Source organism: Massilia sp. Soil_C_3 (assembly GCF_057657035.1).
In genome coordinates, this window is record NZ_JBDGJG010000009.1 from 282,869 (window position 1) to 340,266 (window position 57,398).

A 57,398-nucleotide genomic window follows, 5' to 3' on the forward strand; every position below is an offset into this window, starting at 1 on the left:
TGAGCATCCGAATCAAGGTTCTTGAATCCATCAGGATTCTCCTTGCCCTCGTCTTGGTGTGTGTAATTTTACACACAAACTAAACGCCATGTGTAGTTGTGTGTAAAAAAAGCGGACACCGAAGTGTCCGCAAGGAGAAATACTTGATCAAGCTGGCGCGGCTCAGTCGTCCTCGTCCGCCACCAGCCTGGCCTTCCTGAGCGCCTGCTTGGCTTCATGCCGCTCGCTCGACAGCGGCTTGGCATGCGGCCCGGCCGACCGCGCCTTGGCATGCGGCCCGGCCGACCGCGCCTTGGCATGCGGCCCGGCCGACCGCGCCTTGGCCAGCGCCGCGATCGGATTACGCGGCTTGCCGAACTGCTGCGAGGGCAGGGCGCGCAGCCGCATCTTCTGCCGTGTCGCCAATGCCTTATTCGCCATGCGGGCCTCCGCCAGGATAGTTACAACACGTAGCGCGACAGGTCTTCGTTGACCGCCAGCGCATCGAGCCGCTCATTGACATAGGCCGCGTCGATCCGCACCACCTGGTCCTTCTCGGCCCCGGCGCTGAACGAGATCTCTTCGAGCAGCTTTTCCATCACCGTGTACAGGCGGCGTGCGCCGATGTTCTCGGTGCGTTCGTTGACCGAGAACGCAATCTCGGCCAGGCGATGGATGCCTTCGTCCACGAACTCGATCCTGACGCCCTCGGTCGCCAGCAGCGCCTCGTATTGCTTGGTCAGGCTGGCGTGGGTCGAGGTCAGGATGCTCTTGAAGTCGTCGATCGACAGCGATTCGAGTTCGACGCGGATCGGGAAGCGGCCCTGCAGTTCCGGGATCAGGTCCGACGGCTTGGCCAGGTGGAAGGCCCCCGACGCGATGAACAGGATGTGGTCGGTCTTGATCATGCCGTACTTGGTGTTCACCGTCGTGCCCTCGACCAGCGGCAGCAGGTCGCGCTGCACGCCGGCGCGCGAGACGTCGGCGCCGCCGTTCTCGGAGCGGGTCGCGATCTTGTCGATCTCGTCCAGGAACACGATGCCGTTCTGCTCGACGTTGGCGATCGCCTTCTGCTTCAGTTCGTCCTCATTGAGCAGCTTGCCGGCTTCTTCGTCGACCAGGAATTTCATCGCATCCTTGATCTTGAGCTTGCGCGGCTTCTTGCGCGCATTGCCCACGCCGGCGAACATCGACTTGATCTGCTCGGTCATTTCTTCCATGCCCGGCGGCGCCATGATTTCCATCTGCGGCGCGGCGTCGGCCACTTCGATCTCGATTTCGCGGTCGTCGAGCGCCCCTTCGCGCAGGCGCTTGCGGAAGGTCTGGCGTGTGGCTTCGCCTTCCTTCGAATCGGCCGCGCCGTTGCTGGTGTTAAAGCCAAAGTCGCGTGCCGGCGGCACCAGGATGTCGATGATGCGGTCTTCGGCGGCGTCCTCGGCGCGCTGGCGCACCTTCTTGGCTTCACTGGCGCGGGTCTGCTTGACGCCGATGTCGATCAGGTCGCGGATGATGGTGTCGACGTCGCGGCCGACATAGCCCACCTCGGTGAACTTGGTCGCCTCGATCTTGATGAAGGGTGCGTCGGCCAGCTTGGCCAGGCGGCGCGCGATCTCGGTCTTGCCGACGCCGGTCGGGCCGATCATGAGGATGTTCTTGGGCGTGATTTCATAACGCAGGCTCTCGTCGACCTGCTGGCGCCGCCAGCGGTTGCGCAGGGCGATGGCGACCGCCTTCTTGGCCTTGCCCTGGCCGACCACGTGCTTGTCGAGTTCGGAGACGATTTCCGGTGGGGTCATGTTCATGATGCTGCTCATATCAGTCCAGGGTCTCGATGATGTGGGACATATTCGTGTAGATGCACAGTTCACCGGCGATGGTCAGCGCCTTCTTGACGACTTCGGCTGGCGGCATGTCGGTGTTCTCGTACAGCGCCTTGGCGGCGGACTGGGCGTAGACGCCGCCCGAACCGATGGCGCCGATGCCGTCTTCCGGCTCCAGCACGTCGCCGTTGCCGGTGATGATCAGGGTCGACTCGCGGTCGGCCACCAGCAGCATCGCTTCCAGGCGGCGCAGCACGCGGTCGGTGCGCCAGTCCTTGGCCAGCTCGACCGAGGCGCGCAGCAGGTTGCCCTGGTGCTTTTCCAGCTTGCCTTCGAAGCGGTCCAGCAGGGTGAACGCGTCGGCCGTGCCGCCCGCAAAGCCGCACAGGACCTTGCCCTGATACAGCTTGCGCACCTTGCGCGCCGAGCCCTTCATGACGACATTGCCCAGCGTGACCTGGCCATCGCCACCCAGCGCGACCTGGTTGCCGCGGCGCACACTGACGATGGTTGTACCGTGAAATTGTTCCATTTTGACCTCGTGATGTTCTAGCCAACAGCAGGTGGGGATCGTGCGTGGGATTGCAAGATTAGCTCAGCCTTAAATGCTCAGCGCCAAGTGTGCGCCTGACGTAAGTAGCGGGCTGTACGCTGTTCCTACGCCGATGAATGGAGCAGCAAACAATGTTCTTATTTTTCTCCAACAAGCTTGGTTGCCTTGGCTCGATCCTCGTGTCGCTGGTCGTGACCTTGCTGTTGTTGCTGGCCTTTGGCTGGCTCTGAGCGCCTAGGAAAAGTCAGTAGCGGTGCGGATACAGCCGTACCCCATCACCCGCGCCGAGCAGGCGCAGCAGGGTGGCGACGAGATGGTTCAGTTCGCGCAGCTCGACCGTGCGGCCGGCGGCGCCGTGCGCATCCAGCCGCGCCAGCAGGCTGCCGGCGCCGGCATAGTCGATGCGCGCCAGCCGCGAGCAATCCAGCACCAAGGTCTCGCGCTCCTGGGCATAGGCATCGATGGCCTCCAGCAGGGCGCCGTCCGGACCGCTTACGACAGCCGGCAACATGAAGCGGTCGCCATGGCCGGGCGCCGGCGCGGCGGTGGACACGCGCAGCGGCGCCTCGAACGAGGGCGGCGACACCTCGTAGGTGACGCAGTAATCCATCGCCGCCTCCTCGAATTGTTTTTCGCGGTGGGTCAATAGCAGCAGCTCGAGCAGCAGCAGCCAGGGCGCCGGGCTGGTCGCGCGTTGGCCGATGACCAGCAGCGGACGCAAGGTGTCGAGCAAGGTATCGGCGCCGGCCAGCACCAGCTCGCGGCCGGCGCCGCGTAATCTTTGCAACGCCGCCAGCAGGCAGGCCGCGCCGTCGGCATCGATCGCCGTCACCCCGCCGAAGTCCAGGCGCACGACCGGCGCCGTCGCATCCAGCACGCGGGTCAAGCGCGCCGCGACGCTGGCGTCGACCATGGGGCCGAAGGACTCGACCGCAGCCAGGCCAGGACCGGGACGGGCCGCGTCAAGCGCCGCCGGCAGCGGTTTCCAGGCCGGCGGCGAGGTTTCGAAATGGCTGGCGTAGTCGATGGCGATGCTTTCGAAGGCGTCTTCGCGGCCATCCGCCTGGTACAGGTCGAACAGCATCCACCACGGCAGGCGCTCGGCGTGGCCCAGGGTCGGCAGACAGGCGCGCAGCAACTGTTCTGCAGCGTCCGGCTGGCCGTTGGCGTACAGGATGGCGCTTTCGTCGATGGCCGGCGCACTGGCGGGCGCCGCGATCTGGGACGGAATATCTTGTTCCGAATGCGCGCCGCCAGCGGCCGGGCGCCGCACGCCGCTGCCCCAGGCCGGCTCGTCGTCGAACATATCGGAAGCGAAAGCGAGCTCGATCTCGTCGATCTTGGCGGCGGTGGCGCGCGCGATCTCGCGCTGGCGTTCGCGCTCGGCCTCGGTGTCCAGGCGCGACGGCTCGCCGCGCAGGCGCGACTCGGGCGGCGGCCAATCGCGCACCCCTGCATCGTCGTTCTTTCTCTTCAGGAAGGAGAAAAGCCCCATGCTCACCGTTGTCTTTAGGCCAGACGTGCTGACCATAGCACGAACCCCCGGCATGCGTGCTGTGCGCACGATGCCGGCGCCTAGTGTATCCGAACGGAAACGAAAAACACCTCTTGCCCGCTCAAGCGTGCACCGGCGTGGCAAAAATGGCGGCCCAAACAAAAAAAGCATGCGACGGGTCGCATGCTTTTCTGGTGGCCACGGCGATAAATCAGTCGCCGTAAAGCTTTTGCTTGAGCTCACGACGCTGCTGGGCTTCCAGCGACAGCGTGGCGGTCGGGCGGGCGATCAGGCGCGGGATGCCGATTGGCTCGCCGGTTTCTTCGCACCAGCCGTATTCGCCGCCGTCGATCGACTGGATCGACTGCTGCACCTTCTTGAGCAGCTTGCGTTCGCGATCGCGGGTGCGCAGTTCCAGTGCGTGTTCTTCTTCGATCGTCGCACGGTCGGCCGGATCGGGAACCAGCACGGTCTCGCGCAGGTGTTCCGTGGTTTCGCCGGCGTTTTTCAGCAGTTCTTTCTCGAGTTCCTGCAGGCGGTTCTTGAAGAACGCGAGCTGAGCCGGATTCATGTAGTCGTCATCGCTCATCGCCCGGATCTCTTCTTCCGTCAGGAGGCGATCTTCAGGCTGGGCGGTAGTGGATTTCGTTGTTTTAGTCATGATGCCTTCGATACGACAGAGGTTTTCATTTTATCAGCTTGCCAACAATTGCACCTAGGAAATGTGTGCATGAGGCAAGCTGCCTTGATGGCGACCTGGCGCCATCCCTTCTCTGGCCGCGCCGCATATGCAGCAAGGACAGTTCGCTACAGCAGGCTGGCGGCTAGTATATAGCGCACCGGTCAGTCCGGCGAGTCGGTCGCGACAAACTGTCGCAACGGGTCGTCATGCAACCTGAAACAGGCCGGTCAAACCGATACAGTTTATACCAAACATTGTTCAAGTCCGCGGACAAATACGTCTTTTGGTAAATTTTTACCAATAAAGACCATCTTGGTGGCGGGCGTCTCGTTCTCGCCCCATTTCGGTCCCACATCGCTGCCCATGATCTGGTGCACGCCCTGGAATACCACCTTGCGGTCGACGCCCTCCATCCGCAACACGCCTTTATAGCGCAGCATTTGCGGACCGAATACCTGCACCAGGCTGCCCAGGAATTGTTCCAGGCGTTCCGGGTCAAAGGCGCGCTCGCTCTTGAACACGAAGGCGGCGATGTCGTCGCTGTGGTGGCCGTGGTGATGATCGTGGTTGCAGGCTTCGCCATGTGCATGGTCGTGGCCGCAATGGGCGTGATCGTGGTCGTGATCGTGCTCATGGTCGTGGTCGTGGCCTTCCTCGACTTGCAGGAAGTCCGGATCCAGTTCCAGCTTGTCGTTCAGGTTGAAGCCGCGCAGGTCGAGAACGTCCGAGATTGGCGCCCGGCCGAAGTCGCTGGTCGCGATCGGTGCACGCGGATTGATGCGGTGCAGGCGCGCCTTCAGAGCCTCGACGGCGGCGGCATCGACCAGGTCGGTCTTGGACAGCAGGATCTTGTCGGCGAAACCGACCTGGCGCTGGGCTTCTTCGTGCTGGGTTAATTGTTCTTTCGCATGGCGGGCGTCGACCACGGTCACCACGGCGTCGAGCAGGTAGTTGGCGCCTACTTCTTCGTCGACGAAGAAGGTCTGGGCCACCGGGCCGGGGTTGGCCAGGCCGGTGGTTTCGATCACCACCCGATCAAAACTGATCTCGCCGGCGGCGCGTTTCTGCGCCAGGCTGTTCAAGGCCACGATCAGGTCGCCGCGCACGGTGCAGCAGATGCAGCCGTTGTTCATTTCGACGATCTGCTCGCTCGAATCCTGCACCAGGATTTCGTTGTCAATATTTTCTTGACCGAATTCGTTTTCGATGACGGCGATGCGCATGCCGTGATCTTCCTGCAGGATGCGGTTGAGCAGGGTCGTCTTGCCCGCGCCGAGGAAGCCGGTCAGGATGGTGCTGGGAATCAGGTCCATTGGTACGCTACTCGTGTTGGGGGTTGGACAAAAGAACCGGGGGATTATGCCGCAATTCTTGCAAGCTCACCATCAAGCGTGTTTAGTGTTGATCGAGTTCAAACCAACCGCCGGACAATGTGGCCGGAATGGCGCGCCTACGCCGGCCGTGCGATCACTTGGCCTTGGCGCGCGGATGGGCCGCGTCATACACCTTCGACAGGTGCTGGAAATCGAGCGCCGTATAGATCTGGGTCGAGGTGATGCTGGCGTGGCCGAGCAATTCCTGCACCGCGCGCAGGTCGCCCGAGGATTGCAGCAGGTGCGAGGCGAACGAGTGGCGCAGCACGTGCGGGTGCACATGCACCGGGGTGCCGGCGCGCAGCGCATGCTGCTTGAGCCGGTTCTGCACCACGCGCGGCGAGATGCGGGTGTCGCGTGCCGACAGGAACAGGGCGGCGCCGCCGTCGCGCGCGGCGGGACGCACTGCCAGCCAGGCCGCCAGCGCCTCGCGCGCCGGGCCGCCGACCGGCACCCGGCGCATCTTGTTGCCCTTGCCGGTGACCACCACTTCGCCGGCCTGCAGGTCGAGCCAGCCGAGCGAGGCCGGCTGGCCGGCGCGCGCATCCTGCCACGCGACGTCGAGGCCGGCCAGTTCCGACACCCGCAAGCCGCTCGAATACAGCAGCTCGAACATGGCGCGATTGCACAGCTCGAAGGGTTCGGCGTGGCCGCGCGTATTTGCATCCATTAAATGCACGGCATCGTCGACGGCCAGCGCCTTGGGCAGGCTCCTGGGGCGTTTCGGGGCGTGCACCCCGTCGACCGGATTGGCGGCCAGCGGGGTCTGATTCGACAGCCAGGCATAGAAGCCGCGCCAGCCGGACAGCTTGCGCGCGATCGTGCGCGCCGACTGGCCGCCGGCATGCAGCCTGGCGGCGTAGCGGCGGATGTCGACATGGGTCAGCCGCGGCCAGTCGGCGTGGCCGGCCAGTGCGGCCAGTTCGGCCAGGTCGCGGCGGTAGGCGTCGACCGTGTGCGGCGACAACTGGCGCCCGGTAGCCAGTTCGCCCAGGTAGCGCGCGACCCAGTCCATGGCGGCTGGCTCAGGCGCGCAGCGGCGCCAGCGCGGTGGTCGAGGTGGCGGCGATGTGGACCAGGAAATCGGTCGACATCGCGGTCGTGAAGCGCGCCGGGTCGGGCGAGCCCAGCACCAGCAGGCCGAAGCTCTGGCCCGGCTGGCCCAGCGGCAGCATCACGGTCGAGCGGATCGATTCCGCATCGTCCAGCCAGCGCACCGCTTCGAAATCGTTGTTGGGGCCGCAATACGGCGCGCGCAGGCTGTTGGCGAAGATGCGCGCGTCGTCCGACACGCCCTGGGCGAACCACTCGCCGGCATGTTCCGGCGCCACATTCCACAGGCGCAGGGTCACTTGCGGCACGATGAAATGGGTGCGCAGGCCGTCGGCCAGGTCGCGCGCCATGGCGGCGCCACCCTTTGACACCAGCAGGGCCTGGGTCCAGGCGTGGAAGCGGTTGGCGATGCCGGCGTTTTCTTCGGCGCGGCGCGACAGGTCGGACAGGCGCAGTTCGAGCGCGCGGAATTTATCGCGCATCACTTCCATCTGACGCTCCTGCAGCGACACGGCGCGACCGGTCAGGGGGCTCGACAGTTTTACTTCGCCCAGCAGGCCGGCATGCTCCTGGAAGAATTGCGGGTGATCGATCAGGTATTGCGCGACGGCGCTGGCGTCCAGTGGTGCGGTGCTCATGGGGAATTGGGTATTGGAATGAATCGGACCATTTTACCCGACGCGGGCAGGGCGCCGAAGTTTTAACGGAGGACAAAAAAAGACGCCCGCAGGCGTCTTTCCGGGGAGCGGCAAACGGTCAGAAGCGGTGGCGGACACCCAGCTGCAAGGCGCGGCCGTCGGCGCCCGGCGCTTCGGTGAAGCCGCCCGGATTGCCCGAGGTGCCCGGCGAATACTGCGCTTCGTTGTCGTTCTTGATGAAGGCGAGCGCGGTGTACAGGTCGGTGCGCTTGGACAGGAAGTAGTTGTAGCCCACCGCATACAGGTTGGCGTCGCTGTTGGATGCCGTGCGGTCGTTCTGGTGCGCGTACGAGGCCACGATGCGGCCGTTGCCGACACGATAGTGGGCGCCGACCTGGTAGCTGTTCGCGTCCTGCTGGGTGTTGGCCTTGATATTGGTCTGGAAAATGCCGAGCAGGGCATTCCGGGTGCCCTCGGGCACGCCTTGCGCGATCAGCGCCGGCAGCACGGCCTGGTTCCAGCCGCCCAGGTAATCGGGCAGCAGCGCCGAGTTCTGGTTGCGCTGGCTGTGGAAGCCGGCGAAGAATTTCCAGCTCTCGCCCAGGGTGTAGGAACCGCCGACCGTCAGGGTGCGCAGGCTAGGACGGTTCTCCATGTCGTAGCCGTGGTTGTAGCCCACGCCGACGTCGAAGCCATTGGCTTTATAGGTGATGGCGCCGGCGCGGAATTTCTTGTAGCGGCCCAGGTAGCCGGAATTGCGCGCGCCATACATGACCGAGCCGCCCAGGCCGTTCGGCAGGGCGATGCGGTACTGGATCGCTTCCTGGGAGCGGATGTCGGCGCCCAGCGCGGTGAAGCCGGCGGTGCCGCCGGTGATGTGGCCCCAGGTGCCGGCGGTGCCCGATTCGAAGGCGTCGGCCATATTGAACACCTCGTAGCCCGGGGTGTACATGCGGCCCAGCATCACGGCGCCGATCGGGGTGATCAGGCCGACCATCGACGTGCGGTCGAACAGGGCTTTTTCCTGGTTGACGGCTGGCGCGCCCGGCGGCTGGATGGCCGCCTGCAGGCGGTCGCGGATGGCTTGCGGAATCTGGTTCATGCCGCGCAGCAGGTAGACGCCCGGATTGTCGTTCATCAGGGCCGGCTGCTGCGAACCGTTATCGAGTTCGACACGGGCTTCGACATTGAAGATGGCCTTGTAGCCATTGCCCAAGTCTTCGCTACCCCGGATGCCGAGGCGCGAGCCGTCGGCGCCGCCACTATAGACCTTGGTCGGTCCCCCTTTTTGCCACATCACGCCGGCATCGGCGATGCCGTAGATCTGGACGCTGGTCTGGGCCAGGGCGGAGCATGCAAACGTAGCGCCGAGCAGGGCGGCGATCAGGCTTTTCTTCATCGTGTCTCCATATTATTTTCTTGTCGCGATGCTTGAGCTCGCTCTACCAATATGCCATTGCCCTGGCGCACTGTACAGAACGCTCGTTCGCGGATGCACCGGGGAGGATCAGGCGTTGTGAAAACACTACATGGAGCGCGATGGTGAGGCACGGCTCCCGCTTGCGCGGGACCTAGAACGAGTGGTTGATGCCGATGTCATACTGGTTGACGGTGCCTGGGCTGGTCAGCAGACCCTTCTTGCGCGAGGCGTCGATGTAAAGATAGGTACGCTTCGACAGGCTGTATTCATAGCCCAGCGACAGCTGCCTGACCTTCTCCAGGCCGTCGGTGTCTTTCTGGCCATAGCCGGCCAAGAACTTACCAGGCCCAAGTGCATAGTTGGCGCCCAGCACCCACGACGAGGTATCGTTGTTGAAGATGCGGGTATGGTCTTCGTCCAGCCTGGTGAAGGTGCCCATGAACTTGAGTTCCGGGGTCGCCTGGACCGCGGCGCCGACCGACCAGACCTTCGATTCGATCGCATTGCGCTCGTAGGCCGCCATCAGGGCGGCGGGGCCGTTGTTGTAGGTGGCCGAGACCGAGAACGGATTGGCCGAGGCCTCGGCGCCGGCCGGATACTGCGGCGCACCGGCGCTGCCGCGGCCGATCACGGCGACGCCGCCATTGTTTTCCTTCGTCGCGATCGCGGTGTTGAGCTGGAAGCCATTGACGGTCGGCGAGTTGTACCAGATGGCGTTCGACCAGCGGTTGCCCGAGGAGCCGACCGGGTCGAGCGGCTGCGAGCTGTAGCCGGCAACGCTCAGGTCGGTATAGAAGCCGCCTGCGGTCGGGATTGCATGGAAGGGTTCGAAGTTGCCGATGGTTTCATGGAACGGGGTCAGGCCGCGGCCGATGCGCAGCATGCCGAAGCCGCCCTGCAGGCCGACCCGGCTCTGGCCCTGGAACAGCTGGCGCTGATTGCCGCCGGGACCGATCTCGCTGCTGCCGGTATCCGGCTCGTAACGCATTTCAAGGTGGAACAGGGCTTTGAAACCATTGCCCAGGTCTTCGGTGCCGCGGATGCCGAGCGTGTTGGCGGCGCGCTTGCCGATGCTGACGTTTTCGTCGCTGCGCTTGACGATGCCGGCATCGACGTTGCCATAGAGTTGCACCGACGTCTGCGCATGGGCCGCGCCGGCGCAAGCGCCAAGCAGTGCGACGGCCAGGAGAGATTTCTTCATTGTCGGTGTGTTCCCAGGATCGAGGTGAGCGCATGCAGAACGTCGAGGCCACTCGGGTCACCTTGATTGTTTCAAACTTCAGGGTGGCTATTTGGTCAATTATCAGTGGCGCGCTTGGTAGATCGCTAATAAATCCAATCGTGCTGTTGTATTTTTGAAACGTATGCCATATGCATGACACAAAGCCCTCGGTTTTGCATCCGAGAAATGGACAGCGGCGTTCTTTCATGAAGCGACCGCGAGCATGCTTCGATGTCGTGCGGCCACGTTGGCCGGTTTCATCCGCTTGAACCAGCTTTGCGACCCGTCAACTCACCCCGGAATCGAATCGAATCGCCGGCGACAGCGGCTTAGACTTTGGCCAAATGTGCATGAGCGGCGACAGGCCCTGTCAATACCTTGTATATTGGCAAGCTCGCCAGGCTGGCTTGCGCCATGGGCCGGGCGGTCGTGATGCCGTCGCCGCTGCGTGTTGCCGACTCACTCTTTTACGTATTCCAACGATGGCTAACCGCGAAGAATTGGCGATCATTCGCAACGCCCGCGCCGGGCAGGTGGCGGCCCAGCTCGAATTGGGCAAGCTGTATTTGTTCGGCAGCGCCGGACTCCCGCAGAGCCTGCCGACGGCGCTGCACTGGCTCGAGCGTGCGGCTCGACAAGACTGTCCACCTGCGTGGCAGTTGATCGGTAACCATATTCCTCTTGAGCTTGCCCAGCATAACGCCACCGCCGTCGCCCAGTGGTACGAGCGCGCCTATGACGATGGCAGCCTGCATGCCGGCCTGGTGTTTGCCCAGCTGGTGCTCGATCCGGCAGCGCCATCCCAGCAGCATCCGAAGGCCGTGCAGGCGCTCGAGGACGCGGCGCGCGCCGGCTTTCCGCACGCGCAATGGTTGCTGTCGCAGCGCCAGGGCAGGCCGCCTGCGGCCCAGCCCGGTACGCGGGCGGCGCCGTCGAGCGGCGCGGCGCAGCTGGCGCCCGCGTCCAGGGCCGCCGAGCGCCCGCAGGCCGGCCAGTCGGGCCAGGAACGGGCGCGGCGTCCGCAAGGCGCCGGCGCGGCGCAGTATGCCGCGCTCGACGAGGCATGGACGGCGCGCCGCCGGGACGACTACCTCGCGCGCGCATTGCCGCAGGCACGCGCGCTGATCGGCGAGCGTGGCGAGCAGGGGGAAATGCGTCGTTTCGCCCCCGACGAGATCACCCTGCTGTCGCGCTGCGCGCGCCTGCTCGACCCGGCGCTCGATGGCGTCAGCGGTCTGCAGGCCCTGGATGCCGGCGCGGCGGCGGCGCGCTGCCAACCGGGCGAACCCGCCGTGTTCTGGGAGCTTGCCGCGGCCGAACATGACCCCCACGCACAGCTGGCGCTGGGTCTGCGCTGCGCGCGCATGCGGGTCGATGGCCGGCGTTGCAGCAATGGCGGGATGGCCAACGGCCAGGTCTCGGATGCGCATGTCGCCCACGCGCACGTCGCCCACGCGCAAGTAGCCAATTTCAAGAAAGCGATCCGCTGGCTGAACCTGGCCGGAGAGCAGGGCCTGGCCGAGGCCTGGTATGCGCTGTCGCGCATCTATATCAAGCCCGAGTTTTCGCAGCGTAACGTGGCCGATGCCCAGCGCTACCTGGAGCGGGCCGCCGAGATGGGGTATCGCGATGCCCAGCTCGAATGCGGCCACAATGCCTGGCGCGCGCGCCGCGAGAACGAGAACAATGACGTGCGCGCCGTGTACTGGCTGCAGCTGGCGGCGGCCCAGGGCTCGCCGGAGGCCGCCGAGCTGCTGCGCAAGATCGCGCCGCGCGCCACGGCCACGCCGTACACCGAGACCGGGCGATTGCTGGCCAGCCACGCCGATGCGCTGGCGGCGCATCCGCTGCTGGCCGCGCGCATCGAGCTGGCGGCGCTGTTCGACCTGTCGCGCGCCGAGGCGCTGCTGCTGGACGTGGGCGCCGCCGACCAGGGCCATTGCCTCATCATCGACATCCGCGCCAGCTACGGGCGCAGCAAGCGGCGCCTGGTGATGGTGGAGTCGGCGCAAGAGCGCGAGGCGCTGGACCGCATCGTGCGCCTGTTCGAACAGGTCGACTGCAGCCCGGCTGGGCCGGAAGGAAATTATCGGCAGCGCCTGTACCGGCTGCGCACGCTGCTCAATGTCGCGATCCCCGGCAACGACGCCGATGGCGGCGCCGACATCGAGCTGGCTGCCTGAAGCTGGCGCATATCCGGCAAATAAAAGGGCGCCAGCGGCGCCCGGTCTTGCGATGGCGGCGCCCGGAAAGGCGCCCGCGACGGCGTCAGATCTCGACTTCGCCCTCGAACACCGACACCGCCGGTCCGCTGAGGTAGACCGGCTGGCCCGCTCCCGCCCAGGCGATGCTGAGTTCGCCGCCACGGGCCGAGACGCGCACCGGCGAATCGAGCAGGCCACGCCGGATACCGGCCACTACCGCCGCGCAGGCGCCGGTGCCGCAGGCCAGCGTCTCGCCGGCGCCGCGTTCATGAACGCGCAGGCGGATGTGACCACGGTCGACCACCTGCATATAGCCGGCGTTGACGCGTTTGGGGAAGCGCTCATGGTGTTCGATCAGCGGGCCGGTCTGTTCGACCAGCGCCGTGTCGACGTTGTGCACCACCTGCACCGCATGCGGATTGCCCATCGAGACGACGGAAATCTGCGTGGCCTCGCCGCCGACCGGCAGCGGCCACAGCGTTTCCTCGCCTTCGGGCTTGCCGTCCAGTCCGGCGCTGTCGAACGGCACCTCGGCCGGCTCCAGGCGCGGGGCGCCCATGTCCACCGTCACGCTGCCGTCGTCTTCCAGGCGCGGGTTGATGATGCCCGACATGGTCCGCACGCGGATGCTGCGTTCCTGCGTCAAACCCTTTTCGAGCACGAAGCGGACGAAGGCGCGCGAGCCGTTGCCGCACTGCTCGACTTCGCTGCCATCGTTGTTGAAGATGCGGTAGCGGAAGTCCACGCCTTCTTCGTTCGGGCGCTCGACGACCAGGATCTGGTCGGCGCCGATGCCGAAGCGGCGGTCGGCCAGGCGCTGCCACCCGTCGGCGCTCATGCCGTCGACGTCGATCTGCTGGTTGATGGCATCGATCACGATGAAGTCGTTGCCCGCGCCATGCATCTTGGTGAATTTCAGTTTCATGCTCAGTTCGATCCTGTTCAATCGTACAGCGAAGGTTCACCCGGCGGACGGGTCTTGAAGCGTTTATGGGTCCAGAAATACTGCTCGGGAGCCTCACGCACGCGCTCTTCGATGAAGGCGTTCATGCGGCGGGTCGCTTCGACCATATCGTCGCCCGGGTAATTTTCCCACGCAGGATAGAAACGCACGCGCCAGCCCTGGTAGTTCGGCAGATAGGTTGCGATCACCGGGATCACCTTGGCGCCGGTAGTGGCGGCGATGCGTCCCAGCGCGGTCAGGGTCGCGGCCTGCACGCCGAAGAAGGGCACGAATTCGGCATCCTTCTCGCCGAAATCCATGTCCGGCAGCATGAAGTAGGGCAGGCCGTCGCGCAGCGCGCGCAGGATGGGCTTGATGCCTTCCTTGCGCGTCACCAGGCGCACCGGACCGTAGCGTTCGCGGCCATGGCGCAGCAGGCGGTCGAAGGCCTCGTTCTTTTGCGGCACGTACATGCTGCACACCGGGATCACGCGCGAGGCGACGCCGGCCACGTCCAGGCACACGAAGTGCGGGCACAGCAGGATCGTGGGGCCGTCTTCCATCGCGGCCTGCGGCACCGCCGGCTCGACCTTGATCAGGCTGCGCACCCGTTCCTCGGGCGCCCACCACAGGATCGAGCGCTCGAAGATGCTGCGCGCGTAGGCGCGGAAATGCCGTTTTGCGATGGCGCGCCGTTCGCCGTCGCTCAGTTCAGGCATGGTCAGGCGCAGATTGGTCAGCGTGATCTTGCGGCGCTTGCCCATGATCATGAACATCAGGCTGCCGATCGCTTCGCCGAAGCGACCCAGGACGGGTAGCGGCAAGAAATGCAGCAGCCACATGAAGCCAAGCAGAATCCTCATGCGCCAACCTCGCTGTCCGGACCGGCCACGCCGTCCGGCTGCTTGTAGCGGTTATAGCTCCAGAAATACTGGCTCGGCGCGCGCGCGATCAGCTGCTCCATGGCGCGGTTGATCGCCGCCGCCTGGTCGGTGGCGCTGCCGCCCAAGTCGCCGTCGAACGGCACGAAGCGCACGATGTAGCCGGCGCCGCCCGGGCGCCGCTCGGCGTACACCAGCAGGATGTCTGCCTTGCCCAGCTGGGCCAGCTTGGCTGGCAGGGTCATCGTATAGGCGTTGCGGCCGAAGAAGGGCGCCCACACGCCTTCGCCTTCTTGCGGGACCTGGTCGGGCAGCAAGCCGATCGGCTGGCCGCTTTTGAGGGTCTTGGCCAGGATGCGCACGCCCGACAGGTTGGCCGGCGCCAGGTGCAGGTTGTGGCGCGCACGGGCGCCTTCGACCAGCGGCCGCAGCGCGTCCTTGCGCGGCGGGCGATACATGACCGTCAACGCCGTCTTGAGCGCGATCTGCTGCGCCGTCATTTCGAAGCAGCCCAGGTGTGGCGTGAGGAACACAATGCCGCGGCCCGCGTCGAGTTTTTCCTGGACCAGTTCCCAGTTTTCCACCGTGGCATGCCTGGCAACCCGCTCCGGCTTGGCGCACCACACGAAGGCGAGCTCGATCGCGGCCTTGCCGGCTTCGGACACGGCCTGTTTCCAGTGCGCGTCATAGCCGGCCTGGGCCAGGTTGGCGCGCAGGCGGCGCTTGTATGACGGCGACAGCCAATAGACCAGCCAGCCCATCGCACCGCCCAAGGCGTGCAGCATTGGCAAGGGGAAAACAGATAATATTCGGAAAATTACTACTAACATGTCGATTGATGGGTGTCGAGCGCGGTATGCGTTTCCACACCAAAATTCTTAGGAAGCGTAAAATACCACTTTATGCTGGATCCGCCGAGTTAACAGACAACTTGCGAAGCGGAATATAAATTTCGCTAAAGCGTCGCAGGCAATAGTTGCTGCGGCAATTCTATGAATCAGTAACTGGAGCCTACATGTCGAACGATTACCTCTTCACTTCCGAATCCGTTTCCGAAGGCCACCCGGACAAGGTCGCTGACCAGATTTCCGACGCCATCCTCGACGCCATCCTCGAGCAAGACCCGACCGCGCGCGTCGCCGCCGAAACCCTGTGCAACACCGGTCTGGTGGTGCTGGCCGGCGAGATCACCACGCACGCCAACGTCGACTATATCTCGGTGGCGCGCAACACCATCAAGCGCATCGGCTACGACAATACCGATTTCGGTATCGACTACAAAGGCTGCGCCGTCATGGTCTGCTACGACAAGCAGTCGCCGGACATCGCGCAAGGCGTGGACGAAGGCGCCGGCATCGATCTCGACCAGGGCGCGGGCGACCAGGGCCTGATGTTCGGCTATGCCTGCGACGAAACGCCAGAGCTGATGCCAGCCGCCATCTATTACGCGCACCGCCTGGTCGAGCGCCAGTCGCAGCTGCGCAAGGATGGCCGCCTGCCATGGCTGCGTCCGGATGCCAAGTCGCAAGTCACCCTGCGCTACGTCGACGGCCGTCCGGTCGCGGTCGACACCGTCGTGCTGTCGACCCAGCACCACCCGGACGTCACCCATTCGCAGATCGAAGAAGCGGTGATCGAAGAGATCATCAAGCCGACCCTGCCGCGCGAGTGGCTGGATAAAACCCGCTTCCTGGTCAACCCGACCGGCCGCTTCGTCATCGGCGGCCCGCAGGGCGATTGCGGCCTGACCGGCCGCAAGATCATCGTCGACACCTACGGTGGCGCAGCCCCGCACGGCGGCGGTGCGTTCTCGGGCAAGGATCCGTCCAAGGTCGACCGCTCGGCCGCCTACGCCGCGCGCTACGTCGCCAAGAACATCGTCGCAGCCGGCCTGGCGCGCCAGTGCCAGGTGCAGGTCAGCTACGCCATCGGCGTAGCGCGTCCGATCAACATCACCGTGTACACCGAAGGCACCGGCGTGATCCCGGACGACAAGATCGCGGCCCTGGTCAACGAGCACTTCGACCTGCGCCCGAAAGGCATCGTCCAGATGCTCGACCTGCTGCGCCCGATCTATTGCAAGACCGCAGCCTACGGCCACTTCGGCCGCGAAGAGCCGGAATTCAGCTGGGAGCGTACCGACAAGGCGGCTGAGCTGCGCGCTGCTGCGGGTCTGGCGTAATTTGCAGGCGCGGTCGCAGTCCGGCAAATGTTCGGGCTGCGCGGCGGACTTGGGTTCCCGCCTGCGCGGGAACGACGTGCTTGCTGTGTGTCCGAAGTCGATTTTTCCACACTCCGCACTCTTCAATCAACGTCGTCCCCACGAAGGTGGGGACCCAAGTCATTCGCACGCCGACGCAGTATCCATGGCCATCCAGGCGTGCTAAACTACCCCATTCCGAGGAGCGTTGCGACAGAGAGGTCCCTCTTTGCCAGGCTCGGATATCCAGCAACTGCGCTCACGTTACTTTTTTCTAAACATTGAAAGGAGGGCGTGATGAACGCCGTACTCAAAGATTCCCAAGACTATATCGTTGCCGACATCTCCCTGGCTGCCTGGGGCGAGAAGGAAATCCGCATCGCCGAAACCGAGATGCCGGGCCTGATGTCGATCCAGGAAGAATACGCCGCGACCCAGCCGCTCAAGGGCGCGCGCATCGCCGGTTCGCTGCACATGACCATCCAGACCGCGGTCCTGATCCGCACCCTGGAAGCCCTGGGCGCTACCGTGCGCTGGGCATCGTGCAATATCTACTCGACGCAAGACCACGCCGCCGCGGCCATCGCCTCGGTCGGCACGCCAGTGTTCGCCATCAAGGGCGAAACCCTGGACGAGTACTGGGAATACACCCACCGCATCTTCGAATGGCCTGGCGACAACCATGCCAATATGATCCTGGACGACGGCGGCGATGCAACCCTGCTGCTGCACCTGGGCGTGCGCGCCGAGAAAGACATCTCGGTGCTGGACAAGCCGGGCTCGGAAGAAGAAATCTGCCTGTTCAACGCGATCAAGGGTCGCCTGGCGCGTGATCCGTCGTGGTACTCGAAGCGCCTGCCTGAAATCAAGGGCGTGACCGAAGAAACCACCACCGGCGTGCACCGCCTGTACCAGATGCATCAAGAGGGCAAGCTGGCCTTCCCGGCGATCAACGTCAACGATTCCGTCACCAAGTCGAAGTTCGACAACCTGTACGGCTGCCGCGAATCGCTGGTCGATGGCATCAAGCGCGCCACCGACGTGATGGTCGCGGGCAAGATCGCCGTCATCGCCGGCTACGGCGATGTGGGCAAGGGTTCGGCCCAGGCCATGCGCGCGCTGTCGGCGCAGGTGTGGGTCACCGAGATCGATCCGATCTGCGCACTGCAGGCGGCGATGGAAGGCTACCGCGTCGTGACCATGGACTACGCTGCTGAACACGGCGACATCTTCGTCACCTGCACCGGCAACTACCACGTCATCACCGAGCAGCACATGCTCAAGATGAAGGACCAGGCGATCGTCTGCAATATCGGTCACTTCGACAACGAAATCGAAGTCGCCGCGCTCAAGAAATATGAGTGGGACAATATCAAGCCGCAAGTCGACCACGTCATCTTCCCTGATGGCCATCGCATCATCCTGCTGGCCGAAGGCCGCCTGGTGAACCTGGGTTGCGGCACCGGCCACCCGTCGTACGTGATGAGCTCGTCGTTCGCGAACCAGACCATCGCCCAGATCGAGCTGTTCATGAACACCGCGCAGTATCCGGTGGGCGTGTACACGCTGCCGAAGAAGCTGGACGAAAAAGTGGCGCGCCTGCAGCTCAAGAAGCTCAACGCCCAGCTGACCACGCTGACCGAAGAGCAGGCGAACTACATCTCGGTGAGCCAGGAAGGCCCATACAAGCCGGAACACTACCGTTATTGATCGGTAGCGGCTTGTAGTCATGTGAAACGTCCTTCGGGACGTTTCGCTTATCTAAACACCGTGCGCCGCATTGCCCTCGATGCGTGCGGCGTACGCGCACCACGAAAGTCTGTACCGATGCGCTTGCTGATTACCTGGTTGATCAATGCCGCGGCCCTGATGGCCCTGCCTTACCTGATGCACTCCGTCGAAGTTTCCAGTATCGGCACCGCCCTGATCGCGGCGCTGGTGCTCGGACTGGTCAATACCCTGATCCGTCCGGTGCTGGTGATCCTGACCCTGCCGGTCACCCTGGTCTCGATGGGCCTGTTTATCCTGGTCATCAACGCCTTCCTGTTCTGGCTGGTGTCGAATGTGGTCGGTGGGTTCGAGGTGGCGGGTTTCTGGTCGGCCTTCCTGGCAGCCATCCTGTACAGCATCATTTCGTGGGCGCTTTCAACCTTGCTTCTTTCCGACAAAGATGGAAACTCCTGATTTCAGTATCGAGTTCTTCCCGCCCAAGACGCCGGAAGGCGCCGAAAAGCTGCGCATCGCGCGCGCCAAGCTGGCCGATCTCAATCCGAAGTATTTTTCGGTGACCTTCGGCGCCGGCGGCAGCACCCAGCAGGGCACGCTGGCGACGGTGCGCGAGATCCAGGCCGCCGGCCACGAGGCCGCGCCGCACCTGTCGTGCATCGGCGCCACCCGCGAGTCGATCCGCGACGTCCTCAAGCAATACCAGGACAGCGGCATCCGGCGCGTGGTGGCCTTGCGCGGCGACCTCCCGAGCGGCTATGGCGGCGCGGGCGAGCTGCGCTATGCCAGCGAGCTGGTGGAATTCATTCGCCAGGAAACCGGCGACTGGTTCCACATCGAGGTCGCGGCCTATCCCGAGATGCACCCGCAGGCGCGTTCGCCGCAAGACGATTTGCAGGCCTTCGCGCGCAAGGTGCAGGCGGGGGCGAATGCCGCCATCACCCAGTATTTCTACAATGCCGACGCGTACTTTCAGTTCGTCGACAATGTGCGCAAGCTGGGTGTCGATGTGCCGGTCGTGGCCGGCATCATGCCGATCACGAACTATATGCAGCTGATGCGTTTCTCGGATATGTGCGGCGCCGAGATCCCGCGCTGGGTGCGCCTCAAGCTGGCCAGCTTCGGCGACGACAGCGCCTCGATCAAGGCCTTCGGGCTGGACGTCGTGACGGGGCTGTGCGAACGCCTGCTGGAAGGCGGCGCGCCGGGCCTGCATTTCTACAGCATGAACCAGGCGGCGCCGACCACGGCGATCTGGCAGCGCTTGCGGGCCTGATCCAATGACGGCCGGGCCCATGCCCGGTCGTCATTCCTCGGTAATCACGCTATCGAGGGGTATGTCGTGTGCGTCGCCATCGAACGCCACCAACTGGCAAGCATACGCGATCCCTACCGTCGCCGGCCTCGGCTCCGGCGCCAGGGTCCGGTCATAAAACCCACCCCCATATCCCACCCGATACCCTAAAGCATTAAAGCCCAGGCAGGGCACCAGCAAGGCTGGCGGTCGCGCCACCATCCGCAGCTCGCTCGGCACCGCCACCCCCAGCCGGTCCGTCACCGTCGGTTCCCCCGGTATCCACTCGGCAAATCCCAGCGGCGCATCGCGCTCGACCACCACCGGCAATGCCAGCCGTACGCCCGCCTGAGCCAATTGCGCGTAGGCTGGACGCAAGTCCGGTTCGCCGGCCAGCGGCCAGTACACGCCCAGCGTTTCGTGGGGATGCGCCCGGCACCAGGCAATCACCCGCGCGCCGATGCGGTCGTCCCAGGCAAGCCTGGTGGCCGGATCGATCGCGCGTCGTAGCGCCTTGAGGGTGTTGCGTAGCAGTGCCTTGGCCTGTTGCTGGGCAATATTGCTCGCTGCCGAGTCTGGTAGTGCCCCAGTGGCGCGTGGTATTCTTTGATCGCCGGTCATGGTTTCAATGCAGCGTAATGTGAGAGTTGTGGATGTATCAATCGAAATTGTCAGCCGGCTTGTGGTCGGCCGCTATTGCCCTTGTTCTGTCCTGCGCATTGCCTGCAGGTGTGATGGCCCAGGAAGACCCCGATGCACCCGCGCCCGATGTGGCGCTGCCGCCAATACCGGCCGGTGCGCCGTCCGTTCCCGGCGCCGGCACGGTGGGCGTTCCCGCTGCCGGCGGGCCGACCCTGGTGGCCGACAACCGCGCCGATGACGACAACTTCCTGCTGCTACGCGAAGCGGCGCGCCAGAACGACGGCGCGCGCGTCAATGCGATCGCCTCGCGCCTGCCGTCAAATTACTCGCTGGCATCCTATGTCGACTATTATCGTCTGAAACCCCGCTTGCGCGATGCCATCCAGGATGAGGTGGTGCAGGTGCTGCGCCGTCACGAAGGAACGGCCGTGGCCGAGCAGCTGCGCGCCGAGTGGCTGATGGAACTGGGCAAGCGGCGCGAATGGAATACCTTCGAGCGCGAAGTCGGTACGCTGGCCCAGTCCGGCAGCCTGCAGGTCCGCTGCTACGCCTTGCTGGCGCGCGCCGAACGCGGCGAACGGGTGGCCGACGAAGCGCGCGCGCTGCTGAAAACCCCGGCCGGCTATGGCGACGCCTGCGGCGGCCTGATCGCGCAACTGGCGGGCAATGGCCAGTTCAGCCAGGCCGACCTGCTGTGGCAGCTGCGCATTGCCGGCCTGGACAACGCCACCGGCCCCGCGCGGCGCGTTGCCGTGCTGCTGGGTCTGCCCGAAACGCGCGCCGCCCAGGCGGTCGACCTGCCGGCGGTGGCGCTGGCGCGCGGCGTCGGCAAGACCCGCGCCGAACGCGAGCTGTATCTGGTAGCGGTCGGCCGCATGGCGCGCACCACGCTCAGGATCGCCGTTGCGAGCCTGGAAAAGAACGGTCCGCAACTGTCCAGCGAAGAGCGCGCAATCGGCTGGGCCAGCGTGGCGCTGGCGGCCTCGATCGCGCTGGCGCCCGAGGCGCACGGCTACTGGGACCGCGCCAGGGGCGCGACGCTCACCGAATTCCAGATGCAGTGGAAAACCCGCATGGCGTTGCGCCGCGGCGACTGGAAGGAAGTGCGCGCCACCATCGAGGCGATGCCGCCGAACCTGCGCGCCGATTCCACCTGGATCTACTGGCTGGGCCGCGCCCTGCAGGCCGAGGGCCGCACGCAAGAGGCGCGCGCGCTGTGGCAGGGCATCGCCGCCCAGACCACCTTCTATACCCAGCTGGCGTATGAAGAACTGGGCAACCAGATCGTCGCGCCGCCGCCGGTCGCGCCGATCACGGCGCCGGAGCTGTCGCAGGCGACCAATAATCCGAGCCTGCAGCGGGCTCTGAAGTTCTACCGTTTGAGCCTGCGCGCGGAAGGCAACCGCGAATGGAACTGGGGCTTGCGCGGGCTGTCTGAACGTCAGCTGCTGGCCGCCGCCGAGCTGGCGCGCCGCAACGAGCACCTCGACCGCATGGTCGAGACCTCGCTGCGCACCCGCACCGAGCTAAGCTACGACCAGCGCTTCCCGGCGCCCCATCTCGAGGTCCTCAAGCCCACCGCCCAGGGCCTGAGCCTCGATAAAGCCTGGGTGTATGGCCTCATCCGGCAAGAGTCGCGCTTCATCCGCGACGCCCGTTCCGGCGTCGGCGCCTCGGGCCTGATGCAGGTGATGCCCGCCACCGGCAAGTGGGTGGCGGCCAAGATTGGCCTGGATAACTTTGTGCACACCATGCTCAACGACCTGCATACGAATATCACGCTCGGCGCCAACTACATGAATATGGTGCTCGAGAACTTCGAAGGCTCGCAGGTGCTGGCCACGGCCGCCTACAACGCCGGCCCGGGGCGCTCGCGGACCTGGCGCGGCCGGCTCGACGCGCCAATGGAAGGCGCGATCTTCGTCGAGAGCATCCCCTTTACCGAGACGCGCGGCTATGTGCGCAACGTCATGGCCAATGCCACCAACTATGCCTCGATCTTCGAGGGCAAGCCGCAATCCCTCAAGGCGCGCCTGGGCACGATCAGCCCGCGCCAGAGCAGCGGTTCGGTACTGGACTGAGCATATGGTTGCCAGCGCGCGGCCACTGAACGTGGTGCTGATCGGCGGCACCGGCTTCATCGGCCAGCACCTGGCCGCGCGGCTGTCCGACGACGGCGTGGGCGTGCTGGTCCTGGCGCGCCACTACGAAAGCGCGAAGCAATTGACCATGCTGCCGGGTGTCGACGTCGAGGTGGCCAATATCCACGACGACACTGTGTTGCGCAAGCTGCTGGCCGGGCGCGACGCCGTGATCAACCTGGTCGGCGTGCTGCACGGCGGCCACGGCCAGCCCTATGGCGAGGGCTTCCGCCACCTGCACGTGGCGCTGCCGCGCCGCATCGCCGCCGCCTGCGCCGCCGTGGGCGTGCCGCGCTACCTGCACATGAGCGCGCTCGGCGCCGATTCGTCCAATCCTTCTTCGAGCCCTTCCATGTACGGCCGCTCCAAGGCCGATGGCGAACTGGCCGCGCGCAGCCAGCCGACGGTCGCGGCCACCGTCTTACGTCCCTCGGTGGTGTTCGGTCCCGGCGACCACTTCCTGACCATGTTCGCGCGCCTGCAGCGCCACCTGCCGCTGGTGCCGCTGGCGGCCAGCCGCGCGCGCTTCCAGCCGGTGTACGTGGGCGACGTCGTCGCCGCCTTTTCCATCGCCCTGGCCCGGCCAGACCTGCGCGACGCCACGATCGAGCTGGGCGGCCCGGCTGTGTACACCCTTGGCGAGCTGGTGCGGCTGGCCGGCCGCTTCGCCGGCCGCGAGCGCCCGGTGCTGGGTTTACCCGACTGGGCGGCGCGCCTGCAGGCGCGGCTGTTCGAACTGTTGCCGGGCGATCCCCTTGTCAGCCGCGACAACCTCGATTCGATGCTGGTCGATAATGTCGTCGCTGCCGACACCCATGCCTTGACAGCCGAGTCGCTGGGGATCAAGCTCACGTCGATCGAGTCGGCCGCGCCGCACTACCTCAACCGGCACGACCGCTCCCACCGCACCCACGCCGGACGCTGAAAGACCAACGACAACCATGCAGACCATCGAACGCGACCCCATCCTTGCACGCACGCTCGACGCGACCCGCAACCCAGGATTGACCCTGATCATCGGCAACAAGAACGTCTCCTCATGGTCGATGCGGCCCTGGGTCGCGGCGGTCGCCTTCGGCATCCCGTTCACCGAAGTGAAAGTCCTGCTCGATCAGCCCGATACCGCCAACCAGATCGCGCGCTATTCGCACGCGGGCCGGGTGCCGGTCCTGATGTCGGGCGACATGACGGTCTGGGACAGCCTGGCCATCGTCGAATACCTGGCCGAGCAGTTCCCCGATAAGCATATGTGGCCGCAGGACGTGGCCGCGCGCGCGCTGGCGCGTTCGATCGTGGCCGAGATGCACTCCGGCTTCGGTGAGCTGCGCACCCATATGTCGATGAACATCCAGGCGCGCCTGCCCGGCCGCGGACGCACGCCCGGCGCCCAGGCCGACATCGGCCGCATCTGCGAGATCTGGGAAGACTGCCTGTCGCGCTTCGGCCACCACCAGTACCTGTTCGGCGAATTCTCGATCGCCGACGCCTTCTATGCGCCGGTGGTGTGCCGCTTCAAGACCTATGGTGTGGCGCTGGCCCCGGCATTGCAGGCCTATTGCGACCGCGTGCTCGCCCACCCGGCGGTGGCGCGCTGGGTCAAGGACGCCATGGCCGAGACCGACCCGACCCCGCTGCACGACGCCGACTTGCCGGGCGAATGACGATGCGCAGTTATGTCGTCGGCGGCGCGGTGCGCGACGCCCTGCTGGGCCTGCCCGTTAAAGACCATGACCACGTGGTGGTCGGCGCCACCCCCGAACAGATGATCGAGGCGGGTTTTCGCGCCGTCGGCAAGGATTTCCCGGTCTTCCTGCATCCGCACACGCACGAGGAATACGCGCTGGCGCGCACCGAGCGCAAGACCGCGCCGGGCTACCACGGCTTCGTGTTCCACGCCGCCCCCGACGTCACCCTGGAACAAGACCTGGTGCGGCGCGACCTGACCATCAACGCCATGGCGCAGGCCGAAGACGGCAGCATCGTCGATCCTCACAACGGCCGGCAAGACCTGCAGGCGCGCCTGTTCCGCCACGTGTCCGACGCTTTCGCCGAAGACCCGGTGCGGATCCTGCGCATCGCCCGCTTCGCCGCGCGCCTGCCCGAGTTCACGGTGGCCGATGACACCAATGCCCTGATGCGCCGCATGGTCGACGAGGGCGAGGTCGACGCGCTTGTGCCCGAGCGCGTCTGGCAGGAACTGGCGCGCGGCCTGATGGAACGCCGGCCGTCGCGCATGCTCGCCGTGCTGCGCGACTGCGGCGCGCTGGCGCGCATCCTGCCCGAACTGGACGCGCTATGGGGCGAACACCTGCTGCGCACGATCGACCACGCCGCCGCGCTGGACCACCCGCTGGAAGTCCGCTTCGCCGTGCTGATGCGTGCCCTGGCAGCAATCGAGCCGATCCAGGCCGTCTGCAAGCGCCTCAAGGTGCCCAATGAGTGCCGCGACCTGGCCGTGATGACCGCGCGCGAGTTCGATATGGTTGGCCGAGCCGTGGCGCTGTCCGCCGAGGCCATCGTCACGCTGTTCGAGCGCAGCGACGCCTTCCGCAAACCGGAGCGCTTCGCCCAGATGCTGCTGGCGGCCGCCTGCTCGGCTGAAGATCTGCCCCAGGGGGCGTACCTGGCGCGCGCGCTGGATGCGGCGCGCGCCGTCAACGCGGGTGAGGTCGCGACGCGCCACGCCGAGCGCAAGGCCGATATTCCTGGGGCCGTCCATGCCGCGCGCGTCGAGGCTGTCCAGCGAGTGTTGCATCAAGCCAACTAAATCGCCTGTATTGACACGTTTCTGTTACATGTAGTTACATGGTACGTGCAGTGTGGTCTATCGTTTTGCTATCCTTCAGTAACTGTAAATTGTTGCGTTGGAGAAAAACGATGTTCACCTTGCTGGCACGGCGTGTTGCAAGTTGGTGCCGGCGCCGTCGCGTGCTTCTGGCAGGCCTGGCGGTCGTATTCATGAGCGCGGTGCTGGTGTTTCTCTATATTCGCACCGACGCGGTGGACCCGGAAATCCGCAACAGTGTCATGCTCAACCTGCGTGAGCTCGAAAAGCTCGACGCCGAATGGGACGCCAACATCCTGCGCGCGCATACCGGACGCGCCGCCACGCCGCTCGACCTCAGCTCGCAACTGCCGCGCATGCACGACCTGATGGCGCGCCTGGGCGACACCCTGCCGCTCACCGGCGACAGCGCCGCCCAGGCCGCCTATGCCCAGCTGCGCGAGGCGCTGCAGGGCAAGGAGCAACTGGTCGCCCAGTTCGCCAAACACAATCCGCCGCTGCGGGCGGCGCTGCTGCACATGCCGCCGGCCGTGGCCGACCTCAAGACCGAGATTTCGGGCATCGAAGGCGCGCTGGCGCCGGGCCGCATCGTGGTGCGGCTCGACACCACCCTGAATGCGCTGCTGACCGAGACCCTGCGCTACAACATCGCGCCCAGCCCGGCGCTGGCGGCGCGCATCGACGAAATCCTGGGCGACGTCGCGGCCCAGCAGATCGCGTTCTCGCCGGCCGTGAACGACAAGATGGATGCCGTGATCGCCAGCTGCCGCGTGATCCTGGAAAAACGCCCGCTGGAAAACCTGCTCGAGGCGCAGATCGCCGCGGCCGGCAGCGACACCGCGCTGGACCGCCTGGAGCGCGAGTTCGACCGCTCCTTCGACGCGGTGCTGGCCGAGCGCCAGCGCTTTCGCGGCTACCTGTTCGCCTACAGCGCCGTGCTGATGGTGCTGCTGGTGTACGCCGGCGCGCGGCTGCGGCGCAGCTACCGCATCATCGGCGTCGTCAACCGCCGCCTGCAGTCGGCCAATGAGACGCTGGAGCAGCGCGTGGCCGAGCGCACCGCCGAGCTGGAGGCGCAATCGCGCCAGCTCGAGCGCCTGGCCCAGCATGACAGCCTGACCGGCCTGATCAACTATCGCCAGCTGACCCGCCTGCTGGAGCGGGCGCTGGCGCGCGCCGACCGCCGCGACAGCGTGGTGGTGCTGATGTTCATCGACCTGGACGGTTTCAAGGCGGTCAACGATACCTGGGGCCACGCCGCCGGCGACCTGGTGCTGCAGATGGTCGCGCGCCGGGTACAGGCCAAGCTGCGCGCCGAGGATGCGCTGGCGCGCCTGGGCGGCGACGAATTCGTGATCCTGCTCGAAGATGTGGCCTCGGAGGCCGGCGCGCTGCGGGTGGCGCGCCTGGCCCTGGCAGAAATCGAATCGATCACCGAGGCCGACGGCCACGCGGTGACGATCTCTGCCAGCATCGGCATCGCCAGCGCGCGCGGCCAGGCGGGCGCCGCGCGCGGGCAAGAGGCGTTGCTGGCGGACGCCGACAAGGCCATGTACGCGGCCAAGCAGGCCGGGAAGGGACGTTTCGTGCTCAGCCCGGAGTCGCAGTGGCTGGGCCAGGACCATCTATCGGCACTGGCGCTGGACGGCGTCACGCACGACAATGCAGACCACGCCGCCAATGCCGACCCGATCGGCTAGAATCAGGATGTTGCAGTACGCGAAGGTATCGAAATGCTGGACAATCCGTTACGCCGCTGGATCCAGGGCCTGCGAGGCAAGAAGGGCCAGCCGCCGGTGCTGGTCAAGGAACTGGGTGAGCGCGACCGCCGTCGCGTGCTGCGCCACCTGCTGGCGCTGGACAGCGACGACCGCCTGCTGCGCTTCGGCAGCATGATCCCGGACGAACAGATCGCGGCCTACGTCGCGAAGATCGATTTCTCGCGCGATATCGTATTTGGCGTAGTCAACAATGTCTTCCAGCTGGTCGGGATGGGCCACCTGGCCTTCGCCTCGGCCGAGGGGCGCAAGTCGACGACCAAGCAGCAGGTGGCCGAGTTCGGTGTCTCGGTGTCGAAGTCGGCGCGCGGCCAGGGCGTGGGCACGCGCCTGTTCCAGCGCGCGGCGACCCACTGCCGCAATTCCGACGTCGACACGCTCTACATGCAATGCCTGACCTCGAACCAGACCATGATGCACATCGCCAAAAAGGCCGGCATGCGCATCAAGCGCGAGTATGGCGAGGCCGACGCCCACCTCGAACTGCCGCCGCCCAGCCCGGGCAGCGTGATGGCCGAGGCGCTGGAAGAGCAGTTCGCGGCGATCGACTACACGGTCAAGGCCAATACCCGTGCCGCGGTGAAGTTCTTCACGCCAAAGAAATAGTAAAGGCAACTTGGATCCCCGCCAAGGCGCCCGGCGAGGGCGGGGAGTCATTTCTGCCAGTGGCAGAAATGACGATCACACCAACGGCATCGCCGTCGTTTCCTTGATCCGCTGCAGCGCAAAGCTCGACTTCACGTCCAGCACCGCCGGATGCTTGAGCAGGGTGCCCATCATGAAGCGCGAGAAATGGTCCATGTCTTCGACATGCACGCGCAGCAGGAAATCCATGTCGCCGGTCATCGCATAGCAGGCCACGACCTCGGGCCAGGTTCCCACCGACACCGCGAAATCGTTGCGCGGCGACGTCGCCGGTAAACCCGGTTGGCGGGTGGTGCTGGCCACCTCGCTGTGCTTTTCCAGCCGCACATTCACATACGCCAACAGCCCGAGCCCGATCTTGTCCGGGTCGAGCAGCGCCACGTACTGGCGAATGACGCCCGCTTCTTCCAAGCGTTTGATGCGGCGCAGACAGGGCGAGGGCGAGAGGCTTACCCTTTCGGCCACGTCCTGGTTCGACAGCCGGCCATCGCTTTGCAAGATCTCCAGAATCTTGCGGTCTGTTTTATCCAGCTCAATCTTCGACATACCCACCCCAATCAGACTTTTGTATGGCAATTTTATTGCGCAATTCAAGAAGACGGGGGAATTGTTTGGAATTTAATGCTTGAGGGGCAGGACTATACTGGCTCACATACGGTCAGCGAGATGCAGGAAATGCGCCGCGACGTATCCGCCATGAGAATCTTGGAGACACCATGAACGCACCCACGGACCGCGCCCACCTGGCGCCGCTGGAGCCATCCCCGCCCGCGCCATCGCAGCCGACGCAGTCGCAGCCCGCGCAGCCCGACCAGCCGCAACACGACATCACGCTCGACGACAAATGGACGCTCGAGCGCGGCCGAGCCTTCATGACCGGCACCCAGGCCCTGATCCGCCTGCCGATGCTGCAGCGCGAACGCGACCTGAAGGCCGGCCTGAACACCGCCGGCTACATTACCGGCTACCGCGGCTCGCCCGTCACCGCCGTCGACCAGACCGCGATGAAGGCGAAGAAACACCTCGACGCCCACCACGTCAAGTTTCATCCCGGCATGAACGAAGACCTGGCGGCCACGGCCGTCTGGGGCACGCAGCAGACCAACCTGTACAAGGACGCGAAGTACGACGGCGTGTTCTCCATGTGGTACGGCAAGGGCCCGGGCGTGGACCGCTGCGGCGACGTGTTCAAGCATGGCAACAACGCCGGCTCCTCACAGCATGGCGGCGTGCTGGTGCTGGCCGGCGACGACCATGCGGCCAAGTCGTCGTCCACCGCGCACCAGTCCGACCACATCCTGACCCACTGCGGCATCCCGGTGCTGTACCCGTCCTCGGTCCAGGAATACCTCGACTTCGGCCTGCACGCCTGGGCCATGAGCCGCTACACCGGCCTGTGGGTATCGATGAAATGCGTGACCGACATCATCGAATCGGGCGCCGTGGTCGACCTCGACCCGGACCGCGTGCAGATCGTCACCCCGACCGACTTCCAGCTGCCGCCGGATGGCCTGAACATCCGCTGGCCGGACGCCGTGCTGGACCAGGAAGTGCGGATGAGCAACCACAAATGGTATGCCGCGCTGGCCTATGCCCGCGCGAACAAGCTCAACCGCATCATCTGGGACAGCCCGCAGCCGAAGATTGGCATCATAACCGCCGGCAAGAGCTACCTCGACACGCGCCAGGCGCTGGCCGACCTCGGCATCGACGAGCAGGCCGCGCGCGACATCGGCCTGCGCCTGTACAAGGTCGGCATGACCTGGCCGCTCGAGGCCGAAGGCGTGCACGAGTTCGCGCGCGGCCTCGACGAGATCCTGGTGGTCGAAGAGAAGCGCCAGGTGATGGAATACGCGCTCAAGGAAGAGCTGTACAACCTGCCGGACGGCGAGCGCCCGCGCGTGGTCGGCAAGTTCGACGATACGGGCGAATGGAGCAACAAGAACCGCATGGGCCATGGCGACTGGCTGCTGCCGGCGACGTATGAACTCAATCCGGCCCAGATCGCGCGCGCCGTCGCCTCGCGCATCTCGCACTACTGCGCCGGCCATCCGGTGGCCGAACGGGTCAAGGAACGCATCGCCTTCCTGGAAGCGAAGGAGCTGGTGCTCAAGAGCATTCCGGCGAAACCGAATCCGCAGACCGACCGCATTCCCTATTTCTGCTCGGGCTGCCCGCACAATAGCTCGACCAAGGTGCCGGAAGGCTCGCGTGCCATGGCCGGCATTGGCTGCCATTACATGGTGTTGTGGATGGACCGCGAAACGTCGACCTTCACGCATATGGGCGCGGAAGGCACGACCTGGATCGGCCAGTCGCCGTTCACCGACGAAAAACACGTGTTCGTGAACCTGGGCGACGGGACGTACTTCCATTCCGGGATCCTGGCGATCCGCGCCGCGGTGGCGGCCAAGGTCAACATCACCTACAAGATTCTCTATAACGACGCGGTCGCGATGACGGGCGGCCAGAACGTGGACGGCCCGCTCGACCCGGGCATGATCAGCCGCCAGATCGCGGCCGAGGGCGTTACGCCGATCATCGTCGTCACCGACGAACCTGATAAATACCCGAGCGACTACGCCTGGGCGCCGGGCACCACGGTGCGCCACCGCTCCGAGCTGATGGACGTGCAGCGCGAGCTGCGCGAGATGCCGGGCGTGTCGGCCGTGATCTATGACCAGACCTGCGCGTCCGAGAAGCGCCGCCGTCGCAAGAAGGGTGAGTTCCCCGACCCGGCCAAGCGCGTCGTGATCAACGAAGCCGTGTGCGAAGGCTGCGGCGACTGCTCGGTGCAGTCGAACTGCCTGTCGGTCGAGCCGCTGGAAACCGAACTGGGCCGCAAGCGCCAGATCAACCAGTCCTCGTGCAACAAAGACTTTTCTTGCGTGTCGGGCTTCTGCCCGAGCTTCGTCACCGTCGAAGGTGGCGGCCTCAAGAAACCGAAGAAAGCGACGACGTCCGAAGCGGCGCCGCCCGCCTTGCCGATGCCGGCCATCCCGTCGGTCGAGACGCCCTACGGCATCCTGGTCGCCGGCGTCGGCGGCACCGGCGTCGTGACCGTCGGCCAGATCCTGGCCGTGGCGGCCCACGTGGAAGGCAAGGGCGCGATCGTGCTGGACCAGAGCGGCCTGGCCCAGAAGGGCGGTCCGGTGATGTCGCACGTGCGCCTGGCCGAGCGTCAGGCAGATCTGCACTCGACCCGCGTCGGCACCGGCAGCGCCGACCTCGTGATCGGCTGCGACCAGATCGTCACGGCCAGCCGCGACGCCCTGAGCCGCATGGGAGAGGGCCGTACCTGGGCCGCGGTCAACGCCAGCGGCGCCACTACCGCGGCCTTCGTCAAGAACCCGGACTGGCAGTTCCCGGCCGAGGGTTCGCGCGGCGCCATCCAGCAGGCCTGCGGCAAGGACAACGTCGACTTCATCGACGCCGGCCAGATCGCCACCGCCCTGATGGGCGACACCATCGCCACCAATATGTTCATGCTCGGCTATGCCTTCCAGAAGGGCCATGTGCCGCTGCAGGAAAATTCGCTCCTCAAGGCGATCGAGCTCAATGGCGTGTCGGTCGCCTTCAACAAGGCGGCCTTCAACTGGGGCCGCAGCGCCGCGCACGACCTGGCCGCGGTGAGCCGCGCCGCCCTGCCGTCGAAGGTGGTCGAGTTCAAGCGCATCCAGACCCTGGACGACCTCGTCAGCCGCCGCATCGAGCTGCTCACGGCCTACCAGGACACGGCCTATGCCGGCCAGTACAAGGCCTTCGTCGATCAGGTGCGCGCGCAGGAAGAACAGCTCGGCAAGGGCACGCGCCTGACCGAAGCCGTGGCGCGCTATTTTTATAAGCTGATGGCCTACAAGGACGAGTACGAGGTCGCGCGCCTGCATACCGATCCGGCCTTCCGCGAGAAGATCGGCGCCATGTTCGAAGGCGACACCAAGCTCAAGTTCCACCTGGCGCCGCCATTGATGGCCAAGCACGACAAGGAAGGCCGCGCCATCAAGCGCGAGTACGGCCCGTGGATGATGAGCGCCTTCGGCGTGCTGGCGAAGTTCAAGGGCTTGCGCGGCACCGCCTTCGACGTGTTCGGCTACACGGCCGAGCGCAAGATGGAGCGCGCCCTGATCGGACAATACCGCGAGACGGTGGCGGCGCTGCTGCCGAAGCTGACAGCGGACAAGCTGGCGCAGGCGGTAGCGATCGCCAGCATTCCGGAAGACATCCGCGGCTATGGCCACGTCAAGGAGCGTCACCTGAAGGCGGCCAGGGAGAAAGAGGCGGCGCTGGTGGCGGCGTTTCATGCGCCGGATGTGACGCCAAGGGCGGCTTGATCGGCCCAGTGCGTGGACGGCCGAGCCGTCCACGTGGCCGATCATTATTCGCTTGATATCGGCCGTTGTCGGCTAGCCTCAACTGTGACAGTTGGTGGTATTCCCAGCGAATGGCGGCGTCTATAATCGGACGCATGAGCACGCCATCTACCTTCCGCAAGACCTCTCCTCTGCGTTTGATTTCCAGCACGCTCGCCGCGCTGCTCGTCCTCGCCGGTTGCGGCGGCGGTGGCGGATCGCCGAACGTGGGCGGTCCGCCACCGGTGGCGCAAGAGCCGGCGCCGGTCCCGCCGGTCCCGCCGGTCCCGCCACCACCGGTCGCCACCCAGCCGACGCCGGAAGACCTGAACCCGAACCTGCTGGGCGATGCCTACGGCAGCTATTGGAACAAGTGCGCCGTCCCGCGCACGGGGCTGGACGCGAGCGGCAAACCATATCCGGACGTGCAGGGCACCCTGCTCGACGAACTGAAATTCCTGCGCGCCTGGGCCAACCAGTACTACCTCTGGTACAACGAAATCCCGAACACCTACAAGATGGCCGACTTCAAGAGCGCGCTCGACTACTTCGAGGTGCTCAGGACGCCGGCCCTGACCGCCAGCGGCCAGCCGAAGGACCGTTATCACTTCACCTATCCGACCGCCGAGTGGGACGCGATGCAGACCCAGGGCATCGACCTGGGCTATGGCATCACCTGGAGCCGCAACGCCGACGGCCTGGCGCCGCGCACCTGGCTGGTCACGGCGGTCGAGCCGGGTTCGCCCGCCGCCGCCGCCGGCCTGCTGCGCGGCGACATGCTGCTCAAGGTCGATGGCGTCGACTTCGTCAATGCCGAGGACGAAGCCTCGGTCGACCGGATCAACGCCGGCCTGTTCCCCGCCACGGCCGGCGCCACCCACGTGTTCACGCTGCGGCGCGGCGGGGTGGCCTTCGATGCGACGCTGGCCGGGGCCGAGGTGGTGCTGGCGCCGGTGAAGAACGTCAAGGTGATCGAGACCGCCAGCGGCAAGGTCGGCTACCTCACCTTCGACAATTTCAATGCCGTGTCCGAGAAACAGCTGTACGACGCCTTCGTCACCTTCCAGCAGGCCGGCGTCAACGACCTGGTGCTGGACGTGCGCTACAACGGCGGCGGCCTGCTGTACGTCGCCAGCCAGCTGGCCTATATGATCGCCGGCCCGGCGGCGACGAGCGGCAAGGTGTTCGAGCGGTCCCGCTACAACGACAAGACGCCGGCCTACCAGCCGATCATGTTCCGTTCGACCGCCTGGGGCTTCGCCTCGAACAATCCGCTGCGCACCGGCACGCCGCTGCCCACCCTGGGTCTGAAGCGCGTGACCGTGCTCAGCACCGAGGGCACCTGCTCGGCCAGCGAATCGGTGATCAACGGCCTGCGCGGCGCCGACATCGAAGTGATCCAGGTCGGCGGCACCACCTGCGGCAAGCCCTACGGCTTCACGCCGGTGCCGAATTGCGGCACGACCTATTTCTCGATCGAGTTCGAGGGCGTGAACCACAAGGGCTTCGGCGACTTCACCGACGGCTTCACGCCCACCTGCCAGGCGAGCGACGACCTGTCGCGGCCGGTGGGCGACCAGAGTGAAGGCTTGCTTGCCACGGCCCTGGCCTACCGCGCCAGCGGCGCCTGCCCGGTCTCGACCACGGCCAGGGCGCGCATGGTGCCGATGCAGATCGTGCGGCCGGAGGTCAAGGCGATCTCGATCCACACCACGCCGGGCGCGCCGCCGCGCTGAGCGGCGTGCCTGTATTGACGGGCGGGCGGCATCGTATGCCGCCCGCCCGTCGTGTTTCCATGGCCGAACTGTTGCGCTAAGAACACGTCTATAATCGTCGGCTTCCTTCTGTCCTTGCCGGAGCTTGTCGATGATCCGTTCTGCGTTACTGCTGGCCATGCTGTCGGCCATTCCTCTCAGCCAACCCGTCCACGCCGCACCTGACCTGAGCACTGTGTCGGAACGCTCGGGCTTCACCGCCACCGGCCGCTACGACGAGACGATCGCGCTGTGCGCCGCGTACCAGGAAGCGTACCCGAAGCAGGTGCGCTGCATCGATTTCGGCATCACGCCGGAGGGCCGCCCGATGAAGGCGCTGGTCGTGAACGGCAAGGGCGTGTTCACTCCGCAGGCGGCGAAGCAGGCGGGCCTGCCCGTGACCCTGATGCAGGGCGGCATCCATGCCGGCGAGATCGACGGCAAGGACGCCGGCTTCCTGGCGCTGCGCGAAGCGCTCGAAGGCCGCGCGGCCAAGGGCGCGCTCGACAAGCAGGTGTTCATCTTCGTCCCGGTGTTCAACGTCGACGGCCACGAGCGCTTCGGCAAGTGGAACCGCCCGAACCAGCGCGGCCCGGTCGAGATGGGCTGGCGCACCACCGCCCAGAACTACAACCTGAACCGCGACTACCTGAAGGCCGACGCGCCCGAGATGCAGGCCATGCTGGCGCTGGTGAACGCCTGGGATCCGCTGGTCTATGTCGACCTGCACGCGACCAACGGCGCCAAGTTCCAGCACGATATCTCGATCCAGGTCGAGCCGGTGTATTCGGGCGACCCGGAATTCCGCAAGGCCGGCCTGGCCTTGCGCACCAATGTGATCAAGGACATCGCCAGGGAAGGCTCGACGCCGCAGTCGTATTACATGTCGTTCGTGAAGCATGACGATCCGATGTCGGGCTTCATGGACAGCGTGTCCGATCCGCGCTTCTCGACCGGCTACTTCCAGCTGCGCAACCGCATGGCGATGCTGGTGGAAACCCACTCGTGGAAAGAATACCCGGTACGCGTGCGCATCACCCGCAACACCGTGGTGTCGGTGCTGGACCAGGTGGCGAAGAACGGCAAGGGATGGCAGCAGGCCGCATACGCGGCCGACGCGCGCGCCGCCAAGCTGGGCAACCAGCCGGTGGCGCTGTCGTACAAGGCGAGCGACAAGAAGGAGATGGTCAACTTTAACGGCTACGCCTACACCCGCACGCCGTCGGAAGTCTCGGGCGCCCTGATGACGCGCTATGACGAAACCCGCCCGCAAGTGTGGCGCGTGCCGCTGTGGCAGGACATCGTGGCCGACTTCCAGATCACCGCGCCACGCGCCGGCTATATCGTGCCTGCCGCCTACGCCGCGATCGTGGGCGAGAAGCTGCGCCAGCACGGCGTCGAGTTCCGCACCCTGGACAAGACGGTTGAACGCTATCAAGCCGAGACCTTCCGCGCCGACAAGGCAACCCAGGCCGCCGCTTCTGTCGAAGGTCACCAGCGCCTGACCGTCGAAGGCAAATGGAAGCCGGAGCAGCGTTCGATCGCGCCAGGTTCGCTGTTCGTGCCGATCGCGCAGCCAAAGGCGCGCCTGGTGGTGGCGATGCTGGAGCCGCAGGCGCCGGATTCGCTGCTGGCCTGGGGCACGTTCAACACGGCCTTCGAGCGCAAGGAATACATGGAAGACTACGTGGCCGAGGAGGTCGCGCGCGAGCAGATGGCAGCCGATCCGGCCGTGGCCAAGGCCTTCCAGGAGCGCCTGGACAGCGATCCGGCCTTCGCCAAGAACCCGCAAGCGCGCCTGGAATTCTTCGCCAAGCGCCACTCGTCGTATGACGAGCGCCTGAACCTGTATCCGGTGCTGCGCGCGAACGTCGCTCCCTGACGACTTACCTGCGGTCAGGCGCCATTTCCATCGAGGCGCCGACCGCCGCCGCCGCCGTCCCTGAGCGCGCGCTGCAGCGTTGACGCCGGCAGGTTCATCAACAGCCGTACCAGCTCGGGCTGGCGGTTGATGGCGGTCTTTTGCATAACCCCGGGGTCACATAACCCCGGGGTCAGGTCTGACATTTGGACACGAGTTCAGCAGTAATCAAGGTCCTTTAGGAGTCTGAGCGATCTCAGCGCTGGTGGGTGCAGATCCAGTACCGTTATCGGATGACACGACCACTTAGAGTCAATTTTCCTGGGGCGCTCTACCACGTGACGTCGCGCGGAAACCGACGCGCACCGATTTTTCGTGATGACGCTGATCGACGTATTTGGCTAGATGTGCTTGCGAAGGTTTGCGAACGCCATCATTGCGTCATTCACAGCTTTTGCCAGATGACCAACCACTACCACTTATTGGTGGAAACGGTCGAAGCGAACCTGCCGAGTTGCATGCGCCAACTCAACGGTCATTACTCGCAGCATTTCAATCGACGCCATCGTGTTGTTGGGCACCTGTTTCAGGGCCGATATAAGGCGATCTTGGTGCAGAAAACTAGTTATCTGCTAGAAGTTTCTCGTTATATTGTTCTGAATCCTTTACGCGCGAACACCGTGGCGGCACTGAACGAATGGCGATGGAGCAGCTACCATTATTTTATTGGTGATGGCGTTTCACCCGACTGGCTTGAGCGTGACTGGCTCCTAGAGCAGTTTGGTGATACGCCGACGAGCGCGATCGCGGCGTACCAGGATTTTGTGCTTGCTGGCCTTGGACAACCGAGCCCATTTGAGGCTACCAACCATCAAATTCTCCTTGGCGATGAAACCTTCATATCGGTGCATCAGCAATTGCAGCAATCCGAAGAGCTTATAGAAACAAAGAGATCCGAACGACGTGCAGTAGCGCTTCCATTGTCTGACTATCAGGACCGGTACCTGAACAGGGACGAGGCAATGGCACGTGCGTTCGCATCTACCGCCTTCACCATGTCGGAAATAGCACGAGTGTTTGGTGTGTCGACCAAAACGGTCAGCCGAGCAGTTGCTGGCTTTGAGAAGGCGAATAAAAACAGATCATTGTAGAGGCCGTGTCTAAATGTCAGACCTGACCCCGTAGTTTTCGTGACCCCGTAGTTTCCGTGTATCCGGTGCTGCGCGCGAACGTCGGGCCCTGACCCAGGGCTCCCTGTCAGGCGGCGCCTCCCTCGAGGCGCCGTCCGCCGTCGTCCTTGAGCGCGCGCTGCAGCGTTGACGCCGGCACGTTCATCAACAGCCGTACCAGCTCGGGCTGGCGGTTGGTGGCGGTCTTCTGGTAGATCGACAGCAATTGCTTCCGCACCGTGTCGTACTGTACGCCGAGCAGGTCGGCGATGGTCTTGAGCGGCACGCCGTCGGCCAGCATCGAAGCGACCCTGCATTCGGCGTGCGACAGGCCGAAGGCGGCGGTGAGCAGGGCCGAATCGATCACCTGGACCGAGGTCGGGTGGTAGAAGAACAGCATCACCAGCGGCCGCAGGCCAAAGCTGCCGAGCGTGTGCTCCGGGACCAGCATCGTGAAGAAGGCATACAGCGCATCGGCTGCCGCACCCGCGCCGGCCTCGCTGCGCATATGCAGCGCGCGCGACTCCTTGTCGTCGGGCTTGCCCTGGGCGACGGCATTGCGCACGCGGGTTTCCAGCTCGCCGCACTGCATCAGGAAGGACGTGCGGTAGCGCTGCGGCAGCACCAGCTTGCCATTGACCACGTGTACCAGGCTGGTGGACGCGAGCAGGCCGCGCGCCGCAGCGTTGGCCAATACCACATCGCCGGTCGCGGTCAGGAGCATCACCGGTTGGCGCAGCTTGTCGACCAGGGCATGGCCCACCAGCGCCTGGGTCGAGTACACGAACTGGGCCAGGCCCATGCGCACCGCGCGCTCCATGTGCGGGCGCAGGCGGTCGAGGAAGACCAGGGCGTCCGGTGGCAGCGGGCCTTCGCCGCTGCTGCGCAGGCAGGAGAAGATGACGGTCGCCTCCGGCGTATCGACCAGCTTGCAGGCCGACACATAGCGCGCCCCATGCGGGATCAGGAATTCCTGGTAGAAGGGGTGAGTGGCGGCGAAACCATCGTCGAAGTGTTCATGGCAGTGCAGCCAGTCGCCCGTGGATTGCCGGCGCAGCAGGCCCACGCGCGGATCGATGAACTGGTATTTCTGGATGTACTCGAGGTCGATTTGCGGGGCCATGGCGGCGCCGTCGCTGTACGACAGCGCGCCGCGCTCGCCGTCGAAGGCCAGCATATGGACGGCGCGCCCGCCGATCGACTCATGCAGGCTGTCGAGCATGCGGCGCCAGGCGCCCCGGTTGTCCAGCGTGTCGTAGATGAGATTGACGATACGGTCGAAGCGCGCCTGCGACAGATCCACAATTCCTCTCCCGATATTTGTTTTGCATAAATACCAATGCTATCGGGCATTCGACTCTTGGTCGATACAATTTTTATACAATCATTAATTGTGGAAAATGTAAGACACCCGCTGTTGTCAGAACGCCGCAGTTGCCGCTCAGGGCGTGCCCGCGGACGTAGGCAGCGAGCTCAGGACGACCGTCCTGACCGCGCCGCCGATGTCAGGGGTGAGCTGGTAGAGGCGGTCGTATTCGTCGTCCGCGATATCGAGGCCGGGCTCGCCGCCGAACAGGCGCACCAGTTCCGGCAGCGTGTTCGAGTGACCGACCACCAGCACCGGACCGCGCAGCGCCTTCACCTTGTCGACCAGCGCTTTCGGCGTGACCGGCTCGTATTGCTCGACCTGCAATCCCAGCTGCCTGGCCAGTGGCTGCGCCGTCTGCAGCGTGCGCGCGGTCGGTGTGCTGAAAATGGCCTGGATGCCGGTGCGGTGCAGGATCGTCGCGATGTTCTGCGCGCGCAGCTGGCCTTGCGGCGTGAGCGCCGGGTCTTTGCCGGTGCTGGCCTTTTCGCCATGGCGGACCAGGTAGATCGCGCTGGGTTCGGCGAAGGCCATGCCCGGCACGAGCATGGCGAGGGCAAACGATAGATTGCGTAGCAGGCGCGCAGGCTGGATCGAGGGCAAGTGCATGCCGTTCCTTGGTGAGTCAATTCAGGACAAGCCTAGCACGATCCTGACACCCTACACCCCGGGCGTGCACCGCAGCATTCTAGAAATACTTGAGCCAGGCGATGTCGCGCCGGCGCGCCTTCAGGCGCGAATACCATGCGGTCGGCACATACAGCACCGGCAGCAGCACCGCGTACCATAGCCAGAGCCAGTTGACGTTATCCAGCCCAAAGCTCACGCCGTGGGTCGGTCCCCAGATCATGAAGGCGACGTGGTACAGCGCGCGCAGCACGTAGATGTGCAGGATGTAGAAGAACATCGGCGCGCCACCGAATACCGCCAGCGCGTTCAGCCATGGATGGCCTTCCCAGCGTTCGAACAAGGCCAGCAGGATCACGCCCACGCCCAGCGTTTGCAGCAGGAATAGAAGTGACGGCGGATACTTTGTCAGCGCGATGAAGCCCATCATCGTGTGCAGCGCGGAGTCGCCCGCCACCCACGGCTTGTCGCCATATACGTTCAGCGCGCGCAGCACGACGAATGCCGCCAGCATGCCGACTCCCAGCGCTAGCAGGCGCCGTACACGCCGGTCGCTGTCTGCGGCGCTGCTCTTGTCGCGTTCGTACCAGCTGCCGAGCAGGTAGCCGAGCACGATCACGCCGATCCACGGCAGCACCGGATACGAGGTCCTGGCAAACGCGCCGAACGGCAACGCGATCATGTCGCGCTGGTGCAGCAGCGCCCACGCCACAAACCCGGGCTCATCCGGTGCCAGGCGAATGCCGTCGAGCAGATTATGCCCGGCCACGATCAAGAGGCCGAGCGCGAGCAGCAGTTTCTTCGGCAGGTAGATCAGGGCGGCCAGCGCAATCATGCACGCGCCGATCGCCCAGATCACCTGGAGCCAGAACGTCATCGGCAGCTTGACCGTCCAGGCGAAGGTGAGCAGGGTGACGTCGATCGCCATCAGGAGCAGGCCGCGCTTGACCAGGTAGGCGGCGGTCTCGGCCCGCGTGTGATTCTGGCCATACAGGTAGGCGCCCAGTCCGGTCAGGGCGACAAAGACCGGGGCGCACAAATTGGTGACGATACGCAGGAAAAACATGACCGGTTCCACGGTCGCCGGATTCACCGGGTCCGGCACGTTCATGTACAGGTACCAGTTTTCTCGAATATGGTCGAGCAACATGATGACCATCACGAAGCCGCGAACCGCGTCCAGGCTCTGCAGGCGACGCCGATTGACGGCGGCCTGCTCTACCGGGGTGATGGATACCGGTTGGTCAAATACGTAAGGGGTGGCTTGTTTCATCGGAATTCGCTTTGACGTCCGCGCATGCACGTCGCCTGATCATTATCGATGATAATGATACTCCATTATCGTTAATGGCTGGGCCTGAGGATTACCGCTATTGCCGGTCTGCGGTCTTGCAGTCCGATGTCATGCGCGCAGCGGCAAGGCAGCCACCCGCACCAGCGACTGGCTGGACATATACCAGTCATTGACCACCAGTTCGGCCTGCTCGATGCGCATGATGCCCAGCGGCTTGTCGCGCCTCTCGTCGAGCAGGGCGGCAAACCGCGCCGCATCCCGCAACGGTTCGGTAAAACGAAACAGCGTCATATGCGCGGTCACCAGGCGATAGCGTCGGTCGAGCGCACCGTCGAGGCCACGCTCGCGCAGTGCTGTCCTCAGGCGCTCGCGCAAGACTTCCAGCGATGGTCCGCGCGGAACACCGCGCGCCATCACCGCGCCGCGCGACAACGCGATGCCGTCGAAGTCGATCTCGATCGGCTCGATGCCGTCCACCGCGGCCTGGGCTGCAGCGCGGTAGTCATCCACCAGCGCCGGGTGGACGGCGACTCCGGCGCCGGCGGTCAGCAGCGACAGGATCGTCATGTGCATATCGGCTGCCGGGTAGCGATACTGCCGCGGTTCGGCGCCCTTCAGGCGGTCCAGCAGGCCGTCGAAGCATGCTTGCAGCGATGGGCAGGGACGCGCGATCAGGCTGATGCCGCGACGCGGGTCGGGACCGGCCGCAAGACGCGTGTCGCAGTCGACCTCCCCACGCGCGATCGCGCCGAAGGCGTGTTCCCACATCGTGTCGTAATGTTCCTGCAGGTTGCCAGAGCTGTCGGTCATCGCTTCGCACAATCGGTACAAAAAAACGGGGCGAAAAAAAAGCAGAGGCCCGGCCTCTGCTTTCATCCATGCGCAGCCGTCAGAGCTGCGTCAACGAAATCGTGTTCGTCGCCGGCGTCGAACATGGTTCCTCGTCGAAGGCGATATCCCCCAGCGGATTGGGCACGCCATCGGTCTTCAGGCCGACGAAGTCGAACAGGTCGCGGTCTTGCAAATGCGACGGCACCACGGTCGACAGCGACGAGAAGATATTCTCGACCCGGCCCGGATGCTTCTTTTCCCATTCGCGCAGCATGTTCTTGATCTGCTTGCGCTGCAGGTTTTCCTGCGAGCCGCACAGGTCGCACGGGATGATCGGGAAGCCTTTCACTTCGGCATAGCGCTCGGTGTCGGCTTCCTTCACATAGGCCATCGGACGGATCACCATGTGCTTGCCGTCATCCGACACCAGCTTGGCTGGCATGCCCTTCAGCTTCCCGCCGAAGAACATGTTCAGGAAGAAGGTCTCGAGGATGTCGTCGCGGTGGTGGCCCAGGGCGATCTTGTTGCAGCCGAGTTCGTCGGCCACGCGGTACAGGATGCCGCGCCGCAGGCGCGAGCACAGCGAGCAGGTGGTCTTGCCTTCCGGGACCAGGCGCTTGACGATGCTGTAGGTGTCCTGGTTTTCGATGTGATAGGGCACGCCGAGCTTGTCCAGGTAGGCCGGGAGAATATGGGCCGGGAAATTCGGTTGCTTCTGGTCGAGGTTGACCGCGACGATGTCGAAGTGGATCGGCGCGCGCTCGCGCAGGGTGAGCAGGATGTCGAGCAGGGCGTAGCTGTCCTTGCCGCCCGACAGGCAGACCATTACCTTGTCGCCGTCCTCGATCATATTGAAGTCGCCGATCGCCTGGCCCACCAGGCGGCACAGGCGCTTGTGCAGCTTGTTGTCCTCGCGCGCGATCTTCTCCTGCTTCTTCGCGTCGATGCCGCCCTCGGCGGTCGGGAAGTCGTCTTCGACGACGCGTTCAATCACCGTCTCGTTCATGCTGCTTCCTTGATCCTGAATACTTCGACGCCGACGCCTTCGCAATCCGGATAGACGTCCGGCTTCATGGTCGACACGCCGGCGGCGCGCACGCGCGGGTGGGTCAGCATGGCGGCCACCACGTCGTCGCACAGCGTTTCCTGCAGGTGGATGTGGCCTTTGGCGATGCGGCGGGCAATGGTCTCGCGCATGAAATCGTAGTCGACTACTTCTGCCAGCTGGTCGGCCTTCGGCGTCGACAGCTCCAGCGGAATGTACAGCTCGACATTGATCAGGACACGCTGCTCGCCCTTCTTCTCGAAATCGTGCACGCCGATATTGATCATCACTTCGTAATTGCGCAGGAACAGCCGGCGGCAATCGCGCAAGCTCGGGTGGGACAGGGCGGACAACATGGGATAGCCTTATTTGGTGGAGTTATTTGGTTCGGTCAGGAACATCACGTCGCGCTGCGAGGGCATCAGGTGCTGGCCGCCATCGACCAGCAGGGTGGTGCCGGTCAGCGCGCGGGCCGTTGCGGCGTAGACCACGGCGTCGGCGATGTCCTGCGGGGTCGAGGAGCGCTGCAGCGGCGTCATCTGGTGCGCCGCGGCGAAGCCTTGCTCGCTCTGGTCGCCCGACACCATCGTGATGCCGGGGGCGACGCCGACCACGCGCACCTTCGGCGCCAGCGCCTGCGCCAGCATCGTGGTCGCCGTGTGCAGGGCCGCCTTCGACAATGTGTACGACAGAAAATCCGGGTTGAGATTGTACAGTTTCTGGTCCAGCAAGTTGATCACGACGGCCTGCCGCCCATCCGGGGTGGCGGCATGCAGTTCCTGCGCCAGCAGCACCGGCGCGGCCACGTTCGCCTGCATATGGGTGTTGAGCAGCTCCCAGGAGAAGGCGGTGGCGCTGTCGTATTCAAACAACGAAGCGTTGTTGACGATGCAAGACAGCGGCCCCAGCGCAGCGCTGGCCTGGCCGACCAGCTGGCGCACCGCGGCCTCGTCGGCCAGGTCGCATTGCAGCAGCGCGGCGCGCCGGCCGAGCGCCAGGATGGCGTCGCGGGTCGCGATCGCGTCACTTTCGGAATGGCGGTAGTGCAGGGCGAGGTCCCAGCCAGCCTGGGCCAGGCCGAGCGCGATCGCGCGGCCCAGACGGCGGCCGGCGCCGGTCACGAGCGCGACCCGGGGCAGGGAAATCGAAGGGCTATCCGTCATTGAAATCGTTGAAGGCTGCAAATTGTTGATAAAAGCTATTCTGGCTACAATGCCGGCATGTCCCTGCCCGCACCCGATATCGACGCCCTGGCCGCGTCCCATTCCCTGCAACAGCTGATCGCCGCCGACATCGAACGGCACGGCGGCGCGATCGCATTCTCTCGTTTCATGGAACTGGCGCTGTACGCGCCCAGGCTCGGGTATTACAGCGGCGGCGCAGCCAAGCTCGGCGCGAGCGGCGATTTCACCACCGCGCCCGAGATGACGCCGCTGTTCGGGGCGGCCGTGGCGCGCGTGGCAGCCGCTATTATCGCCCAAAGCGCGCCCGACATCATCGAGTTCGGCGCCGGCACCGGCCGCCTGGCGCGCGACGTCCTGGCTGAATTGGCCAAGCAGGGCATCGAAGTGCGCTCCTATACCATCATCGAACTGTCCGGCGAATTGCGCGCGCGCCAGCAGGCCAACCTGGCCGACCTGCCGCAGATGCGCTGGCTGGACGCCATGCCGGACCGCTTCAGCGGCGTGGTGCTGGCCAACGAGGTGCTCGACGCCATGCCGGTCGAGCTGGTGATCCGCACCGGCGACGGCTGGCGCCGGCAAATGGTCACGGTCGAGGACGGCGCCTTTGCCTTCGTCCAGGCGCCGCTGGGCGATGAACTGGCCGACCAGCTGGCGCGCCAGGTGCCCGACCATGAACAAATGATCGAGGGCTATGTCACCGAGCTGCACCCAGTCGGCGCCGGCTTCATGCGCTCGCTGGCGACGATGTTCGCGGGCGGCCGCGGCGCCGCGATCCTGTTCGACTATGGCTTCCCGGCCCACGAGTATTACCTCGACCAGCGCATCGGCGGCACCTTGATGTGTCATTACCGCCACCATGCGCACCCGGATCCCTTTTATTTGCCCGGCCTGCAAGACATCACGGCCCACGTCGATTTCACGGCGATGGCGCTGGCGTCGCAGGATGCCGGCCTGCCGGTGCTGGCCTATATGAGCCAGGCTGCCTTCCTGCTCGGCGCCGGGATCGGCGAACTGTTGCTGGAAAACGACCCCGAGGACGCCAGGCATTTCCTGCCGCAGTCGCGGGCCGTGCAAAAGCTGGTTTCTCCTGCTGAAATGGGCGAATTGTTCAAGGTCCTGGTGGTCGGACAGGACGTAGAATTGCCAGATGCAATCGTGCATGCGGACCGCAGCCATCGCTTGTAGACTTTATGATATCTTGCACAGCGGACACAAATCCGGCTAAGCTGTGAGATATTCCCGCGTCTCGTCACATGACGGGCTTCGGCCGAGGACAGACAGAACGCGCAGGGTAGAAGCGGGTAGACTTGACAGATCATGGCCAAGATTCACACACATTATGACAACCTGAAGGTGTCGCGTCATGCGCCCCAGGAAGTCATTCGTGCTTCCTACAAGGCCCTGAGCCAGAAATACCACCCCGACAAGAATCCGGGCGACGAAAAGTCTGCCCGCATCATGGCGGTCGTCAATACCGCCTACAACGTCCTGTCCGATCCCGTCCGCCGCAAGGAACACGACGAATGGATCGCGGCTGAGGAATGGGAAGTCGAGTGGCTGGAAAGCTCGAACGCCAAGGAAGGCCAGCCGCGCAAGAATGGCGAACAATGGGATGCGCAGCCGCCGCCCAAGCCGCGCCGCAAGCGCCTGTGGCGCGATGCGCGCTGGTGGCTGGGCATGTCCAGTTGCTTCGTGGCCGGCGCCGTCGCCGCCGTGCTAACGATCGAACAACAGCCTGACATCATCCCCAGCGCGCTGGCCTGGGGCGGCATCGCCCAGGACCCCGTCAAGACCGGCCGTCCCGACGCACTGGGCGTCGACGCCAGCCGTGACGACTGGGCCCGCCGCATCGGTCCGGACGGCGCCAAGGGCCCGCCGCCCGCGGTGCGCGCGCTCGCCGTCACCCAGCTGGCGGTGCCGGCCCGCGCCCCCGACTGCAGCACCGACCTGCAGACCCTGGCCTCGCCCAGCGGCGATCCGTGGCCGCTCGAGTCTTCGTATGTGCCCGGCTACCCGGTTGGCAACGAAGGGGGAGAGATGCAGGTCGTGATCGACAACAGCGCCAACGCGGCGCCGGTCTTCGTCAAGCTGTACGACCTCGACCGCCGCGCCAACGTCAGGCACGCCTTCGTGCAGCAGCGCTCGAATTTTACTTTCGACAAGCTGGCCGCCGGCAAGTACGAGGTGCGTTACCAGAACGTGGTCGACGGCGCCAGCAAGTCCGAGTGCGATAGCCGCCATACGGCCCTGCGCCAGGCCGCGGCCGATATTCAATAAGCAGGCTGTCGTTTTTTCGGCGTACTGACACTTTCTCGTGTCAGGACCTTACCCGATTTCATTATTTTCGTTCCGCGCCGTAATATACTGGCCAGATGCCGCGCGCCCATGCAGCCGCGGCGCCATGCCCAACGCAGGCTCATACGGACCAATATGAACGAACTGGAAGGCCTGACGGCCCTGATCATCGAGCCCCACGCGGGGATGCGGGCCAGCATCCACAGCATGCTCACGCTGTGCGGCCTGACCCGGATCGAGCACGCCAGCACCTCCAACCAGGCCGTGAAACACCTGGGCCTGCGCCAGTTCGACATGATCCTGTGCGAATACGACCTGGAAGGCGGCCAGGATGGCCAGCAATTGCTGGAAGACCTGCGTCACCACAAGCTGATGCAGCTGGCGACCATGTTCTTCATGGTCACGGCCGAAGGCAACCACAGCAAGGTGGTCAGCGCCGCCGAGCTCGCGCCGACCGACTACATCCTCAAGCCGTTCACGGCCGACCGCCTGCTCGAGCGCATCGGGCGCGCCCTCGACAAGCGCAATGCCTTCCTGCCGGTGTACAACCTGATGGAGGCCGGCGACCAGGAGGAGGCGATCGCCGCCTGCATCGAAGGCCAGCGCCTGCACGCGCGCTACGCGGTCGACTTCCTGCGCCTGCGCGCCGAGCTGCACATGTTCCTGGGCCAGGCCGACCAGGCCGAGCCGATCTACCGCCACCTGGTCGAGATCAAGGCGATCGCCTGGGCCCGGCTCGGCCTGGCCAAGACCCTGTTCGTGCGCAAGCAATTCACCGAGGCGCGCGACATCCTGGAAGACCTGGTCGACACCAACCGCAACTTCGTCGATGCCTACGACTGGCTGGCGCGCACCCACGCCGCGGTCGGCGAATTGCAGAAATCGCAGACGGTGCTGAGCGACGCGGTAGCGGTGTCGCCGCATGCCGTGCGGCGCCTGCGCACCCTGGCCGACACCGCCTTCGAGGCGGGCGACATCGACACCGCCGAAAAAGCCCTGCGCCAGGTGGTGAGCAAGGCCAAATATTCCGAATTCCGCGACCCCGAAGACCACGTCAAGCTGGTGCGCGCGCTGGTGCACAAGGGCGATCCCGTCGGGGCCGCCGCCGTGGTGCGCGACCTCGACCGCTCGATGGGCGGGCGCGCCAATACCCAGCTGTGCAGCGCGATCGCCTCGGCGCTGGTGCACGAGTACACCGGCAACGAGCAGCGCCTGGGCGAAGCGCTGGGCACGGCCCTGGCGTCAAACAAGGATGCGCCCAATCTGTCGGCCGACCTCAAGCTTGAGCTGGCGCGCACCTGCATCGACAATGGCCGTGAAGAAGGCGCTTCCGAGATCGTGCGCGAGGTGATGAGCAATGCTTCGAGCGACGCCATGGTCACGCGCGCCATGGGCGTGCTGGAGCAGGCCGGCAAGGGCGAGCTGGCGCAGACGCTGGCGCAGCAGAGCCGCCAGCAGGTGGTCGACCTGGTCGCCGGCGGCGCCGCGCGCGCCAAGAACGGCGACTACGAGGGCGCGGTGCGGCTGATGCTGGAAGCGGCAACCAAGTTGCCGAGCAATCCGGCGGTGGCCTTCAATGCCGCGCTGGCGGTGCTGCGCTGCCTCGAGCACGAGGGCTGGGACAACCGCCTTGGCGCGCAGGTGCCGGGGCTGATCGGCAATGTGCGCAAGCTCGACCCGCTCAATCCCAAGCTGCCGGCGCTGGCGGCGCTGCACCAGCAGGTGCTGAAGCAGTACAAGCAGGCCCCGCACGCGGCCGCGCCGCTGCGCAAGGCCGGCTAAGCGGATAGGGCGTCATGACCGACATTCTCCAGGACGGCGCCCCGCGCCGCGTGCGACCCGCCCTGATGCGCAAGCTCAGCGGCACCGAACGCATGTTCACCCTGGGCGGCGCCATCATGCACGTGATCGGCATGGGCTATAGCGACGACCTGGGCACGGCCGACCTCGCGTATTACGTGGTGTCCGACGTCGCTCTGACCCAGCGCATCCTGCGCCTGTCCAACACGGTCCAGTACCGCACCCTGTCCGGCACGCCGGTGACGACGATCTCGCGCGCCATTTCCCTGCTCGGCTTCGACAATGTGCGCGCGGCCGCACTGGCGATGCTGCTGGTCGATGCGCTCGACACTGCCGAGCATGGCGTGCGGGTGGAACTCGAAGCCGCCTTGTGCGCCAGCCTGGTCGGCCGCGAGCTGGCGCGCCACAGCCCCATCCCCGGCGCCGAGGAAGCGGCGATCTGCGCGCTGTTCAAGAACCTGGGCCCGCTGCTGCTGGCCAGCCACGAGCCGGAGCGCTACCGCGAAATCGCCGCGATCGCGGCTGCCGGCAAGCACACCTCTAGCCAGGCTGCGCAACTGATCCTGGGCTGCAGTTTCGAGACCCTGTCAGAGGCGATCTTGCGCGAATGGCAGATGCCGGGCCTGATCGTGCAGGCCCAGGCGGCGCTGCCGCCGGGCCCGCTCGAGGCCGCGCCCGAGCGCGACCAATGGATGCGGCAGGTGGCCGCCTTCAGCCGCGACGTGGCGCGCCTGATGGGCCGCCACCACGATCCGGCCGCGGCTACCGAGACCCAGGAGCTGATACAGCGCTATGGCGCGGCGCTGGGCGTCGACCACCCGGCCATGGTGGCGCTGTACGACGAGGTGCAGGAAGGCATGAACGGCATGCTGCAGAGCATGAACCTGGAGCGCGCGCCGAAGCACGATCCGAAGGCCGCCAGCAGCCTGCCGAACGTGCTGGCGCTGGCCACCCTGGACACGGGCGAGGACGACGAAGGCGAGTTCCACCCCAGCGGCAAGCCGAAGAATGCGCGCGACCTGCTGCTGGCGGGCGTGCAGGATGTGACCCTGCTGGGCGGGTCCGGCGCCGGCGCCAACGACGTGATCATGGCCGTCCTCGAGACGCTGTATGGCGCGCTGGGCTTCCGCTTCGCCACCGTGTGCCTGCGCGATGTGCGCACAAAACAGTTCCGCGCCCGGGTGTCGCTGGGCGAGGGCAGCGTCGACCTGCAGGACGGCTTCGTTTTCCCCTGCGCCTTTACGCGCGACGTGTTCCATCTCGCCCTGGAAAACGATGCCGACATGATGATCGCGGACGCCTTCAGCCCCAAGATCCGCGACCTGCTGCCAGCCTGGTACAAGACCCTGCTGCCGGACGCCGAGAGTTTCATCGTGTTGCCGCTGGTGGTCGGCAAGGCCCGCCTGGGCCTGATCTACGCCGACCGCATCTTCACCGCGCCCGAGGGTGTGGCGCAGGACGAGACGGCGCTGATCAAGGCGCTCAAGGCGCAAGTGCTGGCGGCGCTGGCGCCGCAGGGCGCGAACAACCCCCAGCCCTGATCTCCCCGTTTGCCCCAAGACCGTCGTTCCCGCGAAGGCGGGAACCCAAGTTTTGATGCGTATTGTTGCGGCGGACAGAAGCGCTATCGGTGCGCGGCGGACTCGGGTTCCCGCCTCCGCGGGAACGACGTGGTTTGATTGTGCAAACGTGCGGGCAGAACAATTCCAAGTATGTTCATAAAGATTTTTTCGCACTTGGCAAAATCACCCTTGCAGCTTTACAGTCCGACCGTTACAATCACGCCCCGAAGCAACGCTGTCAGGCGAAGTAGAAAAAGTTTCTACCGCAGTCTGATTGACAGTACGTTGAGCTTGCTTCATACTCTGCGGTTCTTCGCGGTGGGGTGGCCGAGTGGTTAAAGGCAGCAGACTGTAAATCTGCCCTCTCTGAGTACGCTGGTTCGAATCCAGCCCCCACCACCAAAAAGAAGATCGTGAAGTCGGATAGAAGTTGTACCTCGCGGGTGTAGCTCAATGGTAGAGCAGAAGCCTTCCAAGCTTACGACGAGGGTTCGATTCCCTTCACCCGCTCCAGTTAGTGCGGTGGTTTCTACATCGCAAATATCAGCCCTTGTAGCTCAGTGGTAGAGCACTCCCTTGGTAAGGGAGAGGCCACGTGTTCAATCCACGTCAAGGGCACCAGAATTTCGTACGGCAGTCGCGTTGCACTCGTCCGTCAGGTGTGCCTGGTAATCCCCAAATATATCGTTAGATCTTAGGAGTCTGAAATGGCAAAAGGTAAATTCGAACGGACCAAGCCGCACGTCAACGTCGGCACCATCGGTCACGTTGACCACGGTAAAACCACCCTGACGGCTGCAATCGCTACCGTCCTGTCGAAGAAATTCGGCGGCGAAGCCAAGGCCTACGACCAGATCGACGCGGCACCAGAAGAAAAAGCACGCGGCATCACCATCAACACCGCACACGTCGAGTACGAGACCGAAAACCGTCACTACGCGCACGTTGACTGCCCAGGCCACGCCGACTACATCAAGAACATGATTACCGGTGCCGCGCAGATGGACGGCGCGATCCTGGTGTGCTCGGCCGCTGACGGCCCAATGCCACAGACCCGCGAGCACATCCTGCTGGCGCGTCAGGTTGGCGTTCCATACATCATCGTGTTCCTGAACAAGTGCGACCTGGTCGACGACGCAGAACTGCTGGAACTGGTCGAAATGGAAGTCCGCGAGCTCCTGTCGAAATACGAGTTCCCAGGCGACGACGTGCCAATCATCAAGGGTTCGGCACGTATGGCCCTCGAAGGCAAACCAGGCGAAATGGGCGAAGAGTGCATCACCCGTCTGGCTGAAGCCCTGGACACCTACATCCCAACGCCAGAGCGCGCTGTTGACGGCGCCTTCCTGATGCCAGTGGAAGACGTGTTCTCGATCTCGGGTCGCGGCACCGTGGTGACCGGCCGTGTCGAGCGCGGCGTTGTCAAAGTCGGCGAAGAGATCGAAATCATCGGTATCGTCGACACCGTTAAAACCACCTGCACCGGCGTGGAAATGTTCCGTAAGCTGCTGGACCAGGGTCAAGCTGGCGACAACGTCGGCCTGCTGCTGCGCGGCACCAAGCGTGAAGACGTGCAACGTGGTCAAGTTCTGGCAAAGCCAGGCTCGATCAAGCCGCACAACCACTTCACCGGTGAGATCTACGTCCTGTCGAAAGACGAAGGCGGCCGTCACACCCCGTTCTTCAACAACTATCGTCCTCAGTTCTACTTCCGTACGACTGACGTGACCGGTTCGATCGAACTGCCAGCAGACAAAGAAATGGTCATGCCAGGCGACAACGTCTCGATCACCGTCAAGCTGATCGCTCCGATCGCGATGGAAGAAGGTCTGCGCTTCGCAATCCGCGAAGGTGGCCGTACCGTCGGCGCCGGCGTGGTTGCCAAGATCCTGGCCTAATCAGCCAAGGTAGGGGGAAGCAGGCAGGGTTGCGAAACCGGCCTGTTTCCCTCGAACAGCATTGCCAGTGAGCGCGCGCTTGCTGTATAATGCTGGATTCAGCAGTAAAGTCTTCGTAGGGGTGTAGCTCAATTGGCAGAGCGTCGGTCTCCAAAACCGAAGGTCGCGGGTTCGATTCCCTCCGCCCCTGCCACCGAATTCTGGTGCGCAGCACCGAAAGTAAAGAAGAATGTCTAATCAATCCGTGCAAACTGTCAGCACCTCGAATGACAAGTTCAAGGTCGCGCTGGCGGTGGTTGCAGCGATTGCGGGCGTCGTCGGGTTCTTTTACCTGACTGGCCAGAACAAACCAGCCTTGGTCGCCGCAGGCGCCCTCGTGGCTGGTTTAGTTTTTGCTGTCCTGCTTTTGTGGACTTCCACCACTGGCCGCGATTTCCTGAGCTTTGCCAAGGAGTCGGTGCGCGAGACCAAGAAGGTTGTCTGGCCTACCCGCCGCGAAGCCATGCAGATCACCGGCATCGTGTTCGCCTTCGTGGTCGTGATGGCGATTTTCCTGTGGGGCACGGATAAGCTTCTCGAGCTCCTGTTGTACGACTTTGTCCTGGGTTGGAAATAACATGAGCGATAACGTGCAAGAAAATGCACCAGTGCCGGGCGATGTCCCGGCCTCTGACGCTGGTGAACAGCCGGCTGCCGCTCCAGTGAGCGTCCCGGTCAGCAATAAGCGCTGGTACGTCGTCCATGTCTATTCGGGCATGGAAAAGAGCGTGATGCGCGCATTGACCGAGCGTGTCGAACGCGCTGGCATGCAAGAACAGTTCGGCCAGATCCTGGTGCCGACCGAGGAAGTCGTCGAGATGCGCAACGGCACCAAAGCCGTTTCCGAGCGCCGCTTCTTCCCGGGCTACGTGCTGGTTGAGATGGAAATGACCGACGAAACCTGGCACCTGGTGAAGAACACCAGCAAGGTCACCGGTTTCATCGGCGGCAAATCGAACAAGCCGACCCCGATCCCAGCACGCGAGATCGACAAGATCATGCAGCAAGTGCAAGAGGGCGTCGAAAAACCTCGTCCGAAAGTGCTGTACGAAGTGGGCGAGCAGGTCCGGATCAAAGAGGGCCCGTTCACCGACTTCAACGGCAACGTCGAGGAAGTGAACTACGAAAAATCGAAGGTGCGTGTCTCAGTCACCATCTTCGGCCGCGCAACTCCGGTGGAACTGGAGTTCGGGCAAGTCGAAAAAGTCTAAACGTCATAATCGGGACGTCGCAGCAGCTAGGCGGAATCCGGTAAGAGGAGCCCCGCCGAGACGAGTAGTCGTGGTGGGGCGCTACTACTCAAGTCAAAGATAGGAGCCTTTCATGGCAAAGAAAATCATTGGCTTTATCAAGCTGCAAGTTCCAGCTGGTAAAGCAAACCCATCCCCACCGATCGGTCCAGCACTGGGTCAGCGCGGTCTGAACATCATGGAATTCTGCAAGGCGTTCAACGCCCAGACCCAGGGTGTCGAGCCAGGCATGCCAATCCCGGTCGTGATCACCGCGTTCGCCGACAAGTCCTTCACCTTCGTGATGAAGACCCCACCGGCAACCTACCTGATCAAGAAAGCCGCCGGCATCACCAAGGGTTCGCCAAAGCCGCACACCGACAAGGTTGCGTCGCTGACCCGCGCCCAGGCTGAAGAAATCGCAAAAACCAAGCAGCCGGACCTGACCGCCGCCGACATGGACGCAGCAGTGCGTATCATCGCTGGCTCGGCACGTTCGATGGGCATCACGGTGGAGGGTCTGTAATGGCTAAGCTGTCCAAGCGCGTTAAAGCAATCAAAGCAAAAGTTGACCGTAACAAGGTCTACGAGTTCGACAACGCTGTGTCGATCGTCAAGGAATTCGCCACTGCCAAGTTCAACGAGTCGATCGACGTCGCCGTTCAACTGGGCGTGGACCCGAAGAAGTCGGACCAAGTGGTTCGCGGTTCGGTCGTGCTGCCAGCTGGCACCGGCAAGACCGTGCGCGTCGCTGTGTTCGCTTCGGGTGACAAGGCTGAAGCTGCTAAAGCAGCCGGCGCCGACGTGGTCGGTATGGAAGACCTGGCAGAGCGCGTGAAGGCCGGCGACATGCCGTTCGACATCGTCATCGCTTCGCCAGACACCATGCGTATCGTCGGTACCCTGGGTCAGATCCTGGGCCCACGTGGCCTGATGCCTAACCCGAAAGTCGGCACCGTGACCCCAGACGTCGCTACCGCGGTCAAGAACGCCAAAGCCGGTCAGGTCCAGTACCGTACCGACAAGTCGGGCATCATCCACGCGACCATCGGCCGCAAGTCGTTCAGCGACGCAGATCTGAAGAGCAACCTGGTTGCCCTGATCGACGCCCTGAACAAGGCCAAGCCAGCGACCTCGAAAGGCGTGTACCTGCGCAAGGTCGCCCTGTCGTCGACGATGGGCGCCGGCGTTCGCGTCGACCACGCTTCGATCTCGGCTGCTGCCTGATCAGCAAGCATTAAGCGGCGGCTTTCGAGTCGTCGTCCCCGCGAAGGCGGGGATCCAAGCGACGGTGCTTGCATCGTCGTCCCCGCGAAGGCGGGGATCCAAGTTTAAGTCGTTACTTATGTGGCGCGCATCTTTGGGCTGTCGGGGCTGAACACCGCTCCGGCAGGCAATCAAAGACCGTTGGGCCGAAAGCAGAGGTTGAGCTGACGGTTAATAAACCACCCAACGCAGATGGTGTACCCGAACAAGTTTTGTAGTCCAGCTGTGTGAGTTTATCCGCTCAGTTTTAAGACTTCTTAACTTCGGACGCCGTGTGTTCGAACCGATAAGGACATCTCGTCCCTATCATTTAAGGAGATTGACCGTGGGTCTTAATCTGAATGACAAAAAGGTCGTCGTCGAAGAAGTTTCCGCAAAAGTAGCAACTGCGCAAACCATCGTCGTGGCTGAGTACCGTGGCATCCAGGTTAGTCACTTGACCAAGCTCCGTGCAACCGCACGTGCCCAGGGCGTGTACCTGCGTGTTCTGAAGAACACGCTGGCTCGCCGCTCTGTCGAAGGCACGCAGTTTGCCTCGCTGGCTGATTCCATGACCGGTCCGCTGATCTACTCGATCTCGGACGACGCCGTTGCTGCAGCAAAAGTCATCAATGACTTCGCTAAAACCAACGACAAGCTGGTCATCAAAGCCGGTAACTACGCAGGTAAGCAGCTCGACGTAGCTGGTGTTACCGCGTTGGCAAGCATCCCATCCCGTGAAGTCCTCATCTCGCAGCTGTTGGGCGTCATGCTGGCTCCGGTGTCGGGCTTTGCACGTGGTCTGGCTGCACTGGCAGCGAAAAAAGGCGAAGGTTCTTCCGAGGCAGCTCCGGCAGCCGAAGAAACCGCTGCTGCTTAATTTAAGCACAGCCTTTTTTCTCAAGTACTAACTGAACTACACACAAATCAAAACTGGAGTTTCAAATGGCAATTAGCAAAGACGATATCCTGAACGCAGTGAGCGAAATGTCCGTCATGGACCTGAACGAACTGGTCAAGGCATTCGAAGAGAAGTTCGGCGTGTCGGCCGCTGCAATGGCAGCACCTGCAGCCGGTGGCGCAGCCGCTGGTGCAGCTGCTGAAGAGCAGACCGAATTCAACGTCGTCCTGACCGAAGTCGGCGCGAACAAAGTCGGCGTCATCAAAGCCGTCCGTGAAATCACCGGTCTGGGCCTGAAAGAAGCCAAAGACGTGGTCGATGGCGCACCGAAGACCGTGAAAGAAGCCCTGCCGAAAGCTGACGCTGAAGCCGCTAAGAAGAAGCTGGAAGAAGCTGGCGCCAAGGCCGAGCTGAAGTAATACATATGCACCGGGCACTTGATACAAGTGCCCAGCGCGGGAGTCAAAGCTTGCAAAACCTTCCGGAAGGAAGGAATTGCTGCTTTGGCTCTTTTGTCGTCCCTGCGGCAAACGTCAGAATCTAGTGGCGACAGGGAACAGGCAGTACCGAATTGAAGCAGCATCGTATCACAGCAGTTTGCTTGTCCTTTTCATCTGGCGCGAAAGAGTAAGAGACTTCAGGACTTGTGTGTGGTAGTGGCGTTCGCCACTGGCAAATCCTGAAATCTCCATCCTTTCTGTCACTCACGGAGTGTCCATGCACTACTCATTTACTGAGAAGAAGCGCATTCGCAAGTCGTTCGCGAAGCGCGCCAACGTTCACAACGTTCCCTACCTGCTGGCTACCCAGCTGGAATCCTACGAGAACTTCCTGCAGGCCGAATTCGCTCCGTCCTCGCGCAAGAACGAAGGCCTGCAATCGGCCTTCTCCTCGATTTTCCCTATCGTGTCGCACAATGGTTTTGCGCGCCTCGAGTTCCTGTCGTATGTGCTGGGCGACCCTGCGTTTGACGTGAAAGAGTGCCAGCAGCGTGGCCTGACCTTCGCGTCGCCGTTGCGCGCCAAGGTGCGTCTGGTGATCCTGGACAAGGAATCGCCGACCAAGCCTGTCGTCAAGGAAATGAAAGAGCAGGAAGTCTATATGGGCGAGCTGCCGCTGATGACCACGAACGGTTCGTTCGTGATCAACGGCACCGAGCGCGTCATCGTCTCCCAGCTGCACCGTTCGCCTGGTGTGTTCTTCGAACACGACCGCGGCAAGACCCACTCGTCGGGCAAGCTGCTGTTCTCGGCACGTATCATTCCTTACCGCGGCTCGTGGCTGGACTTCGAGTTCGACCCGAAAGACATCCTGTTCTTCCGCGTCGACCGTCGCCGCAAGATGCCGGTAACGATCCTGCTCAAGGCCATCGGCATGACGCCGGAGCAGATCCTGGCGAACTTCTTCGTCTTCGACAACTTCACCCTGCGTAACGATGGCGGCGAGCTCGAGTTCGTCTCCGAACGCCTGCGCGGCGAAGTCGCGCGCTTCGACATCGTCGACAAAGCGGGCAAGACCATCGTCACCAAGGACAAGCGTATCAACGCCAAGCACGTCCGTGACATCGAAGCCGCCGGCATCAAGTCGATCTCGGTGCCAGAAGACTACCTGCTGGGCCGCGTGCTGGCCAAGAACATCGTCGACCAGGACACCGGCGAGATCATCGCCGTGGCCAACGACGAGCTGACCGAAGAACTGCTGGGCAAGCTGCGCGACGCCAGCGTGACCGACATCCAGACGCTGTACACCAACGATCTGGACCAGGGCGCCTACATCTCGCAAACCCTGCGCACCGACGACACCGCCGACCAGACCGCCGCACGCGTGGCGATCTATCGCATGATGCGTCCTGGCGAACCGCCAACCGAAGAATCGGTCGAAGCCCTGTTCAACGGCCTGTTCTACATGCCGGAACGCTACGACCTGTCGGCTGTCGGCCGCATGAAGTTCAACCGCCGTATCGGCCGTGACGAACTGACCGGCGACATGACCATGTCGAACGAAGACATCCTTGCCGTGATCAAGATCCTGGTCGAGCTGCGCAATGGCCGCGGCGAAGTCGACGATATCGATCACCTGGGTAACCGTCGCGTGCGTTGCGTCGGCGAACTGGCTGAGAACCAGTTCCGTGCCGGCCTGGTGCGCGTGGAACGCGCCGTCAAGGAACGCCTCGGCCAGGCCGAAGCGGACAACCTGATGCCGCACGACCTGATCAACAGCAAGCCGATCTCGGCCGCGATCCGTGAATTCTTCGGTTCGTCGCAGCTGTCGCAGTTCATGGACCAGACCAACCCGCTGTCGGAAGTCACCCACAAGCGCCGCGTCTCGGCACTGGGACCTGGCGGTCTGACCCGCGAACGTGCAGGCTTCGAGGTGCGCGACGTGCACCCGACCCACTACGGCCGCGTGTGCCCGATCGAAACGCCTGAAGGCCCGAACATCGGCCTGATCAACTCGCTGGCACTGTACGCCCGCCTGAACGAATACGGCTTCCTGGAAACCCCGTACCGCAAGGTCGACGATTCCAAGGTCACCGACAAGATCGAATACCTGTCGGCGATCGAAGAAGGCCGCTACATCATCGCCCAGGCGAACGCGGCGATCAGCGACGCAGGCCAGCTGGTCGACGAACTGGTCTCGGCGCGTGAAGCCGGCGAAACGATCCTGGTCTCGCCAGAGCGCATCCAGTACATGGACGTCGCCCCAGGCCAGATCGTGTCGGTCGCAGCATCGCTGATTCCATTCCTGGAACACGATGACGCGAACCGTGCACTGATGGGCGCCAACATGCAGCGCCAGGCCGTGCCTTGCCTGCGTCCAGAGAAAGCCGTGGTCGGCACCGGTATCGAGCGCACCGTGGCGGTCGACTCGGGCACCACCGTGCAGGCACTGCGTGGCGGTGTGGTCGACTACATCGATGCAGGTCGTGTCGTGATTCGCGTCAACGATGAAGAAGCGACGGCTGGTGAAGTCGGCGTCGACATCTACAACCTGATCAAGTACACCCGTTCGAACCAGAACACCAACATCAACCAGCGTCCGATCGTGCAGGTTGGCGACCGCGTTGCCCGTGGCGACGTGATTGCCGACGGCGCATCGACCGACCTGGGCGAGCTGGCGCTGGGCCAGAACATGCTGGTGGCGTTCATGCCGTGGAACGGCCTGAACTTCGAGGATTCGATCCTGATCTCGGAAAACGTCGTCAAGGACGACCGTTACACCTCGATCCACATCGAAGAGCTGTCGGTTGTCGCTCGCGACACCAAACTGGGCGCGGAAGAAATCACCCGCGACATCTCGAACCTGGCAGAAAACCAGCTGGCGCGCCTGGATGAATCGGGCATCGTCTACATCGGCGCCGAAGTGCAAGCCGGCGACGTGCTGGTCGGTAAGGTCACGCCAAAAGGCGAGACCCAGCTGACCCCGGAAGAGAAGCTGCTGCGCGCGATCTTCGGCGAAAAAGCGTCGGACGTGAA

51 protein-coding genes, 4 tRNA genes and 1 riboswitch (2 of these 56 running past the window's edge) are annotated in these 57,398 nt (G+C 64.2%); of the genes, 31 read left to right on the top strand and 24 right to left on the bottom strand.

What is annotated here, in order from left to right:
* The 11 genes from AC3A6F_RS20130 to AC3A6F_RS20180 form a co-directional block, all read right to left on the bottom strand.
* Positions 1–31: the beginning of a type II toxin-antitoxin system HicA family toxin gene (locus AC3A6F_RS20130; RefSeq protein WP_487684031.1), read on the bottom strand. The gene continues 119 nt to the left of window position 1, outside the view; 31 of the gene's 150 nt are visible here — the first part of the coding sequence; the start codon lies at positions 29–31; the stop codon falls past the left edge of the window.
* Between the two features lie 131 nt (positions 32–162).
* On the bottom strand, positions 163–420 hold the full coding sequence (locus AC3A6F_RS20135) for a hypothetical protein (protein ID WP_487684034.1): 258 nt from the start codon (positions 418–420) through the stop codon (positions 163–165).
* Positions 421–440: 20 nt separating this feature from the next.
* On the bottom strand, positions 441–1,781 hold the full coding sequence (gene hslU, locus AC3A6F_RS20140; protein ID WP_487684037.1) for an ATP-dependent protease ATPase subunit HslU: 1,341 nt from the start codon (positions 1,779–1,781) through the stop codon (positions 441–443).
* A gap of 13 nt (positions 1,782–1,794) precedes the next feature.
* Positions 1,795–2,331, bottom strand: coding sequence for an ATP-dependent protease subunit HslV (hslV, locus tag AC3A6F_RS20145; protein ID WP_487684041.1), 537 nt, complete (start codon positions 2,329–2,331; stop codon positions 1,795–1,797).
* Between the two features lie 265 nt (positions 2,332–2,596).
* Complete coding sequence (locus AC3A6F_RS20150; RefSeq protein ID WP_487684044.1) at positions 2,597–3,847, bottom strand: STAS domain-containing protein; 1,251 nt, start codon at positions 3,845–3,847, stop codon at positions 2,597–2,599.
* A 211-nt stretch (positions 3,848–4,058) separates the two neighbouring features.
* Positions 4,059–4,508, bottom strand: a complete 450-nt coding sequence (dksA, locus tag AC3A6F_RS20155; protein ID WP_123068270.1) for an RNA polymerase-binding protein DksA — start codon at positions 4,506–4,508, stop codon at positions 4,059–4,061.
* A 263-nt stretch (positions 4,509–4,771) separates the two neighbouring features.
* A complete protein-coding gene (locus tag AC3A6F_RS20160) occupies positions 4,772–5,842 on the bottom strand; it encodes a CobW family GTP-binding protein (RefSeq protein WP_487684048.1) in 1,071 nt (356 codons plus the stop codon).
* 154 nt (positions 5,843–5,996) lie between these two features.
* On the bottom strand, positions 5,997–6,917 hold the full coding sequence (gene xerC, locus AC3A6F_RS20165; RefSeq protein ID WP_487684051.1) for a tyrosine recombinase XerC: 921 nt from the start codon (positions 6,915–6,917) through the stop codon (positions 5,997–5,999).
* A gap of 10 nt (positions 6,918–6,927) precedes the next feature.
* Complete coding sequence (locus tag AC3A6F_RS20170; protein ID WP_487684054.1) at positions 6,928–7,593, bottom strand: DUF484 family protein; 666 nt, start codon at positions 7,591–7,593, stop codon at positions 6,928–6,930.
* A 118-nt stretch (positions 7,594–7,711) separates the two neighbouring features.
* On the bottom strand, positions 7,712–8,992 hold the full coding sequence (locus tag AC3A6F_RS20175; protein ID WP_487684057.1) for a porin: 1,281 nt from the start codon (positions 8,990–8,992) through the stop codon (positions 7,712–7,714).
* A gap of 172 nt (positions 8,993–9,164) precedes the next feature.
* Positions 9,165–10,214: a porin gene (locus AC3A6F_RS20180; protein ID WP_487684060.1), complete on the bottom strand. Its 1,050-nt coding sequence runs from the start codon at positions 10,212–10,214 to the stop codon at positions 9,165–9,167.
* Between the two features lie 503 nt (positions 10,215–10,717).
* Between AC3A6F_RS20180 and AC3A6F_RS20185 the strand changes: the two genes are divergently transcribed.
* A complete protein-coding gene (locus tag AC3A6F_RS20185; RefSeq protein WP_487684063.1) occupies positions 10,718–12,418 on the top strand; it encodes a tetratricopeptide repeat protein in 1,701 nt (566 codons plus the stop codon).
* An 85-nt stretch (positions 12,419–12,503) separates the two neighbouring features.
* Here the strand turns inward: AC3A6F_RS20185 and dapF are convergent, their stop codons facing one another.
* The 3 genes from dapF to AC3A6F_RS20200 are packed head-to-tail and all read right to left on the bottom strand — an operon-like array spanning position 12,504 to position 15,099.
* Positions 12,504–13,364, bottom strand: coding sequence for a diaminopimelate epimerase (gene dapF, locus AC3A6F_RS20190; RefSeq protein WP_487684066.1), 861 nt, complete (start codon positions 13,362–13,364; stop codon positions 12,504–12,506).
* Positions 13,365–13,381: 17 nt separating this feature from the next.
* Positions 13,382–14,245 carry an LpxL/LpxP family acyltransferase gene (locus AC3A6F_RS20195; RefSeq protein WP_487684070.1) on the bottom strand — a complete coding sequence of 288 codons (864 nt, stop codon included), beginning with the start codon at positions 14,243–14,245 and terminating at the stop codon, positions 13,382–13,384.
* Positions 14,242–15,099, bottom strand: a complete 858-nt coding sequence (locus AC3A6F_RS20200) for a lysophospholipid acyltransferase family protein (RefSeq protein WP_487684192.1) — start codon at positions 15,097–15,099, stop codon at positions 14,242–14,244. The genes AC3A6F_RS20195 and AC3A6F_RS20200 overlap by 4 nt, the downstream gene beginning before the upstream one ends.
* A 179-nt stretch (positions 15,100–15,278) precedes the next feature.
* Here AC3A6F_RS20200 and metK point away from each other — a divergent pair, with 179 nt between their 5' ends.
* From metK to metF, 4 genes are all read left to right on the top strand, one after another.
* Complete coding sequence (metK, locus tag AC3A6F_RS20205; protein WP_109345505.1) at positions 15,279–16,445, top strand: methionine adenosyltransferase; 1,167 nt, start codon at positions 15,279–15,281, stop codon at positions 16,443–16,445.
* Between the two features lie 212 nt (positions 16,446–16,657).
* A riboswitch (S-adenosyl-L-homocysteine riboswitch) is annotated at positions 16,658–16,731 on the top strand.
* Between the two features lie 29 nt (positions 16,732–16,760).
* Positions 16,761–18,173, top strand: coding sequence for an adenosylhomocysteinase (gene ahcY, locus AC3A6F_RS20210; RefSeq protein ID WP_123070539.1), 1,413 nt, complete (start codon positions 16,761–16,763; stop codon positions 18,171–18,173).
* 117 nt (positions 18,174–18,290) lie between these two features.
* Entirely contained in the window at positions 18,291–18,647 is a 357-nt protein-coding gene (locus AC3A6F_RS20215; protein WP_123070540.1) for a phage holin family protein, read from the top strand.
* Entirely contained in the window at positions 18,634–19,464 is an 831-nt protein-coding gene (metF, locus tag AC3A6F_RS20220) for a methylenetetrahydrofolate reductase [NAD(P)H] (protein ID WP_487684075.1), read from the top strand. Before AC3A6F_RS20215 ends, metF begins: the two co-directional genes overlap by 14 nt.
* 30 nt (positions 19,465–19,494) lie before the next feature.
* On the opposite strand, the gene AC3A6F_RS20225 is transcribed toward metF, so the two are convergent.
* Positions 19,495–20,103, bottom strand: a complete 609-nt coding sequence (locus AC3A6F_RS20225; RefSeq protein WP_487684078.1) for a 5-formyltetrahydrofolate cyclo-ligase — start codon at positions 20,101–20,103, stop codon at positions 19,495–19,497.
* Positions 20,104–20,216: 113 nt separating this feature from the next.
* Between AC3A6F_RS20225 and AC3A6F_RS20230 the strand changes: the two genes are divergently transcribed.
* The 6 genes from AC3A6F_RS20230 to AC3A6F_RS20255 all read left to right on the top strand — a co-directional run bounded on the left by AC3A6F_RS20230 (position 20,217) and on the right by AC3A6F_RS20255 (position 27,434).
* Positions 20,217–22,205 (top strand): lytic transglycosylase domain-containing protein, encoded by a 1,989-nt coding sequence (locus tag AC3A6F_RS20230; RefSeq protein WP_487684081.1) that lies wholly within the window; start codon positions 20,217–20,219, stop codon positions 22,203–22,205.
* A 4-nt stretch (positions 22,206–22,209) separates the two neighbouring features.
* Positions 22,210–23,190, top strand: coding sequence for a complex I NDUFA9 subunit family protein (locus tag AC3A6F_RS20235; protein ID WP_487684084.1), 981 nt, complete (start codon positions 22,210–22,212; stop codon positions 23,188–23,190).
* A gap of 16 nt (positions 23,191–23,206) precedes the next feature.
* Positions 23,207–23,926, top strand: a complete 720-nt coding sequence (locus tag AC3A6F_RS20240; RefSeq protein ID WP_487684087.1) for a glutathione S-transferase family protein — start codon at positions 23,207–23,209, stop codon at positions 23,924–23,926.
* A gap of 2 nt (positions 23,927–23,928) precedes the next feature.
* On the top strand, positions 23,929–25,032 hold the full coding sequence (locus AC3A6F_RS20245; protein WP_487684090.1) for a tRNA nucleotidyltransferase/poly(A) polymerase-related protein: 1,104 nt from the start codon (positions 23,929–23,931) through the stop codon (positions 25,030–25,032).
* 161 nt (positions 25,033–25,193) lie between these two features.
* Positions 25,194–26,750, top strand: coding sequence for a diguanylate cyclase (locus AC3A6F_RS20250; protein ID WP_487684093.1), 1,557 nt, complete (start codon positions 25,194–25,196; stop codon positions 26,748–26,750).
* A 33-nt stretch (positions 26,751–26,783) separates the two neighbouring features.
* On the top strand, positions 26,784–27,434 hold the full coding sequence (locus AC3A6F_RS20255; RefSeq protein WP_487684096.1) for a GNAT family N-acetyltransferase: 651 nt from the start codon (positions 26,784–26,786) through the stop codon (positions 27,432–27,434).
* Between the two features lie 75 nt (positions 27,435–27,509).
* Here AC3A6F_RS20255 and AC3A6F_RS20260 read toward each other — a convergent pair whose 3' ends face one another.
* Entirely contained in the window at positions 27,510–28,019 is a 510-nt protein-coding gene (locus AC3A6F_RS20260; RefSeq protein WP_320473266.1) for an Lrp/AsnC family transcriptional regulator, read from the bottom strand.
* Positions 28,020–28,189: 170 nt separating this feature from the next.
* On the opposite strand from AC3A6F_RS20260, the gene AC3A6F_RS20265 reads away from it, so the two are divergent.
* The 3 genes from AC3A6F_RS20265 (at position 28,190) to AC3A6F_RS20275 (ending at position 35,458) form a co-directional block, all read left to right on the top strand.
* Positions 28,190–31,804: an indolepyruvate ferredoxin oxidoreductase family protein gene (locus AC3A6F_RS20265; protein WP_487684099.1), complete on the top strand. Its 3,615-nt coding sequence runs from the start codon at positions 28,190–28,192 to the stop codon at positions 31,802–31,804.
* Between the two features lie 134 nt (positions 31,805–31,938).
* Positions 31,939–33,558: a S41 family peptidase gene (locus AC3A6F_RS20270; protein ID WP_487684102.1), complete on the top strand. Its 1,620-nt coding sequence runs from the start codon at positions 31,939–31,941 to the stop codon at positions 33,556–33,558.
* A gap of 130 nt (positions 33,559–33,688) precedes the next feature.
* Positions 33,689–35,458 (top strand): M14 family metallopeptidase, encoded by a 1,770-nt coding sequence (locus AC3A6F_RS20275; protein WP_487684105.1) that lies wholly within the window; start codon positions 33,689–33,691, stop codon positions 35,456–35,458.
* Positions 35,459–35,472: 14 nt separating this feature from the next.
* Here the strand turns inward: AC3A6F_RS20275 and AC3A6F_RS20280 are convergent, their stop codons facing one another.
* Positions 35,473–35,604 (bottom strand): hypothetical protein, encoded by a 132-nt coding sequence (locus tag AC3A6F_RS20280; RefSeq protein WP_487684108.1) that lies wholly within the window; start codon positions 35,602–35,604, stop codon positions 35,473–35,475.
* A gap of 126 nt (positions 35,605–35,730) precedes the next feature.
* On the opposite strand from AC3A6F_RS20280, the gene AC3A6F_RS20285 reads away from it, so the two are divergent.
* On the top strand, positions 35,731–36,588 hold the full coding sequence (locus AC3A6F_RS20285; protein WP_487684111.1) for a transposase: 858 nt from the start codon (positions 35,731–35,733) through the stop codon (positions 36,586–36,588).
* 106 nt (positions 36,589–36,694) lie between these two features.
* On the opposite strand, the gene AC3A6F_RS20290 is transcribed toward AC3A6F_RS20285, so the two are convergent.
* From AC3A6F_RS20290 to AC3A6F_RS20320, 7 genes are all read right to left on the bottom strand, one after another.
* On the bottom strand, positions 36,695–37,909 hold the full coding sequence (locus tag AC3A6F_RS20290) for a helix-turn-helix transcriptional regulator (protein WP_487684113.1): 1,215 nt from the start codon (positions 37,907–37,909) through the stop codon (positions 36,695–36,697).
* A gap of 138 nt (positions 37,910–38,047) precedes the next feature.
* Positions 38,048–38,581 carry a SixA phosphatase family protein gene (locus AC3A6F_RS20295; RefSeq protein ID WP_487684116.1) on the bottom strand — a complete coding sequence of 178 codons (534 nt, stop codon included), beginning with the start codon at positions 38,579–38,581 and terminating at the stop codon, positions 38,048–38,050.
* Between the two features lie 79 nt (positions 38,582–38,660).
* Positions 38,661–39,872 carry an acetyltransferase domain-containing protein gene (locus AC3A6F_RS20300; RefSeq protein ID WP_487684119.1) on the bottom strand — a complete coding sequence of 404 codons (1,212 nt, stop codon included), beginning with the start codon at positions 39,870–39,872 and terminating at the stop codon, positions 38,661–38,663.
* 129 nt (positions 39,873–40,001) lie between these two features.
* Positions 40,002–40,703, bottom strand: a complete 702-nt coding sequence (locus AC3A6F_RS20305; protein WP_487684122.1) for a 2'-5' RNA ligase family protein — start codon at positions 40,701–40,703, stop codon at positions 40,002–40,004.
* A gap of 79 nt (positions 40,704–40,782) precedes the next feature.
* On the bottom strand, positions 40,783–41,730 hold the full coding sequence (ttcA, locus tag AC3A6F_RS20310) for a tRNA 2-thiocytidine(32) synthetase TtcA (protein ID WP_487684124.1): 948 nt from the start codon (positions 41,728–41,730) through the stop codon (positions 40,783–40,785).
* Positions 41,727–42,125, bottom strand: coding sequence for a dihydroneopterin aldolase (locus AC3A6F_RS20315; RefSeq protein WP_147935116.1), 399 nt, complete (start codon positions 42,123–42,125; stop codon positions 41,727–41,729). The genes ttcA and AC3A6F_RS20315 overlap by 4 nt, the downstream gene beginning before the upstream one ends.
* 9 nt (positions 42,126–42,134) lie before the next feature.
* Positions 42,135–42,932 carry an SDR family oxidoreductase gene (locus AC3A6F_RS20320; protein ID WP_487684127.1) on the bottom strand — a complete coding sequence of 266 codons (798 nt, stop codon included), beginning with the start codon at positions 42,930–42,932 and terminating at the stop codon, positions 42,135–42,137.
* A gap of 57 nt (positions 42,933–42,989) precedes the next feature.
* Here AC3A6F_RS20320 and AC3A6F_RS20325 point away from each other — a divergent pair, with 57 nt between their 5' ends.
* The 16 genes from AC3A6F_RS20325 to rpoB all read left to right on the top strand — a co-directional run.
* On the top strand, positions 42,990–44,138 hold the full coding sequence (locus tag AC3A6F_RS20325; protein ID WP_487684130.1) for a class I SAM-dependent methyltransferase: 1,149 nt from the start codon (positions 42,990–42,992) through the stop codon (positions 44,136–44,138).
* 132 nt (positions 44,139–44,270) lie between these two features.
* Complete coding sequence (locus AC3A6F_RS20330; RefSeq protein WP_487684133.1) at positions 44,271–45,230, top strand: J domain-containing protein; 960 nt, start codon at positions 44,271–44,273, stop codon at positions 45,228–45,230.
* A gap of 153 nt (positions 45,231–45,383) precedes the next feature.
* On the top strand, positions 45,384–47,030 hold the full coding sequence (locus tag AC3A6F_RS20335; protein ID WP_487684135.1) for a response regulator: 1,647 nt from the start codon (positions 45,384–45,386) through the stop codon (positions 47,028–47,030).
* Positions 47,031–47,044: 14 nt separating this feature from the next.
* On the top strand, positions 47,045–48,589 hold the full coding sequence (locus tag AC3A6F_RS20340) for an HDOD domain-containing protein (RefSeq protein WP_487684138.1): 1,545 nt from the start codon (positions 47,045–47,047) through the stop codon (positions 48,587–48,589).
* Positions 48,590–48,927: 338 nt separating this feature from the next.
* Positions 48,928–49,012 (top strand) — tRNA-Tyr (locus AC3A6F_RS20345).
* A 37-nt stretch (positions 49,013–49,049) separates the two neighbouring features.
* Positions 49,050–49,123, top strand: a tRNA-Gly gene (locus AC3A6F_RS20350).
* Between the two features lie 33 nt (positions 49,124–49,156).
* A tRNA-Thr gene (locus AC3A6F_RS20355) sits at positions 49,157–49,231 on the top strand.
* Between the two features lie 86 nt (positions 49,232–49,317).
* Entirely contained in the window at positions 49,318–50,508 is a 1,191-nt protein-coding gene (gene tuf, locus AC3A6F_RS20360; protein WP_487684141.1) for an elongation factor Tu, read from the top strand.
* Positions 50,509–50,625: 117 nt separating this feature from the next.
* Positions 50,626–50,701 (top strand) — tRNA-Trp (locus AC3A6F_RS20365).
* Positions 50,702–50,737: 36 nt separating this feature from the next.
* Positions 50,738–51,124 carry a preprotein translocase subunit SecE gene (gene secE / locus AC3A6F_RS20370; RefSeq protein WP_005663637.1) on the top strand — a complete coding sequence of 129 codons (387 nt, stop codon included), beginning with the start codon at positions 50,738–50,740 and terminating at the stop codon, positions 51,122–51,124.
* Between the two features lies 1 nt (position 51,125).
* Entirely contained in the window at positions 51,126–51,758 is a 633-nt protein-coding gene (nusG, locus tag AC3A6F_RS20375) for a transcription termination/antitermination protein NusG (protein WP_147936280.1), read from the top strand.
* Between the two features lie 112 nt (positions 51,759–51,870).
* Positions 51,871–52,302 (top strand): 50S ribosomal protein L11, encoded by a 432-nt coding sequence (rplK, locus tag AC3A6F_RS20380; RefSeq protein WP_123070147.1) that lies wholly within the window; start codon positions 51,871–51,873, stop codon positions 52,300–52,302.
* A complete protein-coding gene (rplA, locus tag AC3A6F_RS20385; RefSeq protein ID WP_320473280.1) occupies positions 52,302–53,003 on the top strand; it encodes a 50S ribosomal protein L1 in 702 nt (233 codons plus the stop codon). The genes rplK and rplA overlap by 1 nt, the downstream gene beginning before the upstream one ends.
* A 364-nt stretch (positions 53,004–53,367) precedes the next feature.
* Positions 53,368–53,901 (top strand): 50S ribosomal protein L10, encoded by a 534-nt coding sequence (gene rplJ, locus AC3A6F_RS20390; protein ID WP_123070149.1) that lies wholly within the window; start codon positions 53,368–53,370, stop codon positions 53,899–53,901.
* Positions 53,902–53,966: 65 nt separating this feature from the next.
* Positions 53,967–54,341 carry a 50S ribosomal protein L7/L12 gene (gene rplL / locus AC3A6F_RS20395; protein ID WP_487684147.1) on the top strand — a complete coding sequence of 125 codons (375 nt, stop codon included), beginning with the start codon at positions 53,967–53,969 and terminating at the stop codon, positions 54,339–54,341.
* Positions 54,342–54,639: 298 nt separating this feature from the next.
* Positions 54,640–57,398, top strand: partial view of a DNA-directed RNA polymerase subunit beta gene (gene rpoB / locus AC3A6F_RS20400; protein ID WP_487684150.1) — the 5' portion only. The gene runs 1,348 nt beyond the window's last position; 2,759 of the gene's 4,107 nt are visible here — the first part of the coding sequence; the start codon lies at positions 54,640–54,642; its stop codon lies off the right edge, out of view.

Coding starts and splice junctions, on each gene's coding strand:
- dksA (WP_123068270.1), bottom strand. CDS start 4,508: ATGACTAAAACAACGAAATCCACTACCGCCCAGCCTGAAGATCGCCTC.
- xerC (WP_487684051.1), bottom strand. CDS start 6,917: ATGGACTGGGTCGCGCGCTACCTGGGCGAACTGGCTACCGGGCGCCAG.
- hslV (WP_487684041.1), bottom strand. CDS start 2,331: ATGGAACAATTTCACGGTACAACCATCGTCAGTGTGCGCCGCGGCAAC.
- AC3A6F_RS20260 (WP_320473266.1), bottom strand. CDS start 28,019: ATGTCGAAGATTGAGCTGGATAAAACAGACCGCAAGATTCTGGAGATC.
- metK (WP_109345505.1), top strand. CDS start 15,279: ATGTCGAACGATTACCTCTTCACTTCCGAATCCGTTTCCGAAGGCCAC.
- AC3A6F_RS20330 (WP_487684133.1), top strand. CDS start 44,271: ATGGCCAAGATTCACACACATTATGACAACCTGAAGGTGTCGCGTCAT.
- AC3A6F_RS20135 (WP_487684034.1), bottom strand. CDS start 420: ATGGCGAATAAGGCATTGGCGACACGGCAGAAGATGCGGCTGCGCGCC.
- AC3A6F_RS20255 (WP_487684096.1), top strand. CDS start 26,784: ATGCTGGACAATCCGTTACGCCGCTGGATCCAGGGCCTGCGAGGCAAG.
- AC3A6F_RS20150 (WP_487684044.1), bottom strand. CDS start 3,847: ATGGGGCTTTTCTCCTTCCTGAAGAGAAAGAACGACGATGCAGGGGTG.
- AC3A6F_RS20235 (WP_487684084.1), top strand. CDS start 22,210: ATGGTTGCCAGCGCGCGGCCACTGAACGTGGTGCTGATCGGCGGCACC.
- ttcA (WP_487684124.1), bottom strand. CDS start 41,730: ATGAACGAGACGGTGATTGAACGCGTCGTCGAAGACGACTTCCCGACC.
- rplL (WP_487684147.1), top strand. CDS start 53,967: ATGGCAATTAGCAAAGACGATATCCTGAACGCAGTGAGCGAAATGTCC.
- AC3A6F_RS20300 (WP_487684119.1), bottom strand. CDS start 39,872: ATGAAACAAGCCACCCCTTACGTATTTGACCAACCGGTATCCATCACC.
- secE (WP_005663637.1), top strand. CDS start 50,738: ATGTCTAATCAATCCGTGCAAACTGTCAGCACCTCGAATGACAAGTTC.
- AC3A6F_RS20215 (WP_123070540.1), top strand. CDS start 18,291: ATGCGCTTGCTGATTACCTGGTTGATCAATGCCGCGGCCCTGATGGCC.
- AC3A6F_RS20305 (WP_487684122.1), bottom strand. CDS start 40,703: ATGACCGACAGCTCTGGCAACCTGCAGGAACATTACGACACGATGTGG.
- hslU (WP_487684037.1), bottom strand. CDS start 1,781: ATGAACATGACCCCACCGGAAATCGTCTCCGAACTCGACAAGCACGTG.
- rplA (WP_320473280.1), top strand. CDS start 52,302: ATGGCTAAGCTGTCCAAGCGCGTTAAAGCAATCAAAGCAAAAGTTGAC.
- AC3A6F_RS20225 (WP_487684078.1), bottom strand. CDS start 20,103: ATGACCGGCGATCAAAGAATACCACGCGCCACTGGGGCACTACCAGAC.
- AC3A6F_RS20340 (WP_487684138.1), top strand. CDS start 47,045: ATGACCGACATTCTCCAGGACGGCGCCCCGCGCCGCGTGCGACCCGCC.
- AC3A6F_RS20275 (WP_487684105.1), top strand. CDS start 33,689: ATGATCCGTTCTGCGTTACTGCTGGCCATGCTGTCGGCCATTCCTCTC.
- nusG (WP_147936280.1), top strand. CDS start 51,126: ATGAGCGATAACGTGCAAGAAAATGCACCAGTGCCGGGCGATGTCCCG.
- metF (WP_487684075.1), top strand. CDS start 18,634: ATGGAAACTCCTGATTTCAGTATCGAGTTCTTCCCGCCCAAGACGCCG.
- AC3A6F_RS20245 (WP_487684090.1), top strand. CDS start 23,929: ATGCGCAGTTATGTCGTCGGCGGCGCGGTGCGCGACGCCCTGCTGGGC.
- AC3A6F_RS20315 (WP_147935116.1), bottom strand. CDS start 42,125: ATGTTGTCCGCCCTGTCCCACCCGAGCTTGCGCGATTGCCGCCGGCTG.
- rplK (WP_123070147.1), top strand. CDS start 51,871: ATGGCAAAGAAAATCATTGGCTTTATCAAGCTGCAAGTTCCAGCTGGT.
- ahcY (WP_123070539.1), top strand. CDS start 16,761: ATGAACGCCGTACTCAAAGATTCCCAAGACTATATCGTTGCCGACATC.
- AC3A6F_RS20335 (WP_487684135.1), top strand. CDS start 45,384: ATGAACGAACTGGAAGGCCTGACGGCCCTGATCATCGAGCCCCACGCG.
- AC3A6F_RS20230 (WP_487684081.1), top strand. CDS start 20,217: ATGGCCCAGGAAGACCCCGATGCACCCGCGCCCGATGTGGCGCTGCCG.
- dapF (WP_487684066.1), bottom strand. CDS start 13,364: ATGAAACTGAAATTCACCAAGATGCATGGCGCGGGCAACGACTTCATC.
- AC3A6F_RS20295 (WP_487684116.1), bottom strand. CDS start 38,581: ATGCACTTGCCCTCGATCCAGCCTGCGCGCCTGCTACGCAATCTATCG.
- AC3A6F_RS20240 (WP_487684087.1), top strand. CDS start 23,207: ATGCAGACCATCGAACGCGACCCCATCCTTGCACGCACGCTCGACGCG.
- AC3A6F_RS20180 (WP_487684060.1), bottom strand. CDS start 10,214: ATGAAGAAATCTCTCCTGGCCGTCGCACTGCTTGGCGCTTGCGCCGGC.
- AC3A6F_RS20195 (WP_487684070.1), bottom strand. CDS start 14,245: ATGAGGATTCTGCTTGGCTTCATGTGGCTGCTGCATTTCTTGCCGCTA.
- AC3A6F_RS20265 (WP_487684099.1), top strand. CDS start 28,190: ATGAACGCACCCACGGACCGCGCCCACCTGGCGCCGCTGGAGCCATCC.
- tuf (WP_487684141.1), top strand. CDS start 49,318: ATGGCAAAAGGTAAATTCGAACGGACCAAGCCGCACGTCAACGTCGGC.
- AC3A6F_RS20175 (WP_487684057.1), bottom strand. CDS start 8,992: ATGAAGAAAAGCCTGATCGCCGCCCTGCTCGGCGCTACGTTTGCATGC.
- AC3A6F_RS20270 (WP_487684102.1), top strand. CDS start 31,939: ATGAGCACGCCATCTACCTTCCGCAAGACCTCTCCTCTGCGTTTGATT.
- AC3A6F_RS20170 (WP_487684054.1), bottom strand. CDS start 7,593: ATGAGCACCGCACCACTGGACGCCAGCGCCGTCGCGCAATACCTGATC.
- AC3A6F_RS20185 (WP_487684063.1), top strand. CDS start 10,718: ATGGCTAACCGCGAAGAATTGGCGATCATTCGCAACGCCCGCGCCGGG.
- AC3A6F_RS20325 (WP_487684130.1), top strand. CDS start 42,990: ATGTCCCTGCCCGCACCCGATATCGACGCCCTGGCCGCGTCCCATTCC.
- AC3A6F_RS20160 (WP_487684048.1), bottom strand. CDS start 5,842: ATGGACCTGATTCCCAGCACCATCCTGACCGGCTTCCTCGGCGCGGGC.
- AC3A6F_RS20280 (WP_487684108.1), bottom strand. CDS start 35,604: ATGCAAAAGACCGCCATCAACCGCCAGCCCGAGCTGGTACGGCTGTTG.
- AC3A6F_RS20320 (WP_487684127.1), bottom strand. CDS start 42,932: ATGACGGATAGCCCTTCGATTTCCCTGCCCCGGGTCGCGCTCGTGACC.
- AC3A6F_RS20285 (WP_487684111.1), top strand. CDS start 35,731: ATGACACGACCACTTAGAGTCAATTTTCCTGGGGCGCTCTACCACGTG.